Raw genomic sequence first — 54,501 nt, 5'->3', positions numbered from 1 at the left:
TCGAGCGCCCTCGGCGGCTACACCGACGCGCAGTTCAGGGCCGACGTGCAGGCGCTGCACGCGCGCGGCAAGAAGGTCATCCTTTCGGTCGGCGGCGAACGCGGCGCGATCCGGGTCGCCGGTTCCTCGGCGGCGACGGCGTTCGCCAACAGCGTGCACGGGCTCATGCAGAGCCACGGCTTCGACGGCGTCGACATCGACCTGGAGAACGGCCTCAACCCGACCTACATGGCGCAGGCGCTGCGCGAGCTGCGCGCCAAGGCGGGCGCGGACCTCATCATCACGATGGCGCCGCAGACCATCGACATGCAGTCCACCGGCGGGTCCTACTTCCAGCTCGCGCTGAACATCAAGGACATCCTCACCGTCGCGCACATGCAGTACTACAACTCCGGCTCGATGCTCGGCTGCGACCAGCGGGTGTACGGGCAGGGCACGGTCGACTTCCTCACCGCGCTGGCCTGCATCCAGCTGGAGAACGGGCTGCGCCCCGACCAGGTGGCCCTCGGCCTCCCCGCCGGTCCCGGCGCGGCGGGCGGCGGCGGCGTCGCGCCCTCGGTCGTCAACAACGCGCTCGACTGCCTCGCCCGCGGGCAGAACTGCGGCTCGTTCAAGCCCGCGCGCACCTATCCCGACATCCGCGGCGCGATGACCTGGTCGGTCAACTGGGACGTCAGCAACGGCGGCGGCTTCGCCCGCACCGTCGGCCCGTTCCTCGACACCCTGCCGTAGCCGAGAGAGAACCACATGAAGCCGACTCGACTCCTCGTCGCCGTCCTGCTGACGGTCGCGGCGACCCTGACGATCGTGCGGACGCCCGCGCACGCGGCCGACATCCTGACCAACGCCGGGTTCGAGAGCGGCTCGCTCGCCGGCTGGGCCTGCTCGGGCGGCACGGGCTCGGTGGTGAGCGGCCCGGTGCGCTCCGGCTCGTACGCGCTCGCGGGCGCCGCGTCCTCGTCCGACACCGCCAGGTGCACGCAGACCGTCGCGGTCAGGCCGGGCACCGCGTACACGCTGTCGGGCTGGGTGCGGGGCGGCTACGTCCACCTCGGCGTGAGCGTGCAGGTCGGCCACAAGTTCTACGGCGGCGCGGGCGGCGCCGACAACCGGACCGGCTCCTACCTGCCGGTCATCCACGCGCTGCGCGACGCGCTCACCGTGCTGCACGTCCAGGACTACAACTCCGGTCCCGTCACCGGCCTGGACGAGCAGCGGCACACGATGGGCGGCGCCGACTTCCACATCGCGATGACCGACATGGTGAAGGCGGGCCTCCCCGTCGCCGGCACCGGCCACACCCCGCCCGCCCAGGTCCAGCAGGCGCTCGACTGCCTGGTCAAGGGCCAGTCCTGCGGCGGCCACACGTTGCGCGGCGGCACCTCGCCCGCCCTGCGCGGGCTCATGACCTGGTCCATCAACTGGGACCGCTACTTCAACCGGGAGTTCATGAACAACCACGAGCCGTTCCTCAACGCCCTTCCCTAGGCCAAGGAGGCCCCGCCCCCATGCGAACCCGATCGAAGATCGCACTGGTCACCGCCACCGTTCCCGTCTCCACCCTCGCGGCCGTCGTGCTCCCCGCGGCCCCGGCCGGCGCCCACGGCACCGTGTCCGACCCGCCCAGCCGGGTGTACGTGTGCAAGAACGAGGGACCGGAGAACCCGCAGTCCGCCGCCTGCAAGGCCGCCGTCGCCGCGGGCGGCACCCAGGCCTTCTACGACTGGAACGAGGTGTCGCTCCTCGAGGCGGGCGGCCGGCACCGCGAGCTCATCCCCGACGGGAAACTCTGCAGCGCGGGCCGCGAGAAGTACCGCGGCCTCGACCTCGTCCGCACCGACTGGCCCGCCAAGCGCATCTCGTCCGGGCCCCTCACCCTGACGTACCACGCCAGCGCGCCCCACGCGAACAGCAACTTCGAGTTCTACATCACCCGCGCCGGCTGGAGCCCCGCACAACCCCTGCGCTGGTCGGACCTGGTGCACCTGCAGACGTTCAACAACCAGAACCCGACCACGTTCACCAACTGGACGATCAACATCCCGGCGCGCACCGGCCGCCACGTCATCTACTCGATCTGGCAGCGCGTCGTCGGCAGCAACGAGGCCTTCTACACCTGCTCCGACGTCGACTTCGGCGGCGGCACCCAGACCCCGCCGCCCACGACCCCGCCCACCACCACGCCACCGCCCACCACGCCACCGCCCACCACGCCGCCCACCAGCCCGAGCGGCTCCTGGGCGTCCGGCACCGCCTACAAGGCGGGCGACCAGGTCACCTACGCGGGCGCCACGTACCGCTGCCTCCAGCCGCACACCGCGATCCCCGGCTGGGAGCCGCCCAGCACCCCCGCCCTCTGGCAGCGAGCCTGACGATCCCGCCGGGCCCGCGCACCCGCGCGGGCCCGGCGCTCACCTCCGAGGAAGCCCATGCTGAAACGGACCACCCTCGTGCTCGTCCTGCTCCTCACCGGCTGTGGCGGCACCGAACCCGAGTCGCCGGACGTGATGTTCCTGCAGATGATGGTCCCGCACCACGGCCAGGGCGTCCGCATCGCCCGCCTGGCCCGCGACCGCCCCGTCCGCCCCGAGGTCAGGACGCTGGCCGCCGCCATCGAGACCACGCAGATCAGCGAGATCACCTCGATGGCCGCCCAGCTGCGCGCCTGGCGCCGCCCGCCCACCGCGCCCGCCGGCTCGCACGGCGCCCACGGCGGCATGCCGGTCACCCCGGAGACCCTGCTCACCAAGCTGGCCGAGACCAAGGGCCCCGCGTTCGAACGCGACCTCCTCAACACGCTCATCGCGCATCAGGACGACGCCCTCCAGATGGCCCGCCGCGAAGCGGCCACCGGCACCGACGCCGGCACCAGGGCCCTCGCGACCCGCTTCACCCGGTCGCGCCAGGCCCAGATCACCCGGATGCTCGCGCTCCTGCGCGGGCGCTAGACCGCCCCGAGTGCACCCACCCGGAGACCTTCCGCCCGATCAGCAGATAGGCCAGCATCGCCCCGGCGGTGTTGAGGATCACGTCGTCGGCGTCGAACGACCGCCCCACGATCATGAATCCCTGCACCACCTCCACCGACAGGGAGAAGAGCGCGACGACCAGCCCCACCCGCAGCAACCCCCGGAACCGGCGCGAGACGAGCGGCAGGATCACCCCGAACGGCATCATCAGCGCCAGGTTGCCGCCCACCTGGATCACCGCGTCCTTCACGCTCGGCCGGTTGAGGTAGAACCGCAGGCTCTCACCCGGCCTGGTGTTGCCCGTCGTGTCGTCCGCCGCCCCCGGTATCGGCGTCAGCGTCACCCGCATCAGCACCCAGAGGAACGCCGCCAGCGCCGCGAGCGCCGCCAGCGCCACGCCGACCCGCACCATCAGACTCCATCCGGACCTCATGTCCACCGTCACTCCCGCCGCTCGTTCCCGAGCCACCTATGCCCAACTTTCCCCCACTCATGAATCCCCCTGGCCCGCACCGTCCGGCGTGATCTCAGTGGCGGGAGCCACGCTCCGGCGGTCGGTGACCGCGATGTGGGTGAGCGGGGGCGGCGCCTTGACCGTCGTCGCCAGGACCAGGACGGTCTCCCCGTCCCGCATGTAGAGCTTCAGCAGGCGTAGCAGATCTGCGTCCGGCGACGCGTCTCCCGTCGGTCTGTGTGACGGTTCAGAGGGATCCCCGTTTTACCGCGTTTCGCATTTCCGCGGACGGGAGGCAGCTTGATCTTTACGGGCCGGAGAACGGCTCTTGCCGGAGATCGGATGTGGTCGCGCATGAACGCCTTCGCGGGGTCCGTGCCCGGCGTATCCCGGGCGCGGACCCCGCGAAGGCGGCGTGGTCAGAAGGGCATCTTGCCTCGGTTGCGGCGGCCCTCATGGGCGCTGCGGTTGGCCATTCGGTTGGACTTGTGGAAGGGCTTGGCGAGCCAGCGGCCGAGGGCGCCGGGGGCCTTGCCCGCGGTTCTGCCGCCAGTGCCCAGGGCGCGATTGGTCCCTCGCTGCGGGCCGTGCGAAAGCCTCGGCACCAGGAAGCCCAGCAGGAGGAGCAGGACACATACACCAATGATCGCGGCCACGACCATGAGATACCTCGTTTCATCGGGGGTGTTCGAACCCCTTGCCTCCCCGGGAAGGGGTCGGTCAAACCGCCCAGTGGATGACAAAGCCGATAAACGTGGGCGAGATGTCTTTTATATGTGATCAGATGGCGGGTCGTTGATTTCGGTGGCTTCCCGCGTACGGGGTGCGGGTATAAGGCCGTCGAATCCATTCGACGTTTCTCCCGCGGAGTGGCCATGCGCGTTCTTCGGTTCTGTTCGGCCGCCGTCGTGGCACTGGTTTTCATGTCCGGTTCGGTGGCTTGTGCCGAGAATGCGGCCGCGGCGGAAATTCACTATGTGGCACTCGGCGACTCGTACTCGTCCGGGACCGGAGCGGGCGCCTACGAGCCGGGGGAGTGCCGCCGGAGCGCCAACGCCTATCCGCGGTTGTGGGCGGGCAAGCGGACGGTCGCGTCGTTCAGGTTCGTCGCCTGCTCGGGAGCGCGCACGACCGGGGTGCTCAACGGGCAGCTCGGTGCGCTGGGCGCGGCGACGACACTGGTCACGGTGACGGCGGGCGGCAACGACGCGGGCTTCGGTGAAGTGATGCAGGCGTGCGTGCTGCGCACGGCCGACCGGTGCAAGAGGGCCGTCGCGAAGGCCGAGGACTACATGACGACCACCCTGCCCGACCGGCTCGACGCGCTCTACCGGGCCATCAGGGGCAAGGCGCCCCGCGCCCGCGTCGTCGTGCTCGGATACCCGCGGCTCTACACCTCCGCCGCCGGTTGCCCGGGGTTGTCCAAGCCCAAGCGCACGGCGCTCAACCGCGGTGCGGACTCCCTGGTCACGACCATCGCCGCCGCGGCGTCGCGGGCGGGGTTCGCCTTCTCCGACGTGCGCGACGAGTTCGCCGGGCACGAGCTGTGCTCGGGCGACGGGTGGCTGCGTTCGGTCGGCTACCCGCTGGGCGACTCCTACCACCCGACCGCGCGCGGGCACCGGCTCGGCTACCTGCCCGCGATGACCGGGTTCGCGGGCTCCGCCGACTCACGCTGACCGGGTGACGCCCTGCTGCTCGGGGTCGAGCCGGTAGCCGATGCCGTGCGTGGTGTGGATCAGCGCCGGGCCGAGCTTGGCGCGCAGCCGCCGTACATGGGTGTAGACGCTGCGCACGCTGTCGGGATGATGGCTGCCGTAGGCGGCGAGCAGCTGCCGGTGCGTGTAGACCTGGCCCGGCCGCGCGGCGAGGCGGCTGAGGATCTGGTACTCGGCGAACGTCAGGGTGACGGCCCGCCCGTCCATCCGTACCGTCCGGGCCGTGTCGTCGAACGACAGGCCGCAGGGCTCGGGGGTGGTGCCGGGTGGCCGCCGGCGCCCCGCCCAGCGCAGCCGCGCGGCGACCTCGGCGGGCGGTGAGGTGTCCAGGAGGATGTCGTCCACCCCCCAGCCGGGGTCGACGGTGACCAGCCCGCCGTCGGTGAACACGGCGATGAGCGCCTGGGTGTCGCGCAGTTCCTGGCAGAGGGCGCGCGCCGCGTGCAGGTCCTTGCGCGCGTCGACGATGACGACGCCGGACGTCTCGGCGCCTGCCTCGGCACGGCGCACGTGAACGTCGTACGGCAGCAGGCGCAGGGCGGGGAGCACCTCCTCCGCCGTCCGCGCGTGATCGCTCAGCAGGAGCATACTCGCCTCCAAAATCCAACTATCTCTACTTGTATAGTAGGATTTGCGAACCGGCAAGCCCTCGGGGTGTGTCGCGAATGCGGGGGTGTGGGGGTCAGGCGTGGATGCTGGTGCCTGGGCCTTCTTCGTCGTCGGCGTGGTGGTGGGGGTCGAGGTACTCGTCCTCCGGCCAGAGGTGGTCGGCCAGCCAGGCGAGGTACTCCTCGTCGCCGGGGTCGAGCTCCGCCGTCATCGACTCGGGGTAGGCGCCGTCGGCGGGGGGCGCCGCGGCGGGCCGGAGCAGCCGCCGCAGGCTCATGACGAACAGGGCGGCGAACATGATGAGGACGAGTGCTGTGATCACGCCGTGCCGTCCTTCCCGCGAGCGATTTCGATAAGGACCTTGCGTAAGGGGCAAACTAGCTGAACGCTACTAGAGGGATCTATGGGGCACGCGTGCGACATGCGGCACACCCGGGGATGTTTACCGGACCCGGGGCCGGTGATGGCGAACGGCGCGGAGTCCTGACCCGGGGCGGTGCGCACGCAGGGCCATCGACGGTCGGCCGAGAGTCACATGGGGCACAATCGAGCCATGGCGTCGACGCAAGCGATCACTTACTGCCGTATCTGTGAGCCGCTCTGCGGGCTGGCGGCGACCGTCGAGGACGGCGTGCTGCTCCAGATCAGGCCGGACCGTGAACATCCGCTCTCCACGGGCTTCGCGTGCCCCAAGGGCATCGCGATGACCGAGATCCAGAACGATCCGGACCGGGTGCTGCACCCGCTGCGCCGGAAGCCGGACGGGGAGTTCGAGCAGGTGAGCTGGGACGTGGCGCTCACCGAGATCGCCGAGCGGCTCGACCGCGTGCGCAGGGATCACGGGGGAGAGGCGATCGGCTGGTACTTCGGCAACCCGGCCACGTTCTCCTACAGCCACCCGCTCTGGTCGAGCGGGTTCATGGCGGCGCTGAAGTCGCCGCACTTCTACTCGGCCGGGTCGCAGGACGTCAACAACCGGTTCGCGGCGAGCGCGCTGCTGTACGGGTCGCCGCTGCTGGTGCCGATCCCCGATCTCAAGCGGACCGACCTGCTGGTCATGCTCGGCGCGAACCCGCTGGTGTCGCACGGCAGCCTCGTCACCGCGCCGCGCATCCGGGACGACCTGGCCGCGATCGTGTCCCGGGGCGGGCGGGTGCTGGTCGTCGACCCGCGCCGGACCGAGACGGCCAAGGCGTTCGAGCATCTGCCGGTCAGCCCCGACGGCGACGCCTGGCTGCTGCTCTCCCTGCTGAACGTCATCTTCGCGGAGGGCCTGGAGGACCGCGGCGCGCTGCGGGGCGGTGACGGCGCGGACAGGCTGCGCGAGCTGGCGGGCGGGTTCGCGCCCGAGGACACCGAGGTGCGCAGCGGGGTTCCGGCCGAGACGGTGCGGGCCCTCGCACGCGACCTCGCGGCGGCCGAACGGGCCGTGGTGTACGGGCGGACGGGCACCTGCCTGGGCCGGTACGGCACGCTGACGGCGTTCCTCATCGACGTGGTCACGTTCGTCACCGGCAACCTCGACCGGCCGGGCGGCGCGATCTTCGGGGCCGCGCCGATCCGGGTGGAGGAGATCGTGCGGCTGTCCGGGCTCGGCACGTACGGCAGGACCAGGTCGCGGGTGGGCGGCTACCCGGACGTGCTCGGCACCTTCCCGGCCGGCGTCATGGCCGAGGAGATCACCACGCCGGGGCGCGGGCAGATGCGGGCGCTGATCGTCTCGGCGGGCAACCCGCTCAACTCGGTGCCCGGAAGCGCCGCGCTGGAGAAGGCGCTGGACGACCTGGACGTGCTGGTCAGCATCGACCTGTACGTGTCCGACACCGGGCGCAAGGCCGACTACGTGCTGCCCGCCACGACGTTCCTCGAACGTGAGGACTTCCCGCTGCCGTTCCTGCAGAACCACCTCACGCCGTACGTCACGTGGACCGAGGCCGTCGTGCCGCCGCGCGGCGAGGCCCGGCAGGAGTGGGAGATCATCGACGCCCTCGCGCGCCGGATGCGGCTGCCGATCGGCTCGATGCCGGCGCAGCGGCTGGCGTACCGGCTGGGCGTGCGGCCGTCGCCGCGCCGGATGGTGGACGCGCTGCTGCGCACCGGCCCGTACGGCGACTGGTACGGGCTGCGGCGCGGCGGGCTCAGCCTGCGCAAGCTGCGGAACGCGCCGCACGGCATCGTGCTGCGCGACCACCAGCGGACCGGGACGTTGCGGCGCCGGCTGCGGACCAAGGGCAAGAAGGTGCGCCTGGCGCCGCCGGAGATCGTCGCCGAGGTCGAACGGCTGGCCGGAGCGCAGGAGCCGCCCGCCGGCTACCCGCTGCGCCTGATCGGGATGCGCGAGCTGCGGTCGCACAACTCGTGGATGCACAACGCCCCGGCGCTCATGCGGGGCAAGCGCGAGCACATGGCGCGCGTCCATCCCAAGGACGCGGCGGAGTTCGGTCTCCAGGACGGGGAGCCGTGCCGCGTCTCCTCGCCGCACGGCTCGGTCGTCCTGCCGGTGAACGTCACCGACGAGATGACGCCGGGAACGGTCGCGGTGCCGCACGGATGGGGCCACCGGGGCGGCTGGCGGGTCGCCAACGCGGCCGGGGGCGTGAACGTCAACCTGCTCGCCTCGCCCGATCCGGACGATCTGGAGCCGCTGGCCGGGATGGCGCACCTCAACGGCGTGCCCGTGAAGATCGCCCCTGTCTGATCTCCCGGCGGCGCCCGGCCGGTCCGGGCCGTTCGAGCGGCGTGCTCCGGGCGCCTCGGCGTGCCGTCAGGCGGCGGTCGGGGTGGTGGGGCGGTGCGGGGCGACGACGCGGCCGTCGGGCAGCAGCTCGCCGGTGTCCTCGAAGACCACGATCCCGTTGCAGAGGAGGCTCCAGCCCTGTTCTGGATGGCTCGCCACGATGCGCGCGGCCTCGCGGTTGAGCCCGTCGGGCGTGGGGCACGGCGGCTGGTGGCCGCAGGTCGTCGTCCTGTCTGGGGTGGTCACGGATACCTCCTGGTGTCCTGTGATTTAGGACATACCGCAGCTTGCATCCGGTCACCCGAAATATGCAAGGGATCGACGAATTCTTTACCTTTCCTTGCTTGCCGAAACGGTCCTCAGCGCACGATCAGCGCAGCAGGTCGTCGTCCGCCTCGTCGCCCCGATCGACGTCCAGGCCCACCACCGTCGTGCATCCGGTGCACACCCATTCGGCGATGACGGCCTCGGAGTTGGTGCCGTGGGTGCGGTAGGGCTGCTCCACCCGGCGGCGGCGCATCCCGTGCCCGCACGAGGAGTGCAGCAGCCGGCCGCACTGCGGGCACGGCCACACGTCCTCGCGGCGCCGCTCGCAGCGCGGGCAGGGCGGTGCCGCGGTGAGATCCGGCGACTCGAGGCCGCCGAGCTCGTTGAGCCACTCCAGCTCCAGGTCGAGGTACTCGTCTCCGGGCCAGTGATGGTCGGCGAGCCAGGCGAGGTACTCCTCGTCGCCGGGCTCCAGCACGGCGGTGAGCGACTCGGGGTGTTCGGCGCCGGTGGACACGGTGGCGGGGCTGATCGTGTCCGCTTCGGCCCGCGGGTTCCGGGGGGAGCCGCCGGAGCCGCGCCGCACCACGGCCGGCAGCGCGAGAAGCGCCAGCAGGCCGAGGAGCACGGCGGCCAGGAAGCCCGTAGCCGTGGGCATCGTGTGGGTCCTTTCATGATCTCGAAACGGGGGGAGGAGCGATCATGAATTCACTTCACAAAACGCTGAGAAACTACAGGAAAGGCTCCTAACGGAAAAGTCGATCAGAAAAGAATCTCGCAGATGCACGTGCACGCGGAGGGGACCGAAACCCGGCGTCCCCGTCGCCATCCGGCGTGCCGCCTGCGGAATCGGCACGTCTGTAGATCGTTCCAGGCGGCCTGAGTCGGCCAGGGATTTCACCCTCCGCTGAAACCCCCCGCGCGCACGCGGGACATGCTCCGCGCCACCCTCCGTCCATGCGGCCGCCGGCGCGAACCGTCCGGCAGGGTGTCCTTAAGTCTGCTTTCGGTGCCGCTTGTTGTGATCGTGACTGTCGCCCCGGACGGCCGGGACGGCACGTGACGACGACGGAGGGCATGAGCATGGCGCTCAGCGCACGTACGAAGATCGCGATCGCGGTGGCGGGCCTCGCCGGGGCGGCCGGGCTGGCCGCCGGCGGCACGGCCCTTGCCGATCCTGGCGGCGGCCGGAGCGAGCTGGTCATCAGCGACCCGGCCCCGGGCTCCGGCGGCGCCGGAACCACCGGAACGGCCGGCACCACGGGGACCACCGGCGCCGACGAGCACGACTGTCCCGAACGTGACGGTGCCGGCGGGCAGGCGGCGGACGCACGATGACCCTGCCGCCCGCCACCGAAGAGGGCGCCGTCGCCGAACGTGCCCTCTTCGAGGTGAAGCGCGTGATCGTCGGCCAGGACCGCATGGTCGAGCGCATGCTCGTCGCGGTCCTGGCCGGGGGCCACTGCCTGCTGGAGGGCGTGCCGGGCGTCGCCAAGACGCTGGGCGCGGAGACGCTGGCGACCGTGCTCGGCGGCACGTTCGCCCGGTTGCAGTTCACCCCCGACCTGGTCCCGTCGGACATCATGGGCACCCGGATCTACCGGCCCTCCACCGAGCGGTTCGACATCGAGCTCGGCCCGGTGATGGCCAACATCGTGCTCGCCGACGAGATCAACCGCGCGCCCGCCAAGGTCCAGTCGGCGCTGCTGGAGGTCATGGGGGAACGGCAGGTCAGCATCGGCGGGCGCACGTTCCCGGTGCCGTCGCCGTTCCTGGTCCTGGCCACCCAGAACCCCATCGAGTCCGAGGGCGTCTACCAGCTGCCCGAGGCGCAGCGCGACCGGTTCCTGATGAAGATCGACGTCGGGTACCCGACCGAGGCCGAGGAACTGTCGATCCTCTACCGGATGAGCGTCCATCCGCCCACGCCCGCGCGGATCCTGGACCCCGAGGGGGTGGCGCGGCTCCGGCGCGCCGCCGACGGGGTCTTCGTGCACGACGAGGTGGCGCGGTACGCGGTACGGCTGACCGCCGCGACCCGCGACCCGCTCGCGTACGGCGTGCCCGAGGCCGCCCGGCTCATCTCCTACGGCGCGGGGCCGCGAGCGACGCTCGGCCTGGTCGCCGCCGGCCGCGCGCTGGCACTGCTGCGCGGGCGCGAGTACGTGCTGCCCGCGGACGTGCGCGACCTGGCCGCCGACGTCATGGCGCACCGGCTTGTGCTCTCGTTCGACGCGCTCGCCGACGGGATCCCGCCGCGGGCGATCGTCGGCAAGATCGTGGACGGGCTGCCGCTGCCGCGCATCGCGCCGCGCGACGACGTGGACACCGCCGCCGGCGCCGGGCTCGGCAACGGCCAGGGCAACGGGCTCGGCCAGGGCAACGGGCTCGGCCAGGGCGGCGGGCTCGGCAAGGGCGGCGGCGACGGAGTGCCGGACTCCGCCGGAGGGGCGGCCGCGTGACCGACCTCGACCTGCGCGAACTCGCCCCCGAGCAGGCGCTCCGGCGGCTGGAGCTGATCATCACGCGCCGGCTGGACGGGCTCCTCCAGGGCGATCACCTCGGCCTGCTGCCGGGGCCGGGCACCGAGGTGGCGGACGGCCGCGAGTACCGGCCCGGCGACGACGTCCGGACGATGGACTGGAACCTCACCGCCCGCACCACCGTGCCGCACGTCCGCGACCGCATCGCCGACCGCGAGCTGGAGACCTGGGTCCTCGCCGACGCGACCGCGAGCATGGACTTCGGCACCGGCCGCGTCGAGAAGCGCGACCTGGCGGTGTACGCGGTGGCGGCGGTCGCGTTCCTCACCGAACGCACCGGCAACCGCATCGGCGCCCAGGTCCTGCACGGCGGCGGGCTGAGGCACATACCCGCGCGCAGCGGGCGGTCGCACCTGCTCGGCCTGCTGCGGTCCCTGCTGGCGGTGCCGCGCGCCCTGCCCGGCGGGACCGGCGCGCCCTCGCTCGGCGCGGGCGCCGACCTCCTGCTGCGGACGACGTCGCGGCGCCGCGGCCTGGCCGTGGTGGTCTCCGACTTCCTGGAGACCGTCGAGTCGTGGGAACGGCCGCTGCGCCTGCTGGCCGGCCGGCACCAGGTGCTGGCCGTCGAGGTCGTGGACCCGCGCGAGCTGTCGCTGCCGGACGTCGGGCTGCTCACGGTGGTCGACCCCGAGACGGGCCGCCGCCGCGAGATCCCGACCGCCAGCCGCCGCCTGCGCGAACGGTACGCGGTCGCCGCCGCGGAGCAGCGTGCGGCGATCTCGGCCGGGCTGCGCCGCGCCGGCGCCGCCCACCTGCGGCTGCGCACCGACGGCGACTGGATCCACGACATCGTCCAGCACGTGGTCACCCAGCGCCGCCTGGCCACGGCGGCGCCCCCACCTCCCGGCGCGTCCCCCGGCAGCCCGTCCGGCACGCCCCCCGGCAGCCCGCCCGGCGCGTCCCCCGGCAATCCGCCCGGCACGCCGCCATCGGGCTCGACACCCGGCGGAGGCGTGGCATGAGCTTCCTCGCCCCGTACCGCCTGCTGTTCCTGATCGCGCTGCTCCTGCTGCTCGCGGTGTACGTGGTCATGCAGCTGCGGCGGAGCCGGTACGCGGTCCGCTTCACCAACCTGGAGCTGCTGGAGAAGGTCGCCCCGGTCCGGCCGGGCTGGCGGCGCCACCTGCCCGCCGCCGCGTTCCTGCTCATGATCGGGCTCTTCGTGACCGGCTTCGCCCGCCCGGCGGCGGACGTGCGGGTGCCGCGCGAGCAGGCGACGATCATGGTGGCGGTCGACGTCTCCTCCTCGATGGAGGCGACCGACGTCGAGCCGGACCGGCTGACGGCGGCCAAGCGTGCGGCCCGCTCGTTCGTGGACGGGCTGCCCGCACGGTTCAACGTCGGCCTCGTGGCGTTCTCGGGCACCGCGACCGTGACCGTGCCGCCGACCACCGACCGGCCCGCGCTGCGCGCCGGCGTGGACCGGCTGGCGCTCGGCCCGCGCACCGCCATCGGCGAGGGCGTCATCGCCTCGCTGGAGGCGATCTCCGCGTTCGGCGCCCAGTTCGGCGAGGCGGCGCCACCGGGGCGCGTCGTCCTGCTGTCCGACGGCACCAACACCGCCGGCCGCAGCCCGGCCGAGGCGGCCCGCCGCGCCACGGCCGCCCGGGTGCCGGTCTCGACGATCGCGTACGGCACCGCGGAGGGCGTGATCTACCAGCGCGGCATGCCGGTCCGGGTTCCGGTCGACGGGCCCGCGCTGGAGTCGCTGGCCCAGGAGACCGGCGGGCGCTTCTACGAGGCCGCCACCGGATCGGAGTTGCGCGAGGTCTACCAGGACATCGGCAGCAGCATCGGCTACCGCACCGAGCGGCGCGAGGTGTGGGCCTGGTTCGTCGCGGCCGGGCTCATTCTCGCCTGCGCGGTGGCCGGAACGTCATTGATGTGGTTCTCCCGCCTCCCGTAGGGAACATTCGTAAGGAGTCCCCCTATGCACCTGGACCAACGAGCCGGCTCGTCCGACGGACGGTTCGGACTCGGAGAACCGCGCGGACCCGACTTCGAGCCCCCGCCACCACCTCCGGTCTGGCCTCCCGCCGCTCCTCCGGCGCCTGTGTCGCCTGCCCCGTGGGCGGCACCGGCGCGGGGGGCATCCCGGATCATGGTCGCGGCCATCCTGGCGGCCGCGCTGACCGGTGGAGCGGCGGGGGCCGCCGGGGGATGGCTCGCCGCGGGCGAGCGGTCCGCCCCGCCCCTGCGGCAGTCCACCGCGGGCCCGGTGAACGGGGCGGGCGACCTCAGCGACGTCGCCTCCCGCGTCCAGCCGAGCGTGGTGTCGATCGAGGTGCGGTCCGGCGGCGGGGCGGGCACCGGCTCGGGCTTCGTCATCGACCGCGGCGGCCACATCCTGACCAACGCGCACGTCGTCACGGGCGGGGAGACGGTCACCGTCGTCCTGGCCGACCGGCGGCGGATCACCGCCCGGGTCCTCGGCACCGACCGGACCAACGACCTGGCCGTCCTGTCGATCGACGCGTCCGACAGCCCGCCGCCGCTGGCGTTCGGCCGGTCCGCCGACGTCCGGGTCGGCGACCCCGTCCTGGCGCTCGGCTCGCCGCTCGGGCTGGCGGGCACCGTGACGTCGGGCATCGTCAGCGCGCTCAGCCGCGAGGTGCGCCTGGGCGACGGCGGGCGGCAGACCGCGCTGCAGACCGACGCCTCGATCAACCCGGGCAACTCCGGCGGCCCGCTGGTCAACGCGCGCGGCGAGGTGGTCGGCGTCAACACCGCGATCGCCACGCTGAGCCGCGGCGGTGGCGGCGGGTCGATCGGCATCGGCTTCGCGATCCCCGTCGACCGCGCGGTCGACGGCGCCCAGCGGATCATCCGCTGACCCCCTGCCAGAACATCTCGGGAGAAAGGTAGCGTCGCGGGATGAGAGTGCTCGTGGTGGAGGACGAGGAGGACCTCGTCGAGGCGCTCCGGTACGGGCTGGTCCGCGCCGACTACGCGGTCGACACCGCGACCGGCATCGCCCAGGCGTCCGAGAAGCTCTACGCCTCCTCGTACGACCTGATGATCCTGGACCTCAACCTGCCGGACGGCGACGGCTTCGACCTGTGCCGCGCGGTCCGCGCCGGTGAGCTGGACGGGGAGAGCGGGTCCGGCCTGCGGATCCTCATGCTGACCGCCCGCGACCGGCTCGGCGACCGGGTGCGCGGCCTGGACGAGGGCGCCGACGACTACCTGGTCAAGCCGTTCGCGTTCCCCGAGCTGCTGGCCCGCGTCCGCGCGCTGCTGCGCCGCGAGAGCACCGCGGGCTCGGCCGTCTGGCGGGTCGGCGAGCTGCGCATGGACACCGGCCGGTACGAGGCGTACCGCGGCGACCGGCGGCTGCAGCTGACCCCCAAGGAGTTCGCGGTGCTGCGCTACCTGATGAGCCGCCCCGGCGACGTCGTCTCCTCGGAGGACCTGCTCGAACACGTCTGGGACGAGAACGCCGACCCGTTCACCAACACCGTCCGGGTGACCGTCGGCACGCTGCGCCGCAAGCTGGCGGTCGACGACGAGGAGCCGCTGATCGAGACCGTCGTCCGGCACGGCTACCGGCTCCAGGACGACACCGCCCAGGCCGCCGCGGGGCAGGGCACCGAGCAGGGCGCGGGGCCGGGGACGGAGCCCGTGTCGTGAACGCCCTCGTCAAGAAGATCCGGGGCCGCCTGCCGGCGTTCATGCACACGATCCGCTTCCGGCTGACCGTGCTCTACTCCACCCTGCTGTTCGCGCTCGCCGCCATCGTCCTGGGCGCGGTCTTCTTCCTGGTGACCGAACGCGGCGACGCCCGGCCGATCACCACCAGGTACGCCAAGAACTACGTCTACAACGAGGACGGCACCAAGACCTACCTCGGCACGATCCCGGTGGCCGAGGTCGAGGAGGTGGAGAACGCCGTCAACTACGAGATCCAGCGGACCCTGACCCGCTACTCCGCCCCCATGCTCGGCGGGCTGTTCTGCGCGAGCCTGGCGATCGGCTGGATCCTGTCGGGCCGCGCGCTCAAGCCGGTGCGCGCGATCGCCCGCGCCGCCGAGGAGATCCAGGCCACCGACCTGTCCCGGCGCATCGAGCTGGCCGGGCCCAAGGACGAGCTGCGCCGCCTGGGCGACACGATCGACTCCATGCTCGACCGGCTGGACGAGGCGTTCCGCGCCCAGCGGCAGCTGATCGACGACGCCTCGCACGAGCTACGCAGCCCGCTGGCGATCATCAGGGCCAACCTCGACACCGTGCTCACCGAGCCGGACGCCGACGACACCGACCGGCGGCGCGCCGTCCAGGTCGTCGACCGCGCCACCACCCGCATGACCCGCCTGGTGGAGGACCTGCTCGCCACCGCGCGCCGGTCGGCGCCCGCCCTGCACGACGGCGACGTCGACCTGGCCGTCGTGGCGCGCGAGGCGGCCGAGGAGTTCGACTCGCTCGCCGGCGCCCGCGAGCTGACCATCGAGCGCCGCCTGCGGCCCGGTCTCACCACCGTCGGCGACCCCGACGCCCTCCGCCGCGCCGTCGGCAACCTGCTGTCCAACGCGGTCCGGCTCGCGCCCGCCCGCAGCGACATCCTGCTGGCCGCCGACCGGCTCGACGGCTGGCAGTGGCTCGCCGTCAAGGACGCCGGCCCCGGCCTGGACGAGGACGACCAGATCCGCGTCTTCGACCGCTTCTGGCGCGGCCCGGAGACCCGCAGGTCGAGCTCGGCCGACCGCCGCACCGGCCTCGGCCTGGCCATCGTCCGCCAGATCGTCGAGTCGCACGGCGGCCAGGTCAGGGTCTTCTCCGAACCCGGCGTCGGCAGCACCTTCGTCCTCTGGCTCCCCGGCCCCGGCCCCGTCCCGGCCGCCCCCGGCGCCCTCCCCCCGGAGAGCGATCCGTTGGGGGATCCTTGATCGGGTCTTCAACCGGGTGTCACGGGGGCGACACGCGGGCGTGGGGGGATGGGCGGTGATCCCGCCACCCCACGGAGGGCCCGCATGGACGAGCAGACCTTCCCGTACGACCCCGGCGTGCTCGCGGCGTTCCCCGGCGCGCGGTCGTGCGAGCGCGGCGAGCGGGAGACCACCTACCTGGCCGAGCGGGCCGGCGTGCCCTATCTCGTGATCGTGCCACGGCACAGCGACGGTAACGTCAAGGTGATCGCGTTCGAGGACGAGAACGAGCGGGCCGCGCACCTCGCCCAGGCCGTCACCGCCTGACCCTGCGGAAAACCACAGGGTCGGGGCTGCGGCATACGGCCGGAGAGGTCGGCGGTGCTCTCCATGGTGGCCGGAGGCCCTGATTTCTAACGTTGAAGCATGATCGAGACGTTGCGGACGACGGCCACGCAGGCCGAGCCGATCGGGGGCATCGCGGGGTGGGCCACCGACCTGATGGAGAAGCTGGGGGCGCCCGGCGCCGGGCTGGCGATCGCCCTGGAGAACCTCTTCCCGCCCCTGCCCAGCGAGGTGATCCTGCCGCTGGCCGGGTTCACCGCGGCGCAGGGCGACATGAACCTGATCGCGGCGCTGATCTGGACGACGATCGGCTCGGTCGTCGGGGCGATGGCGTTGTACGGGATCGGCGCGGCGGTGGGCCGCGACCGCATCCGGGCGCTGGTGGCCAAGCTGCCGCTGGTGAAGCTGCAGGACCTGGACAAGACCGAGGCGTGGTTCCTCAAGCACGGCGCGAAGGCGGTGTTCTTCGGCCGCATGATCCCGATCTTCCGCAGCCTGATCTCGGTGCCGGCGGGCGTCGAGCGCATGTCGCTGACGACGTTCGCGCTGCTCACCACGGCGGGCTCGGCCATCTGGAACACGGTCTTCGTGCTGGCGGGCTACGGCCTGGGTGACAACTGGCGCACGGTCGAGGAGTACGTGGGCGTCTACTCCAAGGGCGTGCTCGGTGTGGCGGCACTGGCGGTGGCGGCCTTCGTGGCGGTACGTATCGTGAAGGCACGGCGGGGCGGTCCCGCCGAGGAACCGGTGGCCTTCCAGGTCCACTACTCCAGTGACTTCCAGCCCTCGCGAAACTACGAACGTGACCGGATCGGCTGACATCGGCGACACGGCCGCGGCACCGCAGACACGGCGCCGCGGCTTCCTCGCGCGCCTGGTCCGGGCGGCCGCCGGGCTGGTGCTGGGCGCCGCGAGCGCCGGCGCGGAGCTGGTCTTGCTCGCGCTGGCCGCGCCCGTCATGGCGTACGCGCTGGCGTTCTCCCGCGGGCAGCGCACCGTGCCGACCGTCCTCGCAGACGGGGCGGTCAGGCTGACGACGCTCGAACGGCGCCGGCTCTCGATCTTCTACGGGTACGACGAGCCCGCCCAGCACGGGCCGGTGCGGGCGCTGGCCTACCTGGTCCTGCGGGCCCCGGTCGGCGTGCTCGGCGGCATCATCCTCATCCTGATCGCCTACGGCGCGGCCGCCGCGGTGTCGCTCGCCCTGGGCTGGTGGGTGACCGGCGACTACGCCGACGGCATCGAGCCCGAGCCGTGGATCGTGACCTACATCGTCGTTCTCGGGCTCGTCCTGCTGTTCCTCGGCATCCAGGGTCTGGTGGGGGTGGTCGCGCTGGAACGCAAGGTGGCGCGGCGCTGCCTGGGGCCGAGCCCGCTGGAGGCGTACGAGCGGCGGATCGCGCAGCTGTCGGTCAGCCGGGCCGAGGTCGTCGACGCCGTGGACGACGAGCGCCGCCGCATCGAGCGCGACCTGCACGACGGCGTCCAGCAGCGGCTGGTCGCGCTGGGCATGCTGATCGGGCGGGCCCGCCGCGCCGGGGACGGTGAACGGGCGCAGGAGCTGCTGCGGCAGGCGCACGAGGAGTCCCAGCGGGCCCTGGAAGACCTCCGCGAGGTCGCGTGGCGGGTCTACCCGGCCGCCCTGGACGGGGAGGGCCTGCGGACGGCGCTGGAGACGGTCGCCGAACGGTCTCCGGTGCCGGTGACGATCGACTACGAGGTGGCCGGGCGCCCGCCGCACGCGGTGGAGACCGCGGCCTACTTCGTGGTGTGCGAGGCCGTCACCAACGCCAACAAGCACTCGGCCGCGGCCCGCGTGGCCGTCCGCATCTCGGGGGACGAGAAGATGATCCACGTGCGCATCGAGGACGACGGGACCGGGGGCGCCGACCCCGCGGGCGGCGGGCTGGCCGGGCTGGCGCGCCGCGTGGCCGCGCTGGACGGCGACTTCGCCGTGGAGAGCCCGTCCGGCGGGCCGACCGTGATCAGTGCGGAGCTGCCATGCGGGTGATGCTCGCCGAAGACTCCACGCTGCTGCGCGAGGGGCTGGTCCGGCTCCTGGCCGAGGAGGGACACGAGGTCGTGGCGGCGGTGGGCGACGCCGACGCGCTGCTGGCCGCGGTCGAGGCCGCGCCGCCGGACGTGGTCGTCGTCGACGTGCGGATGCCGCCGACGCACACCGACGAGGGGCTGCGCGCCGCGCTGGAGATCCGGCGGCGGTGGCCGGCGGTGGGCGTGCTGGTGCTCTCGCAGTACGTCGAGAAGCGCTACGCCACCGAGCTGATCACCGCCGACACCACCGGGGTCGGCTACCTGCTCAAGGACCGGGTGGCCCAGGTGGACGAGTTCCTGGACGCCCTCGACCGGGTGGGGGAGGGCGGCGCGGCGTTCGACCCGGAGGTCGTGCGGCAGCTGGTGGTGCGCAGCTCCAAGGCCGACCCGCTCAGCCGCCTCACGCCGCGCGAGCGGGACGTGCTCGACCACATGGCGCAGGGCCACACCAACGCCTCCATCGCCGCGCACCTGCACGTCTCGCAGAGCGCCGTGGAGAAGCACGTCAACGCCATCTTCGACAAGCTCGACCTGTCGCACACGACCGGCTACAGCCGCCGGGTGCTCGCCGTGCTCCGCTACCTCGGCTCCTAGCCGTGCCGGCTCGTTGAACGACGGCCGCGAGCGGGTGCCCCCGCGTTGTCGGGCGTCGTGGCTAGAGTGACCCGGGCGGGCAGATCGCCGGAAATTCACACGTGAGACCTGGGTGATTTGGGGTATTACCCTGAGTGATGCGCCGGTTACGGGGCGCACACCTACAAGGGGGAACGAATCATGGGCCAGAACAAGGCCGCCAAGTCGGGCAAGGCCAAGAAGCAGGCCATCAGGGCCAGCCGCGAGGCCAAGCAGCAGAAGCGTTCGGCGAGCCAGCCGCGGCCGACCGCCGAGCAGCCTCAGACGGAGCAGCGCCCGGCCGGCGAATGACCGTTCCACCGGACCGTGATGGAGGATCGTGCCCGGGTATCTGCGATTTCCAGCGATCTTCCATGACGTGATCGTCTTCGTCAGCGAGGACGACCTGTGGATGGTGCCCGCGGTGGGCGGACGTGCGTTCCGGCTCACCGCGGGCGTCGCCGCGTCGTCCTCTCCGCGGTTGTCCCCCGACGGCTCCCAGCTCGCGTTCGTCGGGCGGGAGGAGGGGCCCGCCGAGGTCTACGTGATGCCCGCGTCCGGCGGCACCGGGCGGCGCCTCACGTTCCACGGCGTCTCGTGCGCCGTCAGCGGCTGGGACCCGTCCGGCGGCATCATCTACGCCAGCGACGAGGGGCAGCCGTTCCACGGGGTGCGGTGGCTGCACCGCATCCATCCCGACGGCCCGCCCGAACGCCTGCCGTACGGCCCCGCCAACACCATCTCCTACGGTCCCGGCGGGGGAGTGGTGCTGGGCCGCAACACCGCCGACCCGGCGCGCTGGAAGCGTTACCGCGGCGGCACGGCCGGCGACCTGTGGGTCGACGCCGCCGGGACGGGCGAGTTCCGGCGGCTCATCGCGCTGCCGGGCAACCTGGCCTCGCCGTGCTGGATCGGCGAGCGCATCTACTTCCTGTCCGACCACGAGGGCGTCGGCAACGTCTACTCCTGCACGCCCGGCGGCACCGGCCTGCGCCGCCACACCGACCACGCCGACTACTACGCGCGCAACCTGTCCGGCGACGGTCGGCGGCTGGTCTACCACTGCCGCGCCGACCTCTATCTGCTCGACCCGGACGAGGAGTCGCCGCAACGCCTCGACGTGCGGCTGGCCAGCTCGCGCAGCCAGCTCAACCGGCGGTTCGCCGACGCCGCCGACTTCCTCGACAGCGCGACGCCGAGCCCCGACGGCTCCGGCCTGGCGATCACCACCCGGGGCAAGGCGTTCTCGTTCGCGGGCTGGGAGGGCCCGGTCCGGCAGCACGGCGAGCTGGACGGCGTGCGCTACCGGCTGCTCACCTGGCTCAACGACCAGCGCCGCCTGGTCGCCGCGGCCAGCGACGACGCCGACCGCGAGGTGCTGGTGGTGCTGTCCGCCGACGGCACGCCCGCGCCCGTCCGGCTGGACGGCGCCGACACCGGCCGGATCCTGGAGCTGCAGGTGTCGCCGGGCGACGCCGACCGGATCGCGGTCACCAACCACCGCAACGAACTGCTGCTCATCACGCTGCCCCCGGGCGGCGACGAGCCGGTCGTGACGCCGATCGAGGCCAGCCCCTACGGCGCGGTCACCGACCTGGCCTGGTCCGCCGACGGCACCTGGCTGGCGTACGCCTGCCCGGAGACCGCGCAGACCACCGGCATCAAGGTGTGCCGGGCCGAGACCGGGGACACGTTCGCCGCCACCCGCCCGGTGCTGCGCGACCGCCGCCCCGCGTTCGACCCCGAGGGCCGCTACCTCTACTTCATCGGCGAGCGGGTCTTCAACCCGGTCTACGACTCGCTCAACTTCGACCTCGGCTTCCCGCTGGGCACGCGCCCGTACGCGATCGCGCTGCGCGCCGACGTCGGCTCCCCGTTCGTCCCCGAGCCGCGTCCGGTCGTCAAGCCGGACGACGGCGAGCACAAAGGCGACGATAAGGAGTCCGGCGGCAAGGATTCCGGGGACAAGGATTCCGGGGACAAGGATTCCGGGGACAAGGGGGACAAGAAGGACGACGAGGCCGGCGAGCAGGCCGGGCCCCTCGTCATCGACACCGGCGGACTGGCGCGCCGGGTGGTGGCGTTCCCGCTCCCGGAGGCGCGCTACGACCGCATCGCCGGGCTCAAGGGCAAGGTCGTCTACACGACGTTCCCGGTCGAGGGCGCCCTCGACGACCCGCACGCCGAGGCCGAGACCGGCACCCTGCACTGCTACGACTTCGCCAAGCAGGAGGCCGTCGAACTGGTCTCCGAGGTCACCGACTTCGTGCTCGGCCGCGACGGCAGGACCCTGCTCTACCGGTCGGGCGACCGGCTGCGGCTCGTCGAGGCGGGCGAGGAGCCGTCCGACGAACGCGAGACGAGCCGCGAGAACGGCTGGATCGACCTCGGCCGCGTCAAGGTGTCGGTGCGGCCCGAGGCCGAGTGGCGGCAGATGTTCCGCGAGGCGTGGCGGCTGCAGAAGGAGCAGTTCTGGGCCGAGGACATGTCCGGCCTCGACTGGGACGGCGTCTACGCGCGCTACCTGCCGCTGGTCGACCGCGTCGCCACCCGCGGCGAGTTCTCCGACCTCCTGTGGGAGCTGCTCGGCGAGCTCGGCACGTCCCACGCGTACGAGAGCGGCGGCGAATACCGCGACCGCCCGCACTACTGGCAGGGCAAGCTCGCCGTCGACTGGGCGGTGGAGGACGGGCTCTACCGGATCGCGCACATCGCCGAGGGCGACGAGTGGGACCCGCGCGCGACCTCACCGCTCACCCGGCCGGGCGTCGACGTGCGGCCCGGCGACGTGGTCGTCGCCATCAACGGCCAGCCGGTCGGCCCCGGCGCCCTGCCCGGCCAGCGCCTGGTCAACCAGGCCGACCAGGAGGTTCAGCTGACCGTCCTGCGCGGCACCGACCTGCGCACCGTCACCGTGAAGGCGCTCGGCGACGAGCTGCCCGCCCGCTACCGCGACTGGGTGACGCGCAACCGGACGTTCGTGCACGGCACGACCGACGGGCGGGTCGGCTACCTGCACATCCCCGACATGGGGCCGGAGGGCTACGCCGAGTTCCACCGGGGCTTCCTGACCGAGTTCGACCGCGAGGCCCTGATCGTGGACGTGCGCTTCAACGGCGGCGGCCACGTCTCGGCGCTGCTGCTGGAGAAGCTCTCCCGCAAGCGCATCGGCTACGACTACCCGCGCTGGGGCGTGCCGACGCCCTACCCGGACGAGTCACCGCGCGGCCCCATCGTCGCGCTCACCAACGAGCTCGCGGGCTCGGACGGCGACATCTTCTGCCACGCGTTCAAGCTGCGCGGGCTCGGCCCGCTGGTCGGCCGCCGCACCTGGGGCGGCGTCGTCGGCATCTGGCCGCGCCACAAGCTCGCCGACGGCACCGTCACCACCCAGCCGGAGTACTCCTTCGCCTTCGACGACGTCGGCTGGCGGGTGGAGAACTACGGCACCGACCCCGACATCGAGGTCGACATCACGCCGCAGGACTACGCCGCCGGGCTCGACACCCAGCTGCGCAAGGCCGTCGAGGTCGCCCTCGACCAGCTCGACCAGCACCCCCCGCACACCGCGAACCCGCAGGCACGCCCGGGCGTGGAGATCCCCGACCTCCCGCCCCGCCCCACCCCGCCCGGCCTCGACTAGCCCCGCGGCTCAGGCGTTCTCCGGCGGCCGTGTACGCAGGTAGACCGCGAGCACGACCAGACCGACGACCCACCCCAGCGCGGCACCGGAGACGTACGACGTGGACGCCCCGAGGCCGGCGCCCGCGTCACCCGACAGCGGGGCGTAGGCGAACCAGCCGCGGTCGCCGCCGAAGAGCGTCTCGCGCAGCAGCGCCTCGCCCGCCGTGAGCCCCAGCGCCGTCGCACCCCAGCCCAGCACGAACATCGAGAGACCGCCGCCGCGAGCGCGCAACCCGCCGCAGCCGAGGTAGACCGCCGCCCCGGCCACGACCGCCACGACCGCGATCACGAGCAGGGACTCGCCCCAGTAGGGCCCACCGGTGCTGTAGTCGGCCCAGCGCCGGGATCCGGTGCCGAGGCTCCCGTCCGAGGGGGCGCGCAGGAATCCCGTGAACCGGCGATCCCCGCCGCCGACGTCGAGCCGGCCGAACAGGCGGGCCACGACCAGGAGCAGGACCGGCACCAGCGCGGCGCCGGTGAGGACGAACCGACGTTTCCGGGGCATGGCCGACGAGCCTAGATCCTTCGTCGCCCCCGGATCTGGGGATCGGCGCAGGGGACCGCCACCGGTCAAGCCGCTCGACTCCACGGGCCGGCCGCCGGACCTCTGCCACGAGGCCGCCACCGCGCACGACGCGCCCGGCGACTGGTTCAACGGCACCAGCCTCCAAGCCGGGACGTCAGAGGCGCGGGCCGGGTGCGCACCGCTTCATTCGGGGCGGCAGAGGAGCTGGCCGGATCCTGAGGCGAGGAGGCGGCGGTCTTCCGTCCAGACGCGGGAGCGGAAGCCGATGAGGCCGTCCTCGGCCACGTCGGCGTGGGCCTCGGCGTAGAGCCATCCGCCGGCGGGCGCCGCGCGGTGGAACTGGACGGCCAGGTCGAGGTTGGGGGTCAAGAAGCCGTTGCCGGGGCCGTGCGCGTTCCACGCGGCCGAGGACGGCAGGACGTCGAGGAGGACGAGTTCACGGGCGGTCTCGTCGGCGGGAGCGCGGAACCGGTACCAGCCGCTCGCGTACGCGTGGCCCGGCGTCTCCTCGATCACCGGTCTCGCCTCGATGTTGTGCCAGATCGGCGCGATCTCCTCCCCGTCGCCCCAGACCTCCGAGAGCGGGAGAAGGCCGGAGCGCGCGGGCATGCGGGCGAGCCGGGCGGTGTCGTGGGCGAGGCCGGGCAGGTCGCCGTCCGCCAGCCAGCAGAGGGCCTCGGCGATCGTCCGGCCGTCCTGGGTCATCGTGACGCGGATCGACTCGGCGCGCCTGGTGCGGCGGAGCGTCACGACGTCGAGGTCGACCGGAGCGAAGGCGGCCACGGCGAGGAAATGGCAGGTCACCGAAGCGACGCGGGAGAACGTGCCGTGCGCGAGCGCGGCACGGCACAGGACCGCGGCGACGTAGCCGCCCACGGGACCCCAGGCGGACCAGTCGGAGGACAACTTCGCCGTGTAGTGGCCGTTGTCGCCGGAGACGGCGGTGTCGCTCGCGAGATCTCCCACCCGACGAAAGATAGGCCCCCGGCACGCCGAGGGCGAACGGTTTTCGTTCCACGTGGCAGGGTGGGAGGCCGAGGAGAGGAGAACGATGGTCGGCAAGCTGGAATGGGTCCCGGCGGAGCAGGGGCGCGAGCTGCTCGCGGCGCCGGTGGCGGCGGCCGTGACGGACGGGGTGCGGGTCGCCGCGATCGATCCGGAGCTGGCCGACACGGCCGCGTTCTGCGAACGGTACGAGGTGCCGCTGGAGATCAGCGCCAACTGCGTCGTGGTGGCGGCCAAGCGGGGCGGGGAGGTCACCTACGCGGCGTGCATGGTGCTGGCGACGGACCGCGCCGACGTCAACGGCGTGGTGCGCAAGCACCTGGGGGCGCGCAAGGTGTCGTTCGCGCCGATGGACGAGGCGACGTCCCTGACCGGCATGGAGTACGGCGGCATCACGCCGGTCGGGCTGCCCGCCGGCTGGCCCGTCCTGGTGGACGAGGCCGTCGCGGCGGCGGGCGACGTGGTGATCGGCAGCGGGCTGCGGCGGTCGAAGCTGCTCGTGCCGGGCAAGAGCCTCGCGGCCCTGCCGGGGGCCGAGGTCATCGCGCTGACGCGGTGACGGCCCTGGCGCGGTTCGCCCGGACGCATGCGGCGTGGGACGAGCACGACGGGCTCGACGATCTGCTGGTGACGCTGGCCGACAAGGTGTGGAAGGGCAGGCGCGTCGAGGCCCTGGAGCGGAAGGTGGTCGACCGGCTCGCGGCCGTGGCCGCGGAGCCGGTCTGGGAGACGTTCATGAAGGCGGACGATCTGCTGGAACGGATCGCGGCGGGCGAGTGGCGCTGGTGGCGCTGGTGGCGCTGGTGGCGCTGCCGCCGGACGACCGGCCCTGGTTCACGCGGGCGAGCGAACCCGGCTCACTGGCCTTCGGTGTAGAGCATGCCCTCCGGCATGCCCTCGATGGAGATCTCGACCCAGATCGGCCGCCAGTCCTTCAGCTCGTGGAACCGGCGCAGCTCCGCGAACCCCGACATCCAGCCCAGCCACGACCCGTAGTCGGGGTCGCCGAAGCCGCTCTGCACGAACGTCAGGCGCGTCCCGCCGTCGGAGTCCTCCAGCTCCCAGGCGGCGACCGTGCCGTCCGGCCACTTCAGGCTGGCCTTGCGGTCGGGCTCCAGCTCCAGGAAACGGGCGGGGTCGAGGTCCTCCTCGAAGCCGCCCATGGCGAAGCGGCCGCCGACGTGCCGCTCGATCTCGACGTTCGCCCCGAACCAGCGCCGGAACCTGGTCGAGTCGACGAGCGACTCGAACACCTCGTGCCGCGAGGCGTCGATGATGAGCTCCTCGCGCAGGTCGGGCGAGGTGAAGTCGACCCGGGTGGTGATCTCGCGGCCCTCGAGGTGGTCGACGAGGTTGGCGAGGGAGAGCGACCAGAAGGTGTTCATGAGATGCCGGCTGCCGGTGCCCGTGATCGACTCCATCACGTTCGGCAGGTTGGTCTGTGTCAGCGACACCAGCGACGTCCCGTCGCCCTGGTCGTGGACGCCGAACTCGACCGTGGTGTCCTCGCCGTCCAGCGTCCAGACGAAGCCGAGCGAGGTGTCGTCCACGTGGGTCAGCCGCTGCCGCGGCCGGTCGCCCTCGGGCACGTAGCGGCCCCAGAACTCGTAGCGCTCGGGCAGGTCGACCGCCGCCCGTTCGGCCAGCCATACCTCCAGCGGGCCGCGCTCGGTGAGCGCGCCGCGCACGTCCTTGCCGGGCGCCGCGACACGGGCGCGCAGCGTCATCGGTGCGGTCATCGTCGTTCTCCCTCGGAATGATTCGGGTAGCAGGCCACGGCGAGCTTGAAGGCGTCGCCCTCGGCCCCGCCGTATCGGCTGAAGAGGTCCTGCAGCGTGGTGCGCAGGTCGTCCAGGAACTCCTGGCGGCGCTCGGCCGGCACGCGGATCTCGCCGGACACCCCGATCGACGGCAGCTCCGGCGCGGCCCGGTCGAGCCGGGCGACGTCGGACTGCACCTCCTCCATGAGGTCGAGCAGGTGGCCGAGGCTCATCTCGTCCCGCTTCCGGCGCAGGCCGCCGTCGAGGCGGCCGACGAGCCGCGGGGACAGCCAGTACGAGCGGGCGCTCGCCTGGTAGACGCCCTCGTGCACGCCGCGCACCTTACGTTCGGAGACCTGGCCGACCAGGCCCGCCTCCAGCAGCCGCTGGACGTGGTAGTAGACCCGCTGCTGCGTCTGCCCGAGCCGCTGTGCGACCTCCTTGCACGAACGCGGCTCGGCGAGCTGCTTCAGGACCTCGATGCGCTGCGGTTTGAGCAGGGTCTCGGCCTGCTCGATCCGCTCCAGGTACAGGACGTCTCTCATCGCACAAATCAGTTTTTATGTAAAAACAGATTTTGTCAATGGTTCCCGCCGTCGCGCCGATGCATTCGATTACCTGATTTCAGATCAGACACTTCAAAAACAAGAAGTCAATGCCTAAGATCCCGGTAGTCGTTGTACTCGTTCCCCTGGAGGCGACATGACGGGACCGCGGATCGGCTACCTGCTGCCGACGAGAGATCTGGCCGTGATCGGAGACCACGAGGTGGTGCCGCTGATCCGGCTGGCGCGGCGTGCCGAGGAGCTCGGCCTCGACTCGGTCTGGGCGGGCGACAGCCCGGTGGCCCGGCAGCGCGTGGACCCGCTCACGCTCCTCAGCGCGGTCGCGGCGGTGACCGAACGGGTGACGCTGGGCACCGCCGTGCTGCTCCCGGCGCTGCGCCACCCGATCCCGCTCGCACAGCAACTGGCCACGCTCGACCGCATCTGCGAAGGACGGCTGGTCGCGGGCATGGGCGGCGGCTTCCCCATCCCGGCCACCGAGGCGATGTTCACGGCGCTGGGCGTCGGCTTCACGACCCGGATCAGCCGCCTGGAGGAGTCGATCGCCGCGATGCGGCTGCTGTGGAGCGGCGAGCGGGTCTCGCACGCGGGCCGGCACTTCGCGTTCGACGGCGTGTCGCTGGCGCCGACCCCTGCGCGGCCCGGCGGGCCGCCGATCTGGCTGGCCGGGTCGGGTGAGGCCGCCCTGCGCCGGGTCGGCCGGATCGCCGACGGCTGGCTGCCCTACCCGCCCGAACCCGGGATGTACGCGCGCGAGCGGTCGCTGATCCCCGAGCCCGCGCGGGTGACCGGCGGCCTGTACGCGACGTTGTGCCTGGACGACGATCCGGAACGGGCCCGGCGGCGGCTGCGGGAGAGCCTCGAGCGCTACTACGGCGCGCCGCTGGAGTTCATCGAGTCGATCCAGGCCGTGTTCGCCGGGACCCCGGCCGGCGCCGCCGAATGGCTCGGCCGCTACGTCGAGGCCGGCGCCGGCCACATCGTCGTCCGGCTCGCCGTCGACGACCACGCCGCCGCCCTCGAAGAACTGGCCGGACGGGTGCTGCCCCTGATGCGCGAAGGGGCGCTCGCATGACCACCTTCGTTCTCGTGCCCGGAGCCTGGCACGGCGCCTGGGCCTGGGACCTGGTCGTGCCGCTGCTCGGCGGCGCGACGGTCGTCGTGCCCGACCAGGCCGGTCCGGATCTGCGGTCGCACGTCGAGGAGGTCGTCGGCGTGCTCGACGCGGCCGGCGGCCCGGCCGGGTCACCAGGCGGCGACGACCCGGCCCGCGACGTGGTGCTGGTCGGGCACAGCTACGCGGGCCTGGTCGTCCGGGAGGCCGCGGACCGGCGTCCCGAACGGGTCCGCCACATCGTGCTCGTCGACGGCTGGGCCGGGCCGGACGGGGCGAACCTCTTCGACCTCGCGCCGGACGTCTTCGAGACGGTGATCCGCTCGATGGCGGGGCCCGATGGCCGGATCGCGCCACCGGCGCCGGACCTGTTCGGGATCGAGGACGAGGTGACCGCCCGGTGGCTCGGGACCCGGCTCCGATCGCACCCGCTGGCCTCGTTCACCGAGCGCACGCGCCTCACCGGGGCGGTGGACACGATCCCCGGGACGGGCGTCTTCCTCCGGCCGCAGACGTTCCCGTTCGAGCGGATCGCGGCGTCGGTGGGTTATCGTCCGATCGGCCTGGACGGCCCGCACGACGTGATGCTCACCGATCCGCACGCGCTCGCCGCCCTGCTCCTGACCTTCAGGAACGAGAAGCCCGAAGAATAGAATGAAGAAGTGGAACAGCGGACCTACAACCAGTACTGCGCCACCGCGCGCACGCTCGACATCGTCGGCGAGCGCTGGACGCTGCTGCTGATCCGCGAGCTGATGACCGGGCCGAAGCGGTTCGGCGACCTCCAGGCCAGCCTCCGGGGGCTGGGCACCGGCCTGCTGTCGGCCCGGCTCAAACACCTCGAACGGGAGGGGCTCGCGGAGAAGATCACCCTGCCGCCGCCCGCCCGCACCCCCGCGTACGCCCTCACCGGCGCGGGCGCGGAGCTGGGCCCGGCCGTCCTCGCGCTGGCGACGTGGGGCATGAAGTGGGCGATGGGCGAACGGCGCGACGGCGAGGCCTTCCACCCGGGCTGGGCGGTGCTCGGCCTGAAGACCTGCTTCAACCCGGAGGCCGCCGCCGGCGTGCGGGCGGTGTACGAGTTCCGGGTCGGCGAGGAGATCTTCCACGCCGAGATCGACGACGGCGCGCTGGAGACCGCCCACGGTCCGTCCCACCGGCCGGACGTCGTCATCGAGACCGACGACGCGACCTTCCTCGAGGTCTTCACCGGCGACCGCGCGCTCGCCGACGCGGTCGAGGCCGGTGACATGGCCGTCTCCGGCGACGGCGGGCGGCTCCGGCGGCTGGGGGCCTTCTTCACCTGGCCGGAGCGCGGTGAGCGCACCGCCGCCGAACGCGCCCGCCGGCGCGCCCCCGACCACGGCAGCCCTGGCTACAACGGGCCGTAGCATGGCGGCCCGGTCAGCACGGGCCGGATCGGCACGGGCCGGATCGGCACGGGCCGGATCGGCACGGGCCGGATCGGCGCGGGCCGGGTCAGTGCGGGCCGGAGTATGGCGGGCCGGGTCAGCGCGGGGGATAGGGCGCGCCGCCGAGGGCGGCGACGCGTTCGTGCAGCACCTGGTTGGCGGCGGACATCTCCCCGGCCGGGCGGCACCCGGGGGAGGCCGTGCGCAGCAGGCCGAACAGCACCGTGTCCGACGGGGCGCGGAGCATCGGCACCCAGCCGGGGGAGAACCGCTTCACGATGACGACGCCGCTGGTGCCCAGGTCGGCGGGCGTGATCGCGTCCAGGGTCGTCTCGATGAACGGGGCGGCGCGGGCCGCGGGCAGCAGCAGCGTCGCCCACGGGTGCGGGCGCTCCCACTCGCCGAGGGCGCGCAGCTCGGCGACGTCGGGACGCATCCGGTCGGCGAAGTCGAGGTAGGGGATCTCCTCGACCTCGTCCGGGCGCATGCCCGCGGGCGGGGACGTCCCCTCGTACAGCACCGCCCTGATCTCGTAGCCGCCGGCCTTGAACTGGCCGGCGACGTGGTCGGCGCGCAGGTCGTACTGGGCCTGGATCAGCTCGGCCGCCGTCGCGAGGCGGGCCCGGTAGGACAGCACGTACTCGGGCGCGCGGACCAGCGGCAACGTGACGCGCGTGATGACGCCGTGCCGGCCCATCCCGCCGCGCACGGCGTCGAAGAGCGCGGCGCGTTCGGACGCCGAGCAGGTGACGATCTCACCGGCCGGGGTGACCACCTCCAGCGCGCGGACGTTCGCCGCCTGCGTGCCGTGGACGTGCGAGGCGCCCCCGATGCCGCCCGCCGAGAGCGTGCCGCCGACCGTCAGGTCGAGGTGGTCGGTGAGCACCGGCGGGGTCAGGCGGTGCGGCAGCGTGGCGTCCAGCAGCTCGCGCCAGGTGATCCCGGCGCCGGCGGTCACGGTGCCGTCCCGTACCTCGTGCACGGACGCCAGGCCGCGCATGTCGATGACGCCGGCGTCGGCGAGCGACTGCCCCGCGGACGAGTGGCCGAGGCCGCGCGCCACGATGCCGGGGACGTCACGGACGGCCGCCGCGACGTCGCGCGCGGACGAGGGGCGCACGACGGCCGCGGGCGTGCGCTCGATCATGCCCCCGAAGTCGCGCACGGCCTACCGGCCGTCCCGCTGTTCGAGGAGGTGGTCGGCGATCCGGTTGACGAGATCGCCGAACTGCTGGAGCTCCTCGTCGGTGAACCGGCCGAGGAGGTTGCCGCGGACGACCCGCCGGTGCCCGGGACGGACCGCGGCGAGCGCCTCGGCGCCCTTGGCGGTCAGCTCGGCCCAGACGGCGCGGCGGTCGGAGGGGCAGTCGGAGCGCGAGACGAGCCCCTGACGTTCGAGCTGGGTCACCTGGTAGGTGAGCCTGCTCTTGGAGATCATTACCTGCCGGGCCAGGTCGGACATGCGCAGCCGGTGGCCGTCGGCGAGGTCCAGCTTGACGAGGATCTCGAACTCGCCGTGGGACATGCCGCCGTCGGTCTTGAGCTGCCGCTCGACCTCCTGCTCCATGAGGTGGGACGCCACGACGAACCCGAGCCAGGCCCGGAGTTCGGTGGGGTGGAGGGCGTCGTTGTTCACGAGTCCGATTCTAACGCGTGGTTCGAATTTGAACTAACGCCTGCTACGTTGATGTTCAGTTTTGAACAATCAACGGATTCCAGGAGGAAGAGCATGCTCCCAGCTCGCCGCTTTCCCGTGCTGCCCGACGTCGGCCTGCTGATCGGGCGGCTCGCGCTCGGCGCCGTCTTCATCGCGCACGGCTGGCAGAAGCTCACCGAGACCGGCCATGCCGGCGTCACGAGGATGTTCGACGCCGTCGGGGTGCCGATGCCCTCGGTGTCCGCCACGTTCGCGACCTGGCTGGAGCTGCTCGGCGGCATCGCGCTCGTGCTGGGCGTGCTCGTCCCCCTCGCGGGCCTGCTGCTCGCGGTCAACATGGCCGGCGCCTTCTGGTTCGTGCACATGGACAAGGGCTTCTTCGTCGACAAGGGCGGCTACGAGTTCGTGATGATCCTCGGCGCGACCGCGCTGCTGCTGGCGTTCACCGGCGCCGGCCGGTTCAGCGTCGATCACGTCCTCTTCGGAGGCCGTGGCGCGCGGGAGCGTGAGACCGTTCCCGCCTGATCCAGGATGATCTTCTCCGGACGGCGTCGCCGGCCGGACAACGATCGCTGTCGGCCCGCATCCGCATGACAAGATGTTCCTGTTGACCGTTTCTGGGCATGTGATCACCAGGTTTACTCGGAAAGAGGTCGTGGGTGTCGGGCGGTAGTGAATTCGTGGTCGTGGCCAACCGGTTGCCCGTGGACCGGGGTGAGAACGGCTGGCGGCGCAGCCCCGGCGGGCTGGTCAGCGCCATCGCGCCGGTGATGCGGAGCCGCAAGGGCACCTGGATCGGCTGGTCCGGCTCGGCCGACGAGGAGCTGGACCCGTTCGAGACCGACGGGATGCACCTGTTCCCCGTGCGCCAGTCGGCCGAGGACGTCGAGCTCTACTACGAGGGCTTCTCCAACGCCACCCTGTGGCCGCTCTACCACGACGTGGTGGCGCCGCCCGTCTACGACCGCGCGATGTGGGACGCCTACGTGCGCGTCAACCAGCGCTTCGCCGACGCCGCCGCCGAGGTGGCCGCCGAGGACGCCATCGTCTGGGTGCAGGACTACCAGCTCCAGCTCGTCCCGGCGATGTTGCGCAAGCTGCGGCCCGACGTGCGGATCGGCTTCTTCCTGCACATCCCGTTCCCGCCGCTCGAGCTGTTCTGGCAGCTGCCGTGGCGGCGCCAGATCCTGGAGGGCCTGCTCGGCGCCGACCTGGTCGGCTTCCAGCTGCCGGGCGCCGCCGCCAACTTCGTGCGGCTGTGCCGCCGCCTGGTCGACGCCCGCAACCTCAAGCAGGACGTCTTCTGGGAGGACCGGCTGGTCCGCGCCCGCGCGTTCCCCATCTCCGTCGACGTCGGCGAGCTCCAGGACCTCATCGGCCGGCCGTCCGTGCGCGAACGGGCCGACGAGCTCCGCACCGACCTCGACGACGCCACCATCCTCCTCGGCGTCGACCGCCTCGACTACACCAAGGGCATCTCCGAGCGCCTCCAGGCGTTCGGCGAGCTCTTCGAGGACGGCCACCTCAAGCCGGGGCAGGCCGTCTTCGTCCAGATCGCGACGCCGAGCCGCGAGCGCGTCGAGCAGTACCAGCTGCTCCGCGAGCAGATCGAGCAGCAGGTCGGCCGGATCAACGGCCAGTACGGCGAGATCGGCTACCCGGTCGTCCACTACCTGCACACGTCCTACGACCGCGCCGAGCTGGCCGCGCTCTACCTGGCCGCCGACGTCATGGTCGTCACCCCGCTGCGGGACGGCATGAACCTCGTCGCCAAGGAGTACGTGGCCTGCCGCAGCGACATGCGCGGCGCCCTGGTCCTCAGCGAGTTCGCCGGGGCCGCCGCCGAGCTCAAGCGCGCCTTCCAGGTCAACCCGTACGACATCGACGGGCTCAAGAGCACCATGCTGGCGGCGCTCAACGCCGACCCGGTCGACCAGAGCCGCCGGATGCGCTCCATGCGCAAGCGGGTCATCGACCACGACGTCGACCGCTGGGCGCAGGACTTCCTGAGCGCCCTGGAGCAGCCGCACCAGCTCCCTTAGCCCCGCCCGGTCGTATCAGGCCGCCCGGCCGTATTCAGCGCGCCCGGCCGCCTCCCCTGGCCCGCCCGGCCGTGCCACGCTGATCGGGTGAGCACGCGTGGATGGCCGGACTCCGGTTCCCGCCCCTGGCCCGAGATCGCGTCGTCGTTCCAGGAGCTGGCCGACGCCGACCCGGCGTTCGGCCCGCTCGCCGCGATCGCGGAGAGCGTCATCACCTGCCGTGCCGACGAGCACCTGGCCGCCACCACGTCGATGCACGACCTCGTGGTGACCGCCGCGCCCGTGCCCGCCGAGACCCCGGTCGACGTGGTGATCGTGCGTTCCCCGTCGTCCGGCCTCGCGAACCCGGGCTGGGTCCTGATCGAGCACTGTTCGACCACCGGGCACGACGCCCGCATCGCCCGGCCCGCCGGCGCCGCCGTGCCGCTCTTCTGGCGCTTCATGCTCGAGAAGTTCGGCATCGGCCCCGCCCGCGCCTGACCCGCGGGATCACTCCCGCCCGGGGTGATCCGCACGATCAGGCCGGGCGCGGTCGATCCGCGGGATCGGCGGCACCCGCGGGTGGAGCGCGTGTTCGGGTCCGCCCGCGGGTGACAGGGGCGTGCGTGGTCGGCTCGGCACCGCGCGCGGGGCGGGTGCCGGGTCGCGGCTCCGGTCAGGCGGCGGACCGGAGGTCGAACGCCGCCCAGACCGCCTTGCCGCCGGTCGTGAGCGGGGCCCAGCCCCAGGCGCCGCTGATCGTGCCGACGACCAGCAGGCCGCGACCGCCCTCACCGAAGCGCTCCGGGGACTGCTCGACGGGCTCGGGCGTCCCGGGGCCCGGGTCGGTCACCGCGACGACGAGCCGCCGGGGGTGGCCGAGCAGGACCAGCTGGATCGGGTGGGCGGGCGCTGGCTGAGGCAGGTCACGCAGTCCGTGGCGCAACGCGTTTGTCACCAGTTCGGACACCGCGATGACGATGTCGTCGGCGGCGTGGGAGAGCTCCCACTGCGCGAGGGTCGCGAGCGTGAAGTCGCGGGCGGATTTGGGCGAGGTGGCGTCGGCGCGGAGGACGCGGCGCGCGGTACGGGGGTCACCGGACGGCGGGGTCGGCCAGCGGCCGGCGAGGCCGGGTACGACGGCCACGGTCACCGCAGGTCCGCCGCCGTGTTGCTGGTCGGCGGCCGGATGGGCGTCGGGCCACAGCCCGTGGTCGAGCGCCGGTGGTCTCCAAGGGCGCCGCCCACCGTCGGCGGGGAAGGTTTCGACGTCTGCCTGGTCAACGATCATTGTCAAACCCCAGGGGCGTGCGGGTCGGTCGGTGGCGGGCGTTCGCTATCTTGCTCCCCACAACGTGCAGATGCAAGACCGTCTGCATGAACGGATGCAAGAACGAATGCACGTGCATCTCGTACCATGGCTAGGGGTGGGGCGAGATCGCGGCCTCCCGGCAGGGAGGTGCAGACGCCTTCAAAGGGGGCAAACAGATGGACGACGGGCTGTCGGACTTCTTTGCTTGGGAACTCGTCTGGCAGAAGAGTCGACGCAGCAATCCGAGTGGCAACTGCGTCGAGATGGCGGAACTCCCCTCCGGGGAGATCGCGGTGCGCAACTCCCGCTACCCGGACGGTCCTGTCCTCGTCTACACCCGAGAGGAGGTCGAGGCCTTCGTGGGAGGAGCCAAGGACGGCGACTTCGATCACATGCTCGTCTGAGGGGCGAGTAAACCGAATGACGTTCCATTCAGTGCTCTGGCCAGGTAGCGTGCGGTCTCATGCACCTGGGGCAGATCGCTGAGCAGACGCCCGACAAGCCCGCCGTCATCATGGCGGGCTCCGGCCGGGTCATCACGTACCGGGAACTGAACGAGGAGTCCAACCGGCTGGCGCAGCTGCTCTACGCGGAAGGCCTGCGCCCCGGCGACCACATCGCGTTCATGCTCGAGAACCATCCCCTCTTCCTGGCCATAGCCTGGGCCGCCCAGCGGTCCGGGCTTTATTACACGGCCATCAGCTCGCGCCTGCAGCCCGACGAACTCGCCTACATCGTCGACAACTGCGAGGCCAAGGCGTTCATCAGCAGCAAGGCGCTGGAGGTCACCGCCACCGCCGTCGCGCAGAAGACGCCGAACGTGCGGCTCCGCCTGATGCTGGACGGCACCGCCGAGGGCTTCCAGCCGTACGAGGAGCAGGTCGCCGCGCACCCCGCGACGCCGATCGCGGACGAGCGCGAGGGCTCCGACATGCTCTACTCGTCCGGCACGACGGGACGGCCCAAGGGCGTCAAACCGCCGCTGTCGCTGGCGGAGATGGGCGCGCCGAACATCCTCTACCAGCTCATCTCGCTGCTGTTCCAGCCGACCGGCGACTCGGTCTACCTGTCGCCCGCGCCGCTGTACCACGCGGCGCCGCTGCGCTACTGCCTCACCTACCACCGCTTCGGCGCGACCGTCGTGGTGATGGAGAAGTACGACCCCGAGGAGGCGCTCGCGGCGATCGAGCGCCACCGCGTGACGCACAGCCAGTGGGTGCCGACGATGTTCATCCGCATGCTGAAGCTGCCCGCCGAGGTGCGCGGCCGGTACGACCTGTCGAGCCTCCAGAGCGCCGTCCACGCGGCCGCCCCCTGCCCGGTGCCCGTCAAGGAGCAGATGATCGAGTGGTGGGGGCCGGTGCTGCACGAGTACTACGCCGGCACCGAGGGCAACTGCTTCGTCTACACCAACGCGGCCGACTGGCTCGAGCACAAGGGCACCGTCGGCAAGCCGCTGCTGGGCCAGGTCCACGTGTGCGACGAGGAGGGCGCCGAGCTCCCCGCGGGCACGCCGGGCACCCTCTACTTCGCCGAGGGGCCCACGTTCGAGTACCACGGCGACAAGGCCAAGACCGAGTCGTCCCGCGACCCCTGGGGCCACGGCTGGACCACCCTGGGAGACGTGGGCTACGTCGACGAGGACGGCTTCATCTACCTCACCGACCGCCGTTCGTACATGATCATCAGTGGCGGGGTGAACATCTACCCGCAGGAGGCCGAGAACGTCCTGGCCGTCCATCCCAAGGTCGCCGACGTCGCGGTCTTCGGCGTCCCCGACGCCGAGATGGGCGAGTCGGTCAAGGCGGTCGTCCAGCCGCTGTCGATGGACGACGCCGGGCCCGAGCTCGAGGCGGAGCTGATCGCGTACTGCCGGGACGACCTGGCACACTACAAGTGCCCCCGATCGGTCGACTTCCGCGCCGAGCTGCCCCGCCACCCGACGGGCAAGCTCTACAAGCGGCTCCTCAAGGACGAGTACTGGAAAGACCACCGCGCCGCCCCCGCCTGACACTCCGGCGGCGCCACGACCCCCTGAGCGGCCCGCTGAGCGGCTCCCACGGCCACCCGGGCGGTTCAGGCGGCCCGGGCGGTTCGGGCGGCTCGGGCGGTTCGGGCGGCCCGGGCGGTTCGGGCGGCCCGGGCGGTTCGGGCGGCCCGGGCGGTTCGGGCGGCCCGGGCGGTTCGGGCGGCCCGGGCGACCGGCGGGTCGTCACCGTGGTCGTGGCCGTCCAGCTCGCCGCCGGGCTCGGCTTCTACGCGGTCATGGCCCACGTCGTCGCGCACCTGCGCGACGACGTGGGCATGCTCGCCGGGACGATCGCGCTGGTGCTGGGGGCGCGCCTGGCCGCCCAGTACGCGCTGTACCTGCCCCTCGGCCCGGTCACCGACCGGCTCGGAGCGGCCCGGTCCGGCGTGCTGGCCTGCCTGCTGCGCGCGGCCGGCTTCGCCCTGCTGGGCCTGGTCGACGGCGCGGCCGGGCTGGCGTTCGCCGCGTTCCTGCTGGGCGTGGGCGGCGCGCTGTTCCACCCGTCCACCCGCTCGCTGCTGGCGGCGATCCGGCCGGGACGGCGGGCGCGCGGCTTCGGGATCAACGTGATCGCCGGTCAGGCGGCCGCCGTCGCGGGCCCGCCCGCCGGGCTGCTGCTGCTGACCTCCGACGGCGGCTTCGCCCTGCTGTCCGGCGTCGCGGCGGCCGCGTGGCTGGTGGCGGCGGGCCTGTTCGCCCTGCTGCCCGGCGCGTTCGCCCGTCCCGCGCCGCGACCCGGCGGCCCTCCGCGCGCCGCCGCCAGGCCGGTGGCCGCGGTTCGCGCGGTGCTCCGCGACCGGCCCTACCTCCGCTTCACCCTGCTGGCCGCCCCGACGACGCTGCTGCCCACCCAGACCATGACCGTCGTCCCGCTCAAGGGCTTCGACGCCGACGTCAGGACGCTCTACTTCTGCGTGCTGGCGGCGGTGGCGGCCGCGATCCAGCCCTGGTGCGCGGCGGGCGGGCGCGCCGAACGCGCCTGGGTGCTGCGCGCCGCCCTCGCGGTCTCGGGGCTCGGCTACCTGCTGCTCATCCCGCTGAACGAGCACGACGCCGCCGGCCTGATGGTGGTGGCGGTCCTGCACGGGCTGTCGTTCGGGATGATCGAACCGGCCTGCTTCCAGAACGTCGCCAGGTATGCGCCGCCCGCCCAGGTCGGGGCCTACTACGGGGTGATGGCGTTCGTCTCGGGCATGATCGCGTTCTTCGGCGGGCTGGTCGTGGGCCGGCTCTTCGACGCCGGCCCGGCGGGCGTCACCGCGGCCCTGGCGGGCCTGGGGATCCTGGCGCTCGCCACCGCCGCGGCCGCCGCCCTCGCCCGCAACGGGCCGGTCACCCCTTCCGGGCCTCCTCCCACGCCGGGCTCTCCACGAAGTGAACGTCGTAACGTTCGTGCATCTCCGCCAAGCTCCCGGCTGGCAGCTCACCCCGCAGGACCCGCGGCAGAACGCGGAAGTAGTCGAACCGGTCGACACCCGGCGTGATGAACACCAGCGCCTCCGCCGAAGCCCCCGGCGCGGCCCCGAACGCGTGCGGCAGCCGCGGCGGGACGGCGACCAGCCCGCCCCGTTCCACGGTCGTGACGTCCTCGCCCAGCAGGATCTCCAGCGTGCCGTCCAGCAGGTAGAAGACCTCCCACGACAGGGCGTGGAAATGCGGCTTGGCGCCGTCGGCGCCCGCCGGGATGACACCCGTGCTGATGCTCATCGCGCCGCCGCTGGCGTGCGCGTCGGCCAGCAGCCGCATCATGCCGGTTCCCTCGATGACCTCGGCGTCCTTCTCGTGGACGACGATCGGACGGTCGGGCTGGAGCATCGTGCCTCCCAAGAGTGGATCTCGTGCGTCCAGTCCACCCGTCCGCGCGCGCCGGGCCAACGAGCAGTCCGCGCCCACAGTGATCACGATTGCCGATGACCGGCCCCCCGGCCGGGCGGGTGTCCTCAGACGGCCGGGCTCCAGCCGCGTTCGACCGACGACCGGCACCGCCCGGGATCGTCGCCCGCGCTGGTGAAGAGCGCGGTCAGCAGCGGGACGCCGTGGCCGAGCGCGGCCTCCGGCAGGGGGCCGGTGACCACCAGGGACGCCAGGCCGTGGCCGATGGTCCAGCTCTGGACGGCCAGCTCCAGCGGGTCGACGCCGGCCCGGAAACGTCCGGCGGCCGTGGCCCGTTCGACACCCTGCACGAGGTAGTGCAGGGTCTCGTCGGCCGCCGCCGCGTCCTCGAGCTCGAACCCGGCCTCGAACATCACCCGGTAGAGATCGGGGTTGGCCAGCGCGTTGGCCAGGTAGGCGGCGCCGAGCGCGGTCAGGTCCGTCACCGGGTCGGCCGTCGCCGGGATCGTCGCCAGCCGGGCCGCCAGCCGCGTGAACCCCTCCTGGCGCACCGCCTTCCACAGGCCGTCCATGCCGCCGAAGTAGGTGTAGAGCGCCATCGTTGAGACGCCCGTCCCGGCGACCAGCGACCGCAGCGTGATCGGCTCCCGGGCGGCGAGCATCTGGGCGGCCCGTTCGATCAGCATGGCCCGCACCGCCGGGTCCTTCGTCCTCACCATGGCCCCACAATACATAACAATGCTATGTTTTGAGGACCGACGACGCGAGGAGCCCGACATGGCCGTGACCCTGATCAACCCCGACGGACTGCCGAAGCCCGACGTCTACCGGCAGATGTCGGTCGCGACCGGCTCGAAGCTGGTGTTCCTGGCGGGCCAGGTGGCCCGCGACGCCGACGGCCGCAAGGTCGGCGAGGGTGACCTCGCCGCCCAGGTCGAGCAGGCCTACCTCAACATCGGCACGGCGCTGGCGGCGATCGGCGCGACGTTCGACGACGTCGCCAAGCTGACCGTCTACATCGTGGACTGGACGCCCGACAAGCTGCCGCAGCTGGGGGAGGGCGTCGCCCGCGCCGCCGCCAAGCTCGCGGTCGACCCCGTCAAGCCCATCACGCTGCTGGGCGTCGCCGCCCTCGGCGAGCCCGACCTGCTGGTCGAGGTCGAGGCCACCGCCGTCGTCGACTGACCGCGGCGGCTGACGGCGTCGACTGATCACGGCGGCTGACGGCGGCGGCTTGAATCTCCCCTCGGGGGAGGTGCCAGGGTGAGGGCATGAACGGGGAGGCGCTCTACTCGATCGGCGAGCTCGCGCGGATGAGCGGGCTCACGGTCAAGACCGTGCGGTTCTACTCCGAACGGGGGCTCCTGCCGGTGTCGCGGACGGCGTCCGGGCACCGCCGGTACGGGGCCGGGGCCGTCGCGCGGCTCGGCCTGGTGCGCACGCTGCGCGACCTGGGGCTCGACCTCGCCACCGTCCAGAAGATCGTTGACCGCGAGGTGCCGGCCGCCGAGGTCGCCGCCGTCCACGCCGCTGCCGTCGCCGTGCAGATGCGGGTGCTCCGGCTCCGGCACGCGGTGTTGTCGGCGGCCGCCCGGCGCGGCTCCACCCCCGAGGAGATGGATCTCATGCACCGGCTCGCCCGGCTGTCCGCCGCCGAACGTGACACGCTCGTCGCCGACTTCCTCGACAGCGCCTTCGGTGACCCGGCCGACGGGCCGCTGCCGCGCGTCGTCCGGCGGTCGCTCGCCCCCGAACTGCCCGACGACCCGACGTCCGAGCAGCTGGAGGCCTGGGTCGAGCTGGCCGAGCTCACCCAGGACCCGGCGTTCCGTTCGCTGATGCGCGGCCTGTTCACCGGCCACGCCCGGCAGGACACCGGGCCGCCCCGCAAGCACACCGTCGCGCTGGTCGCCGAGACCGTGCCGCCGCTGCTCGCCGCCGGAGCCGCCCCGGACTCGCCCGAGGCCGCCGAGGCCGTCGCGGCGATCTCCGCCGCCCACGCCGGCTTCCAGGGCCGTCCCGACGACGTCGGCCTGCGCGCGCACCTGGCCGCCTACCTCTCGGCCGCCAACGACCCGCGCCGCGAGCGGTATCTCGTCCTGCTCTCGATCGTCAACGGCTGGTCCCCGCCCGACCATCCGCGCCGCGAGATCGGCTGGTTCCTGGCGGCCCTCGGGCACCATCCGCTCGCCGGGAGCGAATGAGGTCGGTAGATGACCGCATTCGTTCGTAGGGTCGGGGAGGTAAGCGCCGAACGAGATCAGGGGGAAGTGAAATGTCGATCGTCGTCACCACTCCGACCGGGCACGTGGGCTCGCGCGTCGTCCGGGTGCTGCTCCAGGCCGGGGCCCGCCCGCGCGTTCTCGTCCGCGACCCGGCGCGGCTGGACGCGCCGACGCGGGAACGGGTGGAGGCCCTCCAGGGGGACCTGACCGACCCCGACTACGTGCGGACGTCGGTGAAGGGGGCTCGGACGGTGTTCTGGGTCGACCCGACCCCGCACGTCGTCGAGAACCCCGTCGAGACCTCGCTGCGCACCGCCGCCCCGCTGATCGACGCCGCCCGCGCCGGGGACGTGGAGCGCGTCGTGCTGCTCAGCAGCGCCGGCGCGGAACTGCGCGAGGGCGCCGGGCACATCGACGCGCTGGGCCGGATCGAGGAGGCCCTCGACACCACCGGCGCCGACGTGCTGCACCTGCGCAACGGCTACTTCTTCACCAACCTGCTGCCGGACCTGGGCATGCTGGACGGCGGGGTCCTGACCACGTCCGCGGACCCCGACCAGCCCGTGCCCTGGGTCGACCCGCGCGACATCGGCGAGGTGGTCGCCGCCCGGCTGCTCAACGAGCACTGGAGCGGGCGGATCGTGCAGGGCGTCCACGGCCCCGAGGACCTGAGCTTCAGGCGGGTGACCGAGATCCTCTCCGACGTCCTGGACCGCCCGGTCGAGCTGAACGCCGTCAGCGACGACGAGGCCCGCGCCGGCATGCTCGCCGCCGGGCTGCCGCCCACCGCGGTCGACGGCATCGTTGGCATGTCCACGGGAACGCGCGGCCTGCGCCCCGACCCGCCGCGCGACCTGATCACCACCACGCCCACCCCCCTCGCAGCCTGGGCCCGCACCCAGCTCACCGCCTGACCCCAGGCGCCGGCCACCGAGGCCGCCGGCCACCGAGGCCCCTGACACGTCAGGGCGCGCGGTTCCCCGAGCGGCTGCGGGGGCTATGGCCGCCGGGGCCATGGGCTCGGGTGCCATGGGTGGGGGTGGCGAGGGCTTCGTCGTAGGCGGCTCGCAGGCGGGCCGCGCGGCGCCGCTCGGCCTCCAGGCCGGCGCTGCGCCTCTCCGACGAGTACGACCTCTGACGGGCGGCTAACCTGCGTCCATGCAGCTGATCAAGGGCCCCGGGACCCGCGCCGCACCCGGCGCGGTGTCCGGCGACTACGTCGAACACCTCCGCAGCGAGCGGCTGTCGGCCGGGACCTACCTGATCCCCGCCGGCGGTTCCGATGACCAGACGCCGCACCGGGAGGACGAGATCTACCTGGTCACCGCCGGCCGGGCGCGGGTGGTCACCGACTCCGGCGAGGCGCCCGTCGAGCCCGGGGACCTGATCTTCGTCCCGGCGGGGGAGGCCCACCGGTTCGTCGACATCACCGAGGACCTGGCCCTGCTGGTGGTCTTCGCGCCCGCCTACACCGGCCGGACCTGAACGGACGCGACCTGAACGGACGCGACCTGAACGGACGCGACCTGAACGGACGCGACCTGAACGGACGCGACCTGAACGGACGCGACCTGAACGGACGGGACGGGAGCGGGCGGGACGGGAGCGGGCGAGCGCCGTCGCCTTCTCATTCCGTTCCGTCCCGGACATGACGACGCCCCGGGCGGGGGAGAGTCCCCGCCCGGGGCGTCGTCAGTGCCCGGGTGATGCGGTGCCCGGGTGATGCTCGGCGCCCGGGTGATGCCCGGTGCGCCGGTGGTGTCGCCTAGTGCATCGGCATCGGAGCGTCCGCCACCGGGACGTCCGGCTTCTTGCGCGGCAGCAGGAGCGCCGGCAGGAAGGCGAAGAGCAGGAGCGCCGCGGCCCACCAGAAGGTGTGCTGGAAGGCGTCCGCCATCATGGGCGCGATCTTCTCGCGGACCGCGTCCGGGATGGCGCCCAGGCCGCCGCCGGCCTCGCCGCCGCCACCGCCGCCGGAACCGCCCTCACCGAGCTTGGACGCCAGCTGGTTGGCCAGCAGGACCGAGATCATGGCGGTACCGATGGACGCGGAGACCTGCTGGATGATGTTGAGCATCGTGCTGGCCCGCGGGACCTCGTCGTGGACGAGGGTCTGGATGGCCGCGGCCATGGTCGGCATCATCGTCATGCCCATGCCGAGGCCCATCACGAAGAGGACGGAGCCGAGCGCCCAGTACGAGGTGTCGTGCTGGAGCAGGGCGGCGAAGCCGCTGACCGACAGGACCACCACGGTCATGCCGACCAGGACGACGCGGCCGGGGCCCAGCCGGTCGGTGAGCTTGCCGCCGATCGGCATGGTGATCATGGCGCCCAGGCCCTGCGGGGCCAGGAGCAGACCGGACATCAGGGCGCCCTCACCGCGCACCCACTGGTAGTAGAGCGGCATCAGCAGCATGGCGCCCATGAACGCGGCCATGAACAGGACCATGGTGCCGGAGGCCGCGGCGACCGAACGGCGCTTGAGCAGGCGCAGATCGATCAGCGGGCTCTTGGCGCTCAGCGCGCGGAACACGAACGCGATCGTCAGCAGGGCGCCGGCGACGGTCGGGATGAGCGCCTCGAGCTTGGTGAAGTCGCCGAGCTCCGCGCCCTTGGCCAGGCCGTAGATCAGGCTGGCCAGACCGGGGGAGAGGAAGATCAGCCCGAGGACGTCGAGGCGTTCGCCGCGCTTGGGGGTGTCCTTCTTGAGGATCCGCGCCGCGAGGAACAGGGCGACGATGCCGATCGGCAGGTTGATGAAGAAGATCCAGCGCCAGGAGACGTCGTCGACGAGCCAGCCGCCGAGGATCGGGCCGAGGATGGGGCCGAGCAACATCGGGATGCCGACGACGCTCATGACCTGGCCCACCCGGGACGGGCCCGCGGCCTGGGTCAGGATCGTCATGCCGGCCGGCATGATCATGCCGCCGCCCAGGCCCTGCAGGACGCGGAACGCGATGAGCGACTCGGCCGACCAGGCGAAGCCCGCCGCGATCGAGCCGATCACGAAGAGCGCGATCGAGATCATGTAAAGGCGCTTGGTGCCGAAGCGCGCCGAGGCCCAGCCGGTGATCGGGATCACGGTGGCCAGTGCGAGCGTGTAGCCCGTGGTCACCCACTGGATGGTCGCCAGCGAGGTCTCGAACTCGCGGGCGAGGTCGTTGATCGCGACGTTGACCACGGTCACGTCGAGGATGGACATGATGGCGCCGAGCACGACGACCATGGCCACCGCGAGCACGCCACGGTCAAGGCCACCGGCGGAACCGCGGGGCGGTTCCAAGGGTCCGTCGGCCACCTTTGGGGACGCTGGGGCGGTCAAGAGGAACTTCCAATCGTCAGGCCCGGGCACGCGGGCGTAAGGAGTCAATGATGTGTTGGGGGTGCCAGTGGAAAATACTGCAGTGACTGACACTTTGCGAGCGATTAAACCGCCGTCGGTCCGGGAGTATTCCGGGGACCTCTGACAGTCTGTGCTGGTCTGTGGATCAAGGATCGAACCTCCACCTGACTGGAGGTCAAGCAGGTGTGATGTACCTGACATCGCCTCTGCCCGCGCAGGTGAGCAGGACGTTGCCGCAGCGGAAGCACCAGGTGGCGGTGAGTGAGAGACCTCCCCCTCATCACGCCCTCCGAGCTCTCGCTGTCAGAGGGACAGACCAGCCCCGCCCCGAAAACTCATCTGTGACCCGCACCACACCCGTCCCGCACCCCCACTCCCGAGCCCCGCCCCCGAGCCCCGGCCTCCGAGCCCCGGCCTCCGAGTCCCGGCACCTGAGCCCCGGCCTCCGTGCCCCGCCCCCCGAGCCCCGGCACCTGAGCCCCGGCCTCCGAGCCCCGGCCTCCGTGCCCCGCCCCCCGAGCCCCGGCACCTGAGCCCCGGCCTCCGAGTCCCGGCACCTGAGCCCCGGCCTCCGAGCCCCGGCCTCCGAGTCCCGGCACCTGAGCCCCGGCCTCCGTGCCCCGGCCTCCGAGTCCCGGCACCTGAGCCCCGGCCTCCGTGCCCCGCCCCCCGAGCCCCGGCTCCTGAGCCCCGGCCTCCGTGCCCCGGCCTCCGTGCCCCGGCCTCCGAGTCCCGGCACCTGAGCCCCGGCCTCCGTGCCCCGCCCCCCGAGCCCCGGCCCCTGAGCCCCGGCCTCCGTGCCCCGGCCTCCGAGCCCCGGCCTCCGAGCCCCGGCCTCCGAGCCCCGGCCCCTGAGCCCCGGCCTCCGAGCCCCGCCCCCCGAGCCCCGGCACCTGAGCCCCGGCCTCCGAGCCCCGGCCTCCGTGCCCCGCCCCCCGAGCCCCGGCCCCTGAGCCCCGGCCTCCGAGCCCCGGCCTCCGAGCCCCGGCCTCCGAGCCCCGCCCCCCGAGCCCCGGCCCCTGAGCCCCGGCCTCCGAGCCCCGGCCTCCGAGCCCCGGCCTCCGAGTCCCGGCCTCCGAGTCCCGGCCTCCGAGTCCCGGCCCCTGAGCCCCGGCCCCTGAGCCCCGGCCTCCGAGCCCCGGCCTCCGAGTCCCGGCACCTGAGCCCCGGCGTCCGGGTCACGGCGTCCGGGCCACGGCGTCCGGCCACTGCCCCCGGAGCGCGGCCCGCCGGGGCGCGGCGTCCCAGGGCGCGGCGTCCCGGGGGGCCGCGACTTTGGGGTGCGGCGTCTGGCGCGGCTGGGGGTGGCGCGTGTTAGGGGGTGAGGAAGGTCGCCAGGGCGATGGCGGTCTCTTCGGGGGCTTCTACCTGGGGGTAGTGGCCGACGTCCTGGAGGGGGGTGATCGAGGCGTCGGGGAAACGTTCCTGGAGGCGTTGCATGACGTGCCCGCCGCTGACCGGGTCGCGCATGCCCCAGACGAACCCGTAGGGAAGCCCGGAGCCCTCGAACGCGGAGACCCAGCGGTCGGCGTTCTCGCGGCGCTGTTCCATGTAGCCGATCAGCAGGTGGGCGTTGCGCAGGCCGTCGCGCCGCGCCGCCGCGTTCGCCAGGTCGTTCACGATCTCGTCGGGCACCGGCCGGTGCAGGAGGGGGCGGAGGGCGTCGGCCAGCATGTCCGGGGTGAGCACGGCGGCCAGTTCCGCGCCGCCGGGGCCGGCCAGCGCCTCCTGCGCGGGCACCGGCCGGTGCAGGTCGGGGTAGACGCCGCCGTTCAGCCACGCCACCCGTTCCAGCGGAACGCCGCGGGCGAGCAGCTCCTGCGCGACGGTCACGCCGTAGTCGTGCGCGACCAGCGCGCCGCCGGCGGGGAACTCCACCGCACGCCACGCCTCCTCGACCAGATCGGCCTGCTCGAACAGGTCGTAGCGGTGACCGGCCGGCTTGTCGCTGTCGCCGAACCCGAGGAAGTCCAGGCTGAGCACCCGGTGGCGCGCGGTGAGAGCGGGGAGCACCGGCGCCCAGTCGTGGCTGCTGCTGGGGAACCCGTGCAGGAGCGTCACGGGCGCGCCGTCCGCCGGCCCGTCGACCCGGACGAACACCTCGCGGCCCGCCGACCCGAGCCGCCGGCCGCCCGCGAGCCATTCCGCGTACGGTGGCCAGCCGCCGGCCACGGGCGGCCGGGCGGTCACAGGAGCGCTTCGGCGAGCCGGGCCCAGTCCTCGCGAGGGGCCGTTCGGTGGTCGGCGCCCAGCACCTGCACGCACACCGTGCTGGCTCCCGCGTCGAAGTGGGCGCGCACCCGTTCGGCGGTCGCCTCCAGCCCGCGCGCGACCATCGCGCCGGCCAGCTTCGGGCTGCCGCCGGACACCAGGTCCGACTCGTCGAACCCTTGCCGCAACCACGAGGCGCGGTAGTTGGGCAGCTCGCTGTAGAGCTTCAGATGCCCGTGCGCGATGGCGCCGAAGACCTCGTCGTCGGTGTCGGCGGCGGGAGTGACCACGGCCGCCTGCTCCACCACCAGCAGCGGCCCGGCGCCCAGCACCTCGCGGGCCGTCGCGGTGTGCTCGGGCGTCACCAGGTACGGGTGCGCGCCCTGCGCCCGGTCCCGCGCGAGCTCGAGCATGCGCGGCCCGAGGGCGGCCAGGACGCGGGGCGCGTTCTCCTTCTCGCCGGCCACGACCATGGGCGCGGCGTCCAGCGCGTCCAGGTACGCGGTCATCGCCGCCACGGGCTTGCCGTACGCCTGACCCCTCATGCCCTCGACCATGGGCGCGTGCGACACGCCGAGCCCCAGCACGAACCGTCCCGGATACGCGGCGTGCAACGTCCGCGTCGCCGTGGCCGTGGCCAGCGCGTCGCGCGCGTAGATGCTGGCGATGCCCGTTCCCACGGTCATGCGGCTGCTGGCCGAAAGGTAGACCTGCGCCGCCGTCAGCGCCTCCCGCCCGAACGCCTCGGGGAGCCACAACGACGCCCAGCCCTGCTCGTCGAGCTCGGCCACGGCCTCCCGCGCCTCGCCCAGCGCGAGGGTGTCCAGCGCGCCCGTCCAGATGCCTACGTTCTTCCCAGATGGCTGCATGTGATCACAGTACGCAGGCATCTCCGGCCGGAGATCACCGCACCACCCGACAAGATTGCTGACTCTGTCGAAAAGCCCTGTGACGTAAGGGTTTTCGGCCTTAGGGAGGGGTGTGCGGGACTACGATGCCGGAGAGGTCCCCCCAGACGTTGAGGTGCACATGGCCGAGTCTTCCCCGCCGATCCCCACCGGAGTCCCGACCGCCGCGCGCGTGTACGACGTGATGCTGGGAGGCAAGGACAACTACGCGGTGGACCGGGCCGTGGCGGAGGCCAGCCTCCAGATCATGCCGGAGCTGCGCGACATCGCCCTGCACAACCGCGCGATGTTGCACCGCGTCGTCGGGCACCTGGCCGCCAACGAGGGGATCACCCAGTTCCTCGACCTGGGCTCGGGCCTCCCGACCGTCCGCAACACCCACGAGGTCGCCCAGGAGGTCAACCCCGAGGCGCGCGTCGTCTACGTCGACATCGACCCGATCGTGCTGGCGCACGGCCGCGCCATCCTGGCCGACAACCCCAACACGACCGTGGTGACCGCCGACATCCGCGAGCCCGAAGACCTCCTGGGCCGCCCCGAGATCAGCGCACTGATCGATTTCGAACGTCCGGTCTGCGTGATGCTGGTCGGCATCCTGCACCACCTCGGCGACGACGAGGGCCCGGGCCGGATCGTCCAGGTGCTGCGCGACGCGGTGCCCAGCGGCTCGTACTTCTTCATCACCAACTTCACCCGCCTCGGCGACGCGCCCGAGTCCGTCGCGCTGGAGAAGCAGCTCCTGGAGCAGCTCGGCACCGGCCGCGTCCGCACGCCCGCCGAGCTGGCCGCGTTCTTCGACGGCCTGGAGATCCTGCAGCCCGGCCTGGTCCCGCTGCCGCTGTGGCGCCCGGAGCAGCCGGTCGTCGACGCCAGCACGATCGACGTCCGCTTCATGACCGGCGGCGTAGCCCGCAAGCCCTGACCCCGGCGGCCGCGGCCGTTCCGTTCAGAGGACCTGGCGCGGTGCGCGGCGGGTCGGGCGGCTCGCCGTACGTCGCCGCATAGACGTCCCGGGTCGACGCGTGGATCTCCCTGGTGCAGACGCCGGACGCCGGACGCCCGGTGCCCCCCGGTGGCCCCGGAGCGCCAGGCCCGAAATGGTGGTGACGCCCAGCCCGTCCGTCACCAGCGCCTGCATCACGACCATGCTGTCGGTGCTGTCGGTGCTGTCGGTGCTGTCCGGCGTGAACCCGTCCCTGACGCAGAGGTCCTGCAGATGCGACGGGTAACGTCCGTACCCGCCGATCCAGCACGAGTCGCGGCGGCCGGTCAGGACCTCGGCGTGCCCCGGCGTCAGCAGGTACGTGCACCTCGCCGCGGCCGCGGGCGGCGGCGCGGGCCTCCGAGACCGCATCCGCGCTCAGGGCGACGCCCTCGGCGCTCTCGCCGGATCGCTGGGCGTCGCCGAGCTCGACACACCGGTCCCCACCCGGCTCATCTCCAGGGCGCGGTCCTGGTCGACCAGCCCATGCCCCTGCGAGACCTCATCACCGGCTTCGCGGAGGCGGAGCTGCCCGGCCACACGCGGCAGCTCCTGGACCTCCTGCCGGGCGTTTGACCTCAAGTGACCTCAAGTGACCTCAAGTGATTTTGAGGTTCTAGCGTCGTGGCGGCATCCCACGACGGAAGGAACGTCATGACCATTCTGGTCACCGGGGCCACGGGGAACGTGGGCCGTCACGTGGTCAAGGAGCTGCTCGCCGCGGGTCACAAGGTACGGGCGCTGACTCGCGACCCCGCGAGCGGGCGAGTGCCCGGCGGCGTCGAGGTGGTCGCCGGTGATCCCGCCATCCCCGGCAGCCTCGTGCCCGCGCTGGACGGCGTGACCGGCGTCCACCTGATCACCTTTGACGCGGCGGACGGTGCTCCGCTGCGCACCGGCCCGCAGATCGCCCGCCTGGCCGCCGAGGCCGGCGTCCGCCAGATGACGATGTTGTGGAGCGGCGAACCGGGCCCGGTCGAGGAGGCCGTGGCGGCGGAGGGACTGCCGTGGACCACCCTTCAGCCGCAGGAGTTCATGTCCAACGCCCTCTTCTGGGCGAACTCCGTCAGGGCCGAGGGCGTGGTGCGCGAGCCGTTCGGCGCCACCCCCCAGCGCCATGATCCACGAGGCCGACATCGGCGCCGTGGCCGCCAGGACGTTCACGGAGGACGGCCACGCGGGCAAGGAGTACGTGATGACCGGCCCCGAGATCCTGGACATGCCGCGGAAGCTCGCCGTCCTGGGGGAGGCCCTCGGGCGCGAGATCCAGTTCGTGGAACTGACCGAGCGGCAGGCACGCGACCGGATGCGCGACGCGGGAGCCTCGCAGGAGGCGATCGACCACGTCGTCGGCTGGTACGCCGACCCGCCGAAAGAGGCGTACACGGTAGTGCCCACCGTCGAGAACATCCTCGGACGCCCCGCCCGGACCTTCGCCCAGTGGGCGCAGGAGAACGCCGAAGCATTCCGCTAGTCACCACTCGGCGCGCCGAGTCTCCGGCGCGCTGGGGGCCTCGCGCGCCTCGTTCACAGGGTGAGGCCGCGGCGGCGTCCCTCGATTCATGTGTCGGGCATACGGTACGAACGTGACCAGTGACGTGTCCCTTCAGCTGAAGTCGGCGCAGGTGCTCGTCGAGCTCCTCTCCGAAGACCTCCCCGCCGCCTACTGGAGCATCTACCGGCTGGAGCGCGCCCAGCTCGACGGACAGCTGGTCTCCTCGAACTCCGACGATCCCGAGGTGGCCGCCGCGGCGCGCGCCGAGATCCAACGATGGGCCGACTTCCTGGACGTCGACGTGTTCCAGCGGGAGCACGCCGAGGACGCCACCAGCCTGCGCGCCGAAGGCCACTACAAGAGGGTGCTGGTGTCGATCTTCGTCGTCGTTCCCGCCGAAAACCCGCGTCGGCGCGGGTTTCGCAGATCCCGCTAGGAAGCCGCCTCCCGCCGGAGAACCGGACCGACCCCTTCAGCAACAGCAGCCGCCTGACGCAGGCCCGCCTTGAAGACGTCCGCCCACCGGCTCCGGTCACCCACGTCCGGCCCGAACGCCTCCCGCGCGGCCTCGTCCGGCGAGATCCGTACATCGGCCTCGACCGGCGCGCCCGGGAACGGCATCGGCTCGATGAGGATCACCGCACCCGCACCGGCCGCGAGGTGGCCGTTGGAACCCCCGCCCAGCGCACCGTCCGCATACCGCCGTTCCCCCACGGAGATCGGCTCCACATAGCCCGGCGCGGCACTGCTGGACGCGACGGCCACATGCAGCGCCACGCCGCTGTCCCGCGTCCACACCACCGGCTCGCCCCGATCGACGTCCACGGCGGTGACGAGCAGCCGAGCGTCCGGCCACGTGCGTGCGACCAGCCGTTCCATGGCGGCGACGTGCACCTCCTGCGGCTCCGCGTTCGCCTCGGAGGCGAGAACGCCGACCCGGCGCAGCGCCTCACGCCGGTCCGCACCCGGCTCGTTCAGGATCTCGAAGACACGAAGCATCACAGAAGGATCCTCACCCGCCTCGTCCGGCCGTCTTGGCGGCACCTCAGCGAGCTCGTCCAGATCCCGCCCCGTCGCGATGGCCGCACCCGCGATCGCGCCCGCCGACGTCCCAACGATGAGGTCGGCCCCGGCCAGGTCAGCACCCGCTCTGCGCAACCCCGCAGCCAGCCCCAGAAGCCACGCCGTCCCAACCGGACCACCAGGCCCCAGAACGACCGCCACATCGGATTCACCAGGTTCATAACTCATGCCCCGATGCTAGAAAGCCGCCGCCACCGTCGACATCGGCTCTTGGACCGAAGACCAACGACCGACCCTCCTCCTCCCAACCATCCCCACCCCACACACCACCCCAACTGGACCGCCCCGGCGATGTTGGAGGCTCAGGTCGTTGGTTCTCAGTCAGCCTGGGTTGCTGTGCCGCGTGACCGGTGGAACGCTTCCTCGTACTCGCGCGGGGGAATGTTCCCGCAGTAAGAATGTATCCTTTCGGTGTTGTACCACGCCACCCACTCCATCGTGGCGATTGTCACGTCCATGACGTTTTCCCAGCCGCCGCGGAAGTCGATGAGTTCCTTCTTGTAGAGGCTGTTGAGTGACTCGGCGGCGGCGTTGTCGAAGGAATCTCCCTTGCCGCCAACCGAACGCGCCGCGCCGATCTGGTCCAGCCGTTCGGCGTACCGGATCGCCGTATATTGCACGCCCCTGTCGCTGTGATGAACCAGGCCGGGCGTCAATGCCGCCTCGCGACCAGATCGCCATTTCCAGCGCATCCAAGGCCAGATCCGCGCCCAAGTGATCGGCGACCTGCCATCCCACAATGGCACGGGAGAACAAGTCCTGCACGAACGCGGCATACACCCACCCGGCGGCGGTGTCGACATAGGTGATATCAGCCACCCACCGCCTGTTGGGGGCATCCGCAGCGAAGTCGCGATCCAGCAGGTCAACCGGCCGGTCCGCGCCCGCCACCGTGGTGCGGGGCCGCTTGCGGTACGCGCACACCCCAGCGATGCCCAACTCGCCCATCAGCCGCTCCACCGTGCACCGCGCGACCTGGATCCCCTCACGATTCAGGTGCGTCCACACCTTCCGCGCCCCGTACACACGTCGGCCCGGACCTTCCCACACCCGTATGATCTCCTTTTTCAGCTGTTCGTCACGCACCGCACGAGCCGACGGTTTCAGCTCGCGTTTCTTCGCCGCCCAATATGTCGACGGCACACATCCCAAGACAGCGCAGATCGGCTCGACACCGAACTGGTCTCGATGAGAATCGATGAACTCGACCAGCGCGGCAGTTTCGGGTCGAGTTCCCGGGCGAAATAGGCAGACGCGGCTTTCAGGATCTCGTTCGCACGCCGCAGCTCACGCACTTCGCGTTCCAGCTCGGTGATTCTTTGCGCGTCGCTGGTCGTGATCCCCGGACGCTGCCCGCCATCGATCTCGGCCTGCCGGATCCAGGTCCGCAACGCCTCACGATGCACCCCCAACTGGTCGGCCACCCGGACGATCGTGCCGGTCCTCTCGCCAGTTTGCTCACGTAGTTCAAAAACCATCCGGACCGCACGATCACGCAGCTCAACGGAGTACTTCCTCGGGGGCGCCATAGCCCTTCACCCTTCCAGGTATCAGGGCCAACCAAGCCGGGGCGCTCCAGCGGGGCCTAGCGTTTGACGGTGTTGCAGGGACAGGTTCAAGCGGCGGGCGCATTGCGGCAGGCCGACGCCCTTGTCCAGCAGGTCGTGGGTCTGCTGCCAGCGCTCGCGAGTGGTCTGCTCGCGGATACCGGCGGGGCGGGTTGGCCGTGGCCCAGCAGGCGCTGTGGGGACGGACCTCAGCGAGGGTCTTGTCACAGAGGTTCTCTTCCAGAGGTGCCACCGGTCGACGACCTGCACCGCATCAGGTAACGCGCGTCGTACCGCCTCGCCGTAGGCGCCCGACCCGTCACGGCAGACGAGCTCCACTCCGGGGTGGGTGCGCAGCCCCGTCTCCAGGGCATCGGCGCCGCGGCCGGGCAGCACGTCGATCAGCTCGCCGGTTTCGGCGTCGGTGAGGATGGTGGCGTATCGGTGGCGGCGCTTGAGCGCGAAGTCATCGACCCCAGCATTCGCGGGATCCGCGGCGGCGGTGGCAGTCGCATGAGTAGACGCGGTGCCGTGGACCTGGACTCCGCGACGGCCAAGGCCGCGACAGTCGAGCCCCCGCCCGGCCGGCCAGCTCTTGAACCACCGCACCCAGTTGACCAATGAGCCTGCTGGTTCGGCGCTGGTAACGCTCGAGCAGCCCGGGCACCTGCTCACGGAACCTCTGCCGAGGGCATCCCCGCGCCGGACAGACCAGGCGACGCACCCGTATCGACACCACAACCCGCCGCCCGTCCACCGGAATGTCGGTGACCGTCCGGCCGCAGAAACCGTGCACCCGGCCGGTCAACGCCCGCACATCGAGCACGGCACCGGCTCGCCCCGGGTCCGGGCCCTCACCCGATGCAGATCGTTCTCGTCCTCCACACCCTCAATGACCAGCGCAGATAACCCGAGAACACCACGCCCATAAGATCGTCGATCTCCAGCACGCCCAAGCCTGGCAGGTGATCACTCAGCGCCACCACCGGTTACGGGACAGAGCCGTTCACTGGACAGACCCGGCTGGGGCGACAGCCTGGGGGGCAGAGTCATCACTGTGCTTGGCGATCAGGCCGTGCGGCTGGCTTGTTGCCCTCGCGGTGGGACGATCTTCGCGGTCCATTGCCGGTTGACATGATGGGGCCGTGTCGGAGCCCGTTTTTCGTTATCACCCGGATCCGCTTGCGACCGGGGCCGCGGTGCCCGGCGCTCACATCTGTGGTGTCTGCGGCGTGCAGAGGGAGACTCGTTATCGCGGCCCCATCTACGGTGGGCAACCTGACTCCCTCTGTCTCCACTGCATTCACTCCGGGGAGGCGTCGCGCGCCTTGGGCGTTGAGGTTGGAGGTGATGAGGACTTCGACATGGCGGCTGTGTTCAGCGACGCCGTTGATGTGCCGGACGACGTGCCGCTGTCGGTCGTGGAAGAGATCACCCGACGGACACCCGGCTTCTTCAGCTGGCAGCAGGAGTCCTGGCTCTACCACTGTGGCGACGGCGCGGCCTTTCTCGGCCCTGTCGGCCATCGCGAACTCCAAGCTCACGCTCACGCGCTGGACATGCTCCGCGAAGATCACCAGCGGTACGGCTGGACGCCACCTGAAACTGAACGTTTCCTGCAGCGGCTGGACCGTACCGGTGAGCCGACCGCCTACCTGTTCCGCTGCCTGCACTGCCGCACCCATCTTGCGTCCTGGGATATTGGCTGACCGCGTCCGCAGACTCTGAGCTTCGCCCACCCCCCAGCTGAGCCCAGGCCAGGATGCCGATCGACTGGGCCTTGTGGGCGTGCCCATAAGCCCGGCGGTGTGGTGTCCGCCGGGCCGTGGGCTGGTTGTGGGGTGGGGTCAGGCTGCGAGATGGTGGTTATCCCAGGGGTTGTCGCTGTCGCCGGGGTCGGGTGTTTGTCCGGTGGGCCATCTGCCGTGTCTGGATCGTGTGGTCCCGTTGGGTGGCAGTGTCTGGTAGACGTACTGTCCGGTTTGGTTCTTGCTGATGTTGATCTGGTCGGGGTGGGTGTGTTTCCACCGGTTGTGCCAGCCGCAGCACAGCGCGAGTTTGTTGATGTCGGTGGGGCTGTTGCCCAGTGCCCATCCGTTGACGTGGTCGACTTCGCAGAGGAAGCCCGGCACCTCACAGCCGTGGACGGCGCAGGTGTCGTATTGGGTTTCCAGGACGCGGCGTTGGCCTGGGGTGGCGATGCGGGTGGTGTGGCCGAGGTAGAGGGGCACGTTGCCGGGGCCCAGGATGAGGGGTGAGATTCCGGCGGTGAGCGCCAGCCGCCGTACCTGCTCGGCCGGGATGGGGGTGCCGTCCCGTAGCCAGCCGGGCACGTCTTCGCCCATGAGGGTTTCGAGGTTGGCGATGACGGTGACGCGGGTGTCCTTGTGGCCGTGTGACAGCACGGTGGTGAGGGCGGCTGCCGTCCGTTCGCTCAGGTCTCGGCGGTCGTCGGCCCCGGCTGGTTTGGTCAGCGGGCCGAGGGTGCCGTCCAGGATCGCGGTGTCTTCGGGGTTGAGCCACCCGTTCACATACGACCCGCCATCCAGCGACCGGCTCAACGTCAACCACGACCGCTCATAGCCGCGCTTGACGTCCTCAGGCGCCTTCTCGGTGCCGT

At 72.2% G+C, this 54,501-nt stretch carries 58 protein-coding genes and 4 pseudogenes (2 of these 62 only partly in view); 39 read left to right on the top strand and 23 right to left on the bottom strand.

What is annotated here, in order from left to right:
* The 4 genes in view from ABZ810_RS16235 to ABZ810_RS16220 are tightly spaced (at most 57 nt apart) and all read left to right on the top strand, a layout consistent with a single transcriptional unit that may run on beyond the window.
* Positions 1–732, top strand: partial view of a cellulose binding domain-containing protein gene (locus ABZ810_RS16235; RefSeq protein ID WP_358403625.1) — the 3' end only. Its footprint begins 870 nt before the window's first position; only the last 732 of its 1,602 coding nucleotides appear in the window; its start codon lies off the left edge, out of view; it ends in the stop codon at positions 730–732.
* Positions 733–747: 15 nt separating this feature from the next.
* Positions 748–1,488, top strand: a complete 741-nt coding sequence (locus ABZ810_RS16230) for a carbohydrate binding domain-containing protein (protein WP_358403624.1) — start codon at positions 748–750, stop codon at positions 1,486–1,488.
* A gap of 20 nt (positions 1,489–1,508) precedes the next feature.
* Positions 1,509–2,372 carry a lytic polysaccharide monooxygenase gene (locus tag ABZ810_RS16225; RefSeq protein ID WP_358403622.1) on the top strand — a complete coding sequence of 288 codons (864 nt, stop codon included), beginning with the start codon at positions 1,509–1,511 and terminating at the stop codon, positions 2,370–2,372.
* 57 nt (positions 2,373–2,429) lie between these two features.
* The gene (locus ABZ810_RS16220; RefSeq protein WP_358403620.1) at positions 2,430–2,948 is read left to right on the top strand and encodes a DUF305 domain-containing protein; all 519 of its coding nucleotides are present in this window, start codon (positions 2,430–2,432) and stop codon (positions 2,946–2,948) included.
* On the opposite strand, the gene ABZ810_RS16215 is transcribed toward ABZ810_RS16220, so the two are convergent.
* From ABZ810_RS16215 to ABZ810_RS16205, 3 genes are all read right to left on the bottom strand, one after another.
* A complete protein-coding gene (locus ABZ810_RS16215; RefSeq protein ID WP_358403618.1) occupies positions 2,914–3,381 on the bottom strand; it encodes a VanZ family protein in 468 nt (155 codons plus the stop codon). The genes ABZ810_RS16220 and ABZ810_RS16215 overlap by 35 nt on opposite strands.
* 78 nt (positions 3,382–3,459) lie before the next feature.
* The gene (locus ABZ810_RS16210; RefSeq protein ID WP_358403617.1) at positions 3,460–3,603 is read right to left on the bottom strand and encodes a hypothetical protein; all 144 of its coding nucleotides are present in this window, start codon (positions 3,601–3,603) and stop codon (positions 3,460–3,462) included.
* 239 nt (positions 3,604–3,842) lie between these two features.
* Positions 3,843–4,085 (bottom strand): DUF6411 family protein, encoded by a 243-nt coding sequence (locus tag ABZ810_RS16205; RefSeq protein ID WP_358403616.1) that lies wholly within the window; start codon positions 4,083–4,085, stop codon positions 3,843–3,845.
* Between the two features lie 315 nt (positions 4,086–4,400).
* On the opposite strand from ABZ810_RS16205, the gene ABZ810_RS16200 reads away from it, so the two are divergent.
* Positions 4,401–5,102, top strand: coding sequence for an SGNH/GDSL hydrolase family protein (locus ABZ810_RS16200; RefSeq protein WP_358403615.1), 702 nt, complete (start codon positions 4,401–4,403; stop codon positions 5,100–5,102).
* Here the strand turns inward: ABZ810_RS16200 and ABZ810_RS16195 are convergent.
* Positions 5,094–5,729, bottom strand: a complete 636-nt coding sequence (locus ABZ810_RS16195) for a response regulator transcription factor (RefSeq protein WP_358403614.1) — start codon at positions 5,727–5,729, stop codon at positions 5,094–5,096. The two genes, ABZ810_RS16200 and ABZ810_RS16195, sit on opposite strands and share 9 nt — an antisense overlap.
* 94 nt (positions 5,730–5,823) lie before the next feature.
* Entirely contained in the window at positions 5,824–6,072 is a 249-nt protein-coding gene (locus ABZ810_RS16190) for a hypothetical protein (RefSeq protein WP_358403613.1), read from the bottom strand.
* Positions 6,073–6,303: 231 nt separating this feature from the next.
* Between ABZ810_RS16190 and ABZ810_RS16185 the strand changes: the two genes are divergently transcribed.
* Positions 6,304–8,448 (top strand): molybdopterin-dependent oxidoreductase, encoded by a 2,145-nt coding sequence (locus tag ABZ810_RS16185; RefSeq protein ID WP_358403612.1) that lies wholly within the window; start codon positions 6,304–6,306, stop codon positions 8,446–8,448.
* A gap of 66 nt (positions 8,449–8,514) precedes the next feature.
* Here ABZ810_RS16185 and ABZ810_RS16180 read toward each other — a convergent pair whose 3' ends face one another.
* Together ABZ810_RS16180 and ABZ810_RS16175 are read right to left on the bottom strand one after the other, a co-directional pair.
* Positions 8,515–8,733 carry a DUF5999 family protein gene (locus ABZ810_RS16180; RefSeq protein WP_358403611.1) on the bottom strand — a complete coding sequence of 73 codons (219 nt, stop codon included), beginning with the start codon at positions 8,731–8,733 and terminating at the stop codon, positions 8,515–8,517.
* Positions 8,734–8,857: 124 nt separating this feature from the next.
* Positions 8,858–9,412, bottom strand: a complete 555-nt coding sequence (locus tag ABZ810_RS16175; protein ID WP_358403610.1) for a hypothetical protein — start codon at positions 9,410–9,412, stop codon at positions 8,858–8,860.
* 401 nt (positions 9,413–9,813) lie between these two features.
* On the opposite strand from ABZ810_RS16175, the gene ABZ810_RS16170 reads away from it, so the two are divergent.
* The 13 genes from ABZ810_RS16170 (at position 9,814) to ABZ810_RS16110 (ending at position 22,811) form a co-directional block, all read left to right on the top strand.
* Positions 9,814–10,092 (top strand): hypothetical protein, encoded by a 279-nt coding sequence (locus tag ABZ810_RS16170; protein WP_358403609.1) that lies wholly within the window; start codon positions 9,814–9,816, stop codon positions 10,090–10,092.
* The gene (locus tag ABZ810_RS16165; RefSeq protein ID WP_358403608.1) at positions 10,089–11,216 is read left to right on the top strand and encodes a MoxR family ATPase; all 1,128 of its coding nucleotides are present in this window, start codon (positions 10,089–10,091) and stop codon (positions 11,214–11,216) included. The genes ABZ810_RS16170 and ABZ810_RS16165 overlap by 4 nt, the downstream gene beginning before the upstream one ends.
* Entirely contained in the window at positions 11,213–12,259 is a 1,047-nt protein-coding gene (locus tag ABZ810_RS16160) for a DUF58 domain-containing protein (protein ID WP_358403606.1), read from the top strand. The genes ABZ810_RS16165 and ABZ810_RS16160 overlap by 4 nt, the downstream gene beginning before the upstream one ends.
* Complete coding sequence (locus ABZ810_RS16155) at positions 12,256–13,203, top strand: VWA domain-containing protein (protein ID WP_358403605.1); 948 nt, start codon at positions 12,256–12,258, stop codon at positions 13,201–13,203. The genes ABZ810_RS16160 and ABZ810_RS16155 overlap by 4 nt, the downstream gene beginning before the upstream one ends.
* 195 nt (positions 13,204–13,398) lie before the next feature.
* Entirely contained in the window at positions 13,399–14,130 is a 732-nt protein-coding gene (locus tag ABZ810_RS16150) for a trypsin-like peptidase domain-containing protein (protein ID WP_358403603.1), read from the top strand.
* A 41-nt stretch (positions 14,131–14,171) separates the two neighbouring features.
* The gene (locus tag ABZ810_RS16145) at positions 14,172–14,927 is read left to right on the top strand and encodes a response regulator transcription factor (protein WP_358403601.1); all 756 of its coding nucleotides are present in this window, start codon (positions 14,172–14,174) and stop codon (positions 14,925–14,927) included.
* A complete protein-coding gene (locus ABZ810_RS16140; protein ID WP_358403600.1) occupies positions 14,924–16,180 on the top strand; it encodes a HAMP domain-containing sensor histidine kinase in 1,257 nt (418 codons plus the stop codon). Before ABZ810_RS16145 ends, ABZ810_RS16140 begins: the two co-directional genes overlap by 4 nt.
* Before the next feature lie 84 nt (positions 16,181–16,264).
* Positions 16,265–16,486 carry a hypothetical protein gene (locus ABZ810_RS16135; RefSeq protein WP_358403599.1) on the top strand — a complete coding sequence of 74 codons (222 nt, stop codon included), beginning with the start codon at positions 16,265–16,267 and terminating at the stop codon, positions 16,484–16,486.
* 99 nt (positions 16,487–16,585) lie between these two features.
* Positions 16,586–17,323 carry a DedA family protein gene (locus tag ABZ810_RS16130; RefSeq protein WP_358403597.1) on the top strand — a complete coding sequence of 246 codons (738 nt, stop codon included), beginning with the start codon at positions 16,586–16,588 and terminating at the stop codon, positions 17,321–17,323.
* Positions 17,307–18,515, top strand: coding sequence for a histidine kinase (locus tag ABZ810_RS16125; protein WP_358403595.1), 1,209 nt, complete (start codon positions 17,307–17,309; stop codon positions 18,513–18,515). The genes ABZ810_RS16130 and ABZ810_RS16125 overlap by 17 nt, the downstream gene beginning before the upstream one ends.
* Positions 18,506–19,150, top strand: a complete 645-nt coding sequence (locus tag ABZ810_RS16120) for a response regulator transcription factor (RefSeq protein WP_358403594.1) — start codon at positions 18,506–18,508, stop codon at positions 19,148–19,150. The genes ABZ810_RS16125 and ABZ810_RS16120 overlap by 10 nt, the downstream gene beginning before the upstream one ends.
* Before the next feature lie 180 nt (positions 19,151–19,330).
* Entirely contained in the window at positions 19,331–19,480 is a 150-nt protein-coding gene (locus ABZ810_RS16115; RefSeq protein ID WP_358403592.1) for a hypothetical protein, read from the top strand.
* A gap of 67 nt (positions 19,481–19,547) precedes the next feature.
* Positions 19,548–22,811 carry a PDZ domain-containing protein gene (locus tag ABZ810_RS16110; protein WP_358403591.1) on the top strand — a complete coding sequence of 1,088 codons (3,264 nt, stop codon included), beginning with the start codon at positions 19,548–19,550 and terminating at the stop codon, positions 22,809–22,811.
* Positions 22,812–22,820: 9 nt separating this feature from the next.
* Here the strand turns inward: ABZ810_RS16110 and ABZ810_RS16105 are convergent, their stop codons facing one another.
* Positions 22,821–23,357: a hypothetical protein gene (locus ABZ810_RS16105; protein WP_358403590.1), complete on the bottom strand. Its 537-nt coding sequence runs from the start codon at positions 23,355–23,357 to the stop codon at positions 22,821–22,823.
* A gap of 204 nt (positions 23,358–23,561) precedes the next feature.
* Positions 23,562–24,344 (bottom strand): thioesterase family protein, encoded by a 783-nt coding sequence (locus ABZ810_RS16100; protein ID WP_358403588.1) that lies wholly within the window; start codon positions 24,342–24,344, stop codon positions 23,562–23,564.
* Between the two features lie 85 nt (positions 24,345–24,429).
* On the opposite strand from ABZ810_RS16100, the gene ABZ810_RS16095 reads away from it, so the two are divergent.
* Complete coding sequence (locus tag ABZ810_RS16095; protein ID WP_358403587.1) at positions 24,430–24,942, top strand: YbaK/EbsC family protein; 513 nt, start codon at positions 24,430–24,432, stop codon at positions 24,940–24,942.
* Entirely contained in the window at positions 24,939–25,259 is a 321-nt protein-coding gene (locus ABZ810_RS16090; RefSeq protein WP_358403585.1) for a hypothetical protein, read from the top strand. The genes ABZ810_RS16095 and ABZ810_RS16090 overlap by 4 nt, the downstream gene beginning before the upstream one ends.
* Here the strand turns inward: ABZ810_RS16090 and ABZ810_RS16085 are convergent.
* Together ABZ810_RS16085 and ABZ810_RS16080 are read right to left on the bottom strand one after the other, a co-directional pair.
* Positions 25,241–26,122 carry an SRPBCC family protein gene (locus ABZ810_RS16085; protein ID WP_358403584.1) on the bottom strand — a complete coding sequence of 294 codons (882 nt, stop codon included), beginning with the start codon at positions 26,120–26,122 and terminating at the stop codon, positions 25,241–25,243. The two genes, ABZ810_RS16090 and ABZ810_RS16085, sit on opposite strands and share 19 nt — an antisense overlap.
* Complete coding sequence (locus ABZ810_RS16080; protein WP_358403583.1) at positions 26,119–26,688, bottom strand: helix-turn-helix domain-containing protein; 570 nt, start codon at positions 26,686–26,688, stop codon at positions 26,119–26,121. The genes ABZ810_RS16085 and ABZ810_RS16080 overlap by 4 nt, the downstream gene beginning before the upstream one ends.
* A gap of 157 nt (positions 26,689–26,845) precedes the next feature.
* On the opposite strand from ABZ810_RS16080, the gene ABZ810_RS16075 reads away from it, so the two are divergent.
* From ABZ810_RS16075 to ABZ810_RS16065, 3 genes are read left to right on the top strand one after another with little or no spacing between them, the layout of a single operon-like run.
* Entirely contained in the window at positions 26,846–27,784 is a 939-nt protein-coding gene (locus tag ABZ810_RS16075) for an LLM class flavin-dependent oxidoreductase (RefSeq protein WP_358403582.1), read from the top strand.
* Positions 27,781–28,476, top strand: coding sequence for an alpha/beta fold hydrolase (locus tag ABZ810_RS16070; protein WP_358403580.1), 696 nt, complete (start codon positions 27,781–27,783; stop codon positions 28,474–28,476). The genes ABZ810_RS16075 and ABZ810_RS16070 overlap by 4 nt, the downstream gene beginning before the upstream one ends.
* A 9-nt stretch (positions 28,477–28,485) precedes the next feature.
* Positions 28,486–29,214 carry a winged helix-turn-helix transcriptional regulator gene (locus tag ABZ810_RS16065; protein WP_358403579.1) on the top strand — a complete coding sequence of 243 codons (729 nt, stop codon included), beginning with the start codon at positions 28,486–28,488 and terminating at the stop codon, positions 29,212–29,214.
* 118 nt (positions 29,215–29,332) lie between these two features.
* On the opposite strand, the gene ABZ810_RS16060 is transcribed toward ABZ810_RS16065, so the two are convergent.
* The gene (locus ABZ810_RS16060) at positions 29,333–30,400 is read right to left on the bottom strand and encodes an FAD-binding protein (protein WP_358403578.1); all 1,068 of its coding nucleotides are present in this window, start codon (positions 30,398–30,400) and stop codon (positions 29,333–29,335) included.
* Between the two features lie 3 nt (positions 30,401–30,403).
* Positions 30,404–30,871, bottom strand: coding sequence for a MarR family transcriptional regulator (locus tag ABZ810_RS16055; protein WP_358403576.1), 468 nt, complete (start codon positions 30,869–30,871; stop codon positions 30,404–30,406).
* 93 nt (positions 30,872–30,964) lie between these two features.
* On the opposite strand from ABZ810_RS16055, the gene ABZ810_RS16050 reads away from it, so the two are divergent.
* The 3 genes from ABZ810_RS16050 to ABZ810_RS16040 all read left to right on the top strand — a co-directional run bounded on the left by ABZ810_RS16050 (position 30,965) and on the right by ABZ810_RS16040 (position 33,414).
* Entirely contained in the window at positions 30,965–31,417 is a 453-nt protein-coding gene (locus tag ABZ810_RS16050; protein ID WP_358403574.1) for a DoxX family protein, read from the top strand.
* 134 nt (positions 31,418–31,551) lie between these two features.
* Positions 31,552–32,934: a trehalose-6-phosphate synthase gene (locus ABZ810_RS16045; protein WP_358403573.1), complete on the top strand. Its 1,383-nt coding sequence runs from the start codon at positions 31,552–31,554 to the stop codon at positions 32,932–32,934.
* An 87-nt stretch (positions 32,935–33,021) separates the two neighbouring features.
* Complete coding sequence (locus ABZ810_RS16040) at positions 33,022–33,414, top strand: hypothetical protein (protein WP_358403572.1); 393 nt, start codon at positions 33,022–33,024, stop codon at positions 33,412–33,414.
* A 175-nt stretch (positions 33,415–33,589) separates the two neighbouring features.
* On the opposite strand, the gene ABZ810_RS16035 is transcribed toward ABZ810_RS16040, so the two are convergent.
* Positions 33,590–34,204 carry an ATP-binding protein gene (locus ABZ810_RS16035; protein WP_358403570.1) on the bottom strand — a complete coding sequence of 205 codons (615 nt, stop codon included), beginning with the start codon at positions 34,202–34,204 and terminating at the stop codon, positions 33,590–33,592.
* Between the two features lie 197 nt (positions 34,205–34,401).
* Here ABZ810_RS16035 and ABZ810_RS16030 point away from each other — a divergent pair, with 197 nt between their 5' ends.
* The 3 genes and pseudogenes from ABZ810_RS16030 to ABZ810_RS16020 form a co-directional block, all read left to right on the top strand.
* The gene (locus ABZ810_RS16030) at positions 34,402–34,629 is read left to right on the top strand and encodes a DUF397 domain-containing protein (protein ID WP_358403568.1); all 228 of its coding nucleotides are present in this window, start codon (positions 34,402–34,404) and stop codon (positions 34,627–34,629) included.
* Between the two features lie 59 nt (positions 34,630–34,688).
* Positions 34,689–36,236, top strand: coding sequence for an acyl-CoA synthetase (locus ABZ810_RS16025; protein WP_358403566.1), 1,548 nt, complete (start codon positions 34,689–34,691; stop codon positions 36,234–36,236).
* Positions 36,122–37,558 (top strand): annotated as a pseudogene (locus ABZ810_RS16020) (MFS transporter); the annotation flags it as partial. The gene ABZ810_RS16025 and the pseudogene ABZ810_RS16020, both read left to right, overlap by 115 nt.
* A gap of 28 nt (positions 37,559–37,586) precedes the next feature.
* Here ABZ810_RS16020 and ABZ810_RS16015 read toward each other — a convergent pair.
* Both ABZ810_RS16015 and ABZ810_RS16010 read right to left on the bottom strand, forming a co-directional pair.
* Complete coding sequence (locus ABZ810_RS16015; RefSeq protein WP_358403564.1) at positions 37,587–38,069, bottom strand: cupin domain-containing protein; 483 nt, start codon at positions 38,067–38,069, stop codon at positions 37,587–37,589.
* A 125-nt stretch (positions 38,070–38,194) separates the two neighbouring features.
* Positions 38,195–38,806 carry a TetR/AcrR family transcriptional regulator gene (locus tag ABZ810_RS16010; RefSeq protein ID WP_358403563.1) on the bottom strand — a complete coding sequence of 204 codons (612 nt, stop codon included), beginning with the start codon at positions 38,804–38,806 and terminating at the stop codon, positions 38,195–38,197.
* Positions 38,807–38,864: 58 nt separating this feature from the next.
* Here ABZ810_RS16010 and ABZ810_RS16005 point away from each other — a divergent pair, with 58 nt between their 5' ends.
* The 4 genes from ABZ810_RS16005 (at position 38,865) to ABZ810_RS15990 (ending at position 41,797) form a co-directional block, all read left to right on the top strand.
* Positions 38,865–39,272 (top strand): RidA family protein, encoded by a 408-nt coding sequence (locus tag ABZ810_RS16005; protein ID WP_358403562.1) that lies wholly within the window; start codon positions 38,865–38,867, stop codon positions 39,270–39,272.
* Between the two features lie 86 nt (positions 39,273–39,358).
* Positions 39,359–40,291: a MerR family transcriptional regulator gene (locus ABZ810_RS16000; protein WP_358403561.1), complete on the top strand. Its 933-nt coding sequence runs from the start codon at positions 39,359–39,361 to the stop codon at positions 40,289–40,291.
* Positions 40,292–40,362: 71 nt separating this feature from the next.
* Positions 40,363–41,226, top strand: a complete 864-nt coding sequence (locus ABZ810_RS15995; RefSeq protein ID WP_358403559.1) for an NAD(P)H-binding protein — start codon at positions 40,363–40,365, stop codon at positions 41,224–41,226.
* A 244-nt stretch (positions 41,227–41,470) separates the two neighbouring features.
* On the top strand, positions 41,471–41,797 hold the full coding sequence (locus ABZ810_RS15990; protein WP_358403558.1) for a cupin domain-containing protein: 327 nt from the start codon (positions 41,471–41,473) through the stop codon (positions 41,795–41,797).
* 280 nt (positions 41,798–42,077) lie between these two features.
* Here the strand turns inward: ABZ810_RS15990 and ABZ810_RS15985 are convergent, their stop codons facing one another.
* The 3 genes from ABZ810_RS15985 to ABZ810_RS15975 form a co-directional block, all read right to left on the bottom strand.
* Positions 42,078–43,553, bottom strand: coding sequence for a DHA2 family efflux MFS transporter permease subunit (locus tag ABZ810_RS15985; RefSeq protein WP_358403556.1), 1,476 nt, complete (start codon positions 43,551–43,553; stop codon positions 42,078–42,080).
* A gap of 1,416 nt (positions 43,554–44,969) precedes the next feature.
* Positions 44,970–45,845, bottom strand: coding sequence for an alpha/beta hydrolase (locus ABZ810_RS15980; RefSeq protein WP_358403555.1), 876 nt, complete (start codon positions 45,843–45,845; stop codon positions 44,970–44,972).
* On the bottom strand, positions 45,842–46,735 hold the full coding sequence (locus tag ABZ810_RS15975) for a TIGR03620 family F420-dependent LLM class oxidoreductase (protein WP_358403554.1): 894 nt from the start codon (positions 46,733–46,735) through the stop codon (positions 45,842–45,844). Before ABZ810_RS15975 ends, ABZ810_RS15980 begins: the two co-directional genes overlap by 4 nt.
* A 160-nt stretch (positions 46,736–46,895) precedes the next feature.
* On the opposite strand from ABZ810_RS15975, the gene ABZ810_RS15970 reads away from it, so the two are divergent.
* From ABZ810_RS15970 to ABZ810_RS15955, 4 genes and pseudogenes are all read left to right on the top strand, one after another.
* Complete coding sequence (locus ABZ810_RS15970) at positions 46,896–47,696, top strand: SAM-dependent methyltransferase (protein WP_358403552.1); 801 nt, start codon at positions 46,896–46,898, stop codon at positions 47,694–47,696.
* A gap of 714 nt (positions 47,697–48,410) precedes the next feature.
* Positions 48,411–48,650, top strand: a pseudogene (locus ABZ810_RS15965) (NAD(P)H-binding protein); the annotation flags it as partial.
* Between the two features lie 223 nt (positions 48,651–48,873).
* On the top strand, positions 48,874–49,230 hold the full coding sequence (locus tag ABZ810_RS15960) for a hypothetical protein (RefSeq protein WP_358403668.1): 357 nt from the start codon (positions 48,874–48,876) through the stop codon (positions 49,228–49,230).
* Between the two features lie 112 nt (positions 49,231–49,342).
* Entirely contained in the window at positions 49,343–49,687 is a 345-nt protein-coding gene (locus ABZ810_RS15955) for a hypothetical protein (protein ID WP_358403551.1), read from the top strand.
* Here ABZ810_RS15955 and ABZ810_RS15950 read toward each other — a convergent pair.
* From ABZ810_RS15950 to ABZ810_RS15940, 3 genes and pseudogenes are all read right to left on the bottom strand, one after another.
* Entirely contained in the window at positions 49,684–50,502 is an 819-nt protein-coding gene (locus ABZ810_RS15950; RefSeq protein ID WP_358403549.1) for a patatin-like phospholipase family protein, read from the bottom strand. The genes ABZ810_RS15955 and ABZ810_RS15950 overlap by 4 nt on opposite strands.
* 149 nt (positions 50,503–50,651) lie before the next feature.
* A pseudogene (locus tag ABZ810_RS15945) lies at positions 50,652–51,863 on the bottom strand (IS3 family transposase).
* Between the two features lie 62 nt (positions 51,864–51,925).
* Positions 51,926–52,781, bottom strand: a pseudogene (locus ABZ810_RS15940) (ISL3 family transposase); the annotation flags it as partial.
* A gap of 245 nt (positions 52,782–53,026) precedes the next feature.
* Between ABZ810_RS15940 and ABZ810_RS15935 the strand changes: the two are divergent.
* Positions 53,027–53,590: a CbrC family protein gene (locus ABZ810_RS15935; protein ID WP_358403547.1), complete on the top strand. Its 564-nt coding sequence runs from the start codon at positions 53,027–53,029 to the stop codon at positions 53,588–53,590.
* A 138-nt stretch (positions 53,591–53,728) separates the two neighbouring features.
* Here the strand turns inward: ABZ810_RS15935 and ABZ810_RS15930 are convergent, their stop codons facing one another.
* Positions 53,729–54,501, bottom strand: partial view of a DUF222 domain-containing protein gene (locus ABZ810_RS15930; protein ID WP_358403546.1) — the 3' portion only. Its footprint extends 517 nt past the window's final position; the window shows 773 of its 1,290 coding nt (coding positions 518–1,290); its start codon lies off the right edge, out of view; it ends in the stop codon at positions 53,729–53,731.

This window comes from Spirillospora sp. NPDC047279 (assembly GCF_040643285.1).
GTDB lineage: Bacteria > Actinomycetota > Actinomycetes > Streptosporangiales > Streptosporangiaceae > Spirillospora.
Note: the sequence above shows the minus strand (reverse complement) of the source record. Positions and strands in the feature narration are given on the sequence as shown.

Excerpts from the sequence above, each read along its gene's own strand:
- ABZ810_RS16230 (WP_358403624.1), top strand. The coding sequence starts at position 748 with ATGAAGCCGACTCGACTCCTCGTCGCCGTCCTGCTGACGGTCGCGGCG.
- ABZ810_RS16225 (WP_358403622.1), top strand. The coding sequence starts at position 1,509 with ATGCGAACCCGATCGAAGATCGCACTGGTCACCGCCACCGTTCCCGTC.
- ABZ810_RS16220 (WP_358403620.1), top strand. The coding sequence starts at position 2,430 with ATGCTGAAACGGACCACCCTCGTGCTCGTCCTGCTCCTCACCGGCTGT.
- ABZ810_RS16215 (WP_358403618.1), bottom strand. The coding sequence starts at position 3,381 with ATGGTGCGGGTCGGCGTGGCGCTGGCGGCGCTCGCGGCGCTGGCGGCG.
- ABZ810_RS16210 (WP_358403617.1), bottom strand. The coding sequence starts at position 3,603 with ATGCGGGACGGGGAGACCGTCCTGGTCCTGGCGACGACGGTCAAGGCG.
- ABZ810_RS16205 (WP_358403616.1), bottom strand. The coding sequence starts at position 4,085 with ATGGTCGTGGCCGCGATCATTGGTGTATGTGTCCTGCTCCTCCTGCTG.
- ABZ810_RS16195 (WP_358403614.1), bottom strand. The coding sequence starts at position 5,729 with ATGCTCCTGCTGAGCGATCACGCGCGGACGGCGGAGGAGGTGCTCCCC.
- ABZ810_RS16185 (WP_358403612.1), top strand. The coding sequence starts at position 6,304 with ATGGCGTCGACGCAAGCGATCACTTACTGCCGTATCTGTGAGCCGCTC.
- ABZ810_RS16175 (WP_358403610.1), bottom strand. The coding sequence starts at position 9,412 with ATGCCCACGGCTACGGGCTTCCTGGCCGCCGTGCTCCTCGGCCTGCTG.
- ABZ810_RS16165 (WP_358403608.1), top strand. The coding sequence starts at position 10,089 with ATGACCCTGCCGCCCGCCACCGAAGAGGGCGCCGTCGCCGAACGTGCC.
- ABZ810_RS16155 (WP_358403605.1), top strand. The coding sequence starts at position 12,256 with ATGAGCTTCCTCGCCCCGTACCGCCTGCTGTTCCTGATCGCGCTGCTC.
- ABZ810_RS16150 (WP_358403603.1), top strand. The coding sequence starts at position 13,399 with ATGGTCGCGGCCATCCTGGCGGCCGCGCTGACCGGTGGAGCGGCGGGG.
- ABZ810_RS16145 (WP_358403601.1), top strand. The coding sequence starts at position 14,172 with ATGAGAGTGCTCGTGGTGGAGGACGAGGAGGACCTCGTCGAGGCGCTC.
- ABZ810_RS16135 (WP_358403599.1), top strand. The coding sequence starts at position 16,265 with ATGGACGAGCAGACCTTCCCGTACGACCCCGGCGTGCTCGCGGCGTTC.
- ABZ810_RS16130 (WP_358403597.1), top strand. The coding sequence starts at position 16,586 with ATGATCGAGACGTTGCGGACGACGGCCACGCAGGCCGAGCCGATCGGG.
- ABZ810_RS16120 (WP_358403594.1), top strand. The coding sequence starts at position 18,506 with ATGCGGGTGATGCTCGCCGAAGACTCCACGCTGCTGCGCGAGGGGCTG.
- ABZ810_RS16115 (WP_358403592.1), top strand. The coding sequence starts at position 19,331 with ATGGGCCAGAACAAGGCCGCCAAGTCGGGCAAGGCCAAGAAGCAGGCC.
- ABZ810_RS16105 (WP_358403590.1), bottom strand. The coding sequence starts at position 23,357 with ATGCCCCGGAAACGTCGGTTCGTCCTCACCGGCGCCGCGCTGGTGCCG.
- ABZ810_RS16095 (WP_358403587.1), top strand. The coding sequence starts at position 24,430 with ATGGTCGGCAAGCTGGAATGGGTCCCGGCGGAGCAGGGGCGCGAGCTG.
- ABZ810_RS16085 (WP_358403584.1), bottom strand. The coding sequence starts at position 26,122 with ATGACCGCACCGATGACGCTGCGCGCCCGTGTCGCGGCGCCCGGCAAG.
- ABZ810_RS16080 (WP_358403583.1), bottom strand. The coding sequence starts at position 26,688 with ATGAGAGACGTCCTGTACCTGGAGCGGATCGAGCAGGCCGAGACCCTG.
- ABZ810_RS16075 (WP_358403582.1), top strand. The coding sequence starts at position 26,846 with ATGACGGGACCGCGGATCGGCTACCTGCTGCCGACGAGAGATCTGGCC.
- ABZ810_RS16070 (WP_358403580.1), top strand. The coding sequence starts at position 27,781 with ATGACCACCTTCGTTCTCGTGCCCGGAGCCTGGCACGGCGCCTGGGCC.
- ABZ810_RS16050 (WP_358403574.1), top strand. The coding sequence starts at position 30,965 with ATGCTCCCAGCTCGCCGCTTTCCCGTGCTGCCCGACGTCGGCCTGCTG.
- ABZ810_RS16035 (WP_358403570.1), bottom strand. The coding sequence starts at position 34,204 with ATGATCGTTGACCAGGCAGACGTCGAAACCTTCCCCGCCGACGGTGGG.
- ABZ810_RS16030 (WP_358403568.1), top strand. The coding sequence starts at position 34,402 with ATGGACGACGGGCTGTCGGACTTCTTTGCTTGGGAACTCGTCTGGCAG.
- ABZ810_RS16025 (WP_358403566.1), top strand. The coding sequence starts at position 34,689 with ATGCACCTGGGGCAGATCGCTGAGCAGACGCCCGACAAGCCCGCCGTC.
- ABZ810_RS16015 (WP_358403564.1), bottom strand. The coding sequence starts at position 38,069 with ATGCTCCAGCCCGACCGTCCGATCGTCGTCCACGAGAAGGACGCCGAG.
- ABZ810_RS16010 (WP_358403563.1), bottom strand. The coding sequence starts at position 38,806 with ATGGTGAGGACGAAGGACCCGGCGGTGCGGGCCATGCTGATCGAACGG.
- ABZ810_RS16005 (WP_358403562.1), top strand. The coding sequence starts at position 38,865 with ATGGCCGTGACCCTGATCAACCCCGACGGACTGCCGAAGCCCGACGTC.
- ABZ810_RS16000 (WP_358403561.1), top strand. The coding sequence starts at position 39,359 with ATGAACGGGGAGGCGCTCTACTCGATCGGCGAGCTCGCGCGGATGAGC.
- ABZ810_RS15995 (WP_358403559.1), top strand. The coding sequence starts at position 40,363 with ATGTCGATCGTCGTCACCACTCCGACCGGGCACGTGGGCTCGCGCGTC.
- ABZ810_RS15990 (WP_358403558.1), top strand. The coding sequence starts at position 41,471 with ATGCAGCTGATCAAGGGCCCCGGGACCCGCGCCGCACCCGGCGCGGTG.
- ABZ810_RS15975 (WP_358403554.1), bottom strand. The coding sequence starts at position 46,735 with ATGCAGCCATCTGGGAAGAACGTAGGCATCTGGACGGGCGCGCTGGAC.
- ABZ810_RS15970 (WP_358403552.1), top strand. The coding sequence starts at position 46,896 with ATGGCCGAGTCTTCCCCGCCGATCCCCACCGGAGTCCCGACCGCCGCG.
- ABZ810_RS15960 (WP_358403668.1), top strand. The coding sequence starts at position 48,874 with ATGATCCACGAGGCCGACATCGGCGCCGTGGCCGCCAGGACGTTCACG.
- ABZ810_RS15950 (WP_358403549.1), bottom strand. The coding sequence starts at position 50,502 with ATGAGTTATGAACCTGGTGAATCCGATGTGGCGGTCGTTCTGGGGCCT.